Annotated in this window: 59 protein-coding genes (2 of these 59 cut by a window edge); 24 read left to right on the forward strand and 35 right to left on the reverse strand. The window is 71.6% G+C overall.

Annotation, left to right across the window (positions count from 1 at the left end; translation table 11 throughout):
• The 6 genes from ACUP6Y_RS18420 to ACUP6Y_RS18445 form a co-directional block, all read right to left on the reverse strand.
• Positions 1-1,080: the 5' portion of an MCE family protein gene (locus tag ACUP6Y_RS18420; protein ID WP_462552301.1), read on the reverse strand. The gene continues 207 nt to the left of window position 1, outside the view; the window shows 1,080 of its 1,287 coding nt (coding positions 1-1,080); its start codon is at positions 1,078-1,080; its stop codon lies beyond the left edge, outside the window.
• Complete coding sequence (locus ACUP6Y_RS18425) at positions 1,077-1,925, reverse strand: MlaE family ABC transporter permease (protein ID WP_462552302.1); 849 nt, start codon at positions 1,923-1,925, stop codon at positions 1,077-1,079. The genes ACUP6Y_RS18420 and ACUP6Y_RS18425 overlap by 4 nt, the downstream gene beginning before the upstream one ends.
• A gap of 1 nt (position 1,926) precedes the next feature.
• Positions 1,927-3,702, reverse strand: a complete 1,776-nt coding sequence (locus ACUP6Y_RS18430) for an ABC transporter permease (protein ID WP_462552303.1) — start codon at positions 3,700-3,702, stop codon at positions 1,927-1,929.
• A 39-nt stretch (positions 3,703-3,741) separates the two neighbouring features.
• The gene (locus ACUP6Y_RS18435) at positions 3,742-4,794 is read right to left on the reverse strand and encodes a lysozyme family protein (protein ID WP_462552304.1); all 1,053 of its coding nucleotides are present in this window, start codon (positions 4,792-4,794) and stop codon (positions 3,742-3,744) included.
• A 57-nt stretch (positions 4,795-4,851) separates the two neighbouring features.
• Positions 4,852-6,708, reverse strand: a complete 1,857-nt coding sequence (locus ACUP6Y_RS18440; RefSeq protein WP_462552305.1) for an Ig-like domain repeat protein — start codon at positions 6,706-6,708, stop codon at positions 4,852-4,854.
• 130 nt (positions 6,709-6,838) lie between these two features.
• Complete coding sequence (locus ACUP6Y_RS18445; protein ID WP_462552306.1) at positions 6,839-7,840, reverse strand: hypothetical protein; 1,002 nt, start codon at positions 7,838-7,840, stop codon at positions 6,839-6,841.
• 210 nt (positions 7,841-8,050) lie between these two features.
• Here ACUP6Y_RS18445 and ACUP6Y_RS18450 point away from each other — a divergent pair, with 210 nt between their 5' ends.
• Entirely contained in the window at positions 8,051-8,713 is a 663-nt protein-coding gene (locus ACUP6Y_RS18450; RefSeq protein ID WP_462552307.1) for a hypothetical protein, read from the forward strand.
• A gap of 84 nt (positions 8,714-8,797) precedes the next feature.
• On the forward strand, positions 8,798-9,442 hold the full coding sequence (locus ACUP6Y_RS18455) for a hypothetical protein (protein WP_462552308.1): 645 nt from the start codon (positions 8,798-8,800) through the stop codon (positions 9,440-9,442).
• 69 nt (positions 9,443-9,511) lie between these two features.
• On the opposite strand, the gene ACUP6Y_RS18460 is transcribed toward ACUP6Y_RS18455, so the two are convergent.
• The 3 genes from ACUP6Y_RS18460 to ACUP6Y_RS18470 all read right to left on the reverse strand — a co-directional run bounded on the left by ACUP6Y_RS18460 (position 9,512) and on the right by ACUP6Y_RS18470 (position 11,595).
• A complete protein-coding gene (locus ACUP6Y_RS18460) occupies positions 9,512-10,642 on the reverse strand; it encodes a helix-turn-helix domain-containing protein (RefSeq protein ID WP_462552309.1) in 1,131 nt (376 codons plus the stop codon).
• A 258-nt stretch (positions 10,643-10,900) separates the two neighbouring features.
• The gene (locus ACUP6Y_RS18465; protein ID WP_462552310.1) at positions 10,901-11,182 is read right to left on the reverse strand and encodes a helix-turn-helix domain-containing protein; all 282 of its coding nucleotides are present in this window, start codon (positions 11,180-11,182) and stop codon (positions 10,901-10,903) included.
• Positions 11,183-11,313: 131 nt separating this feature from the next.
• The gene (locus ACUP6Y_RS18470; protein WP_462552311.1) at positions 11,314-11,595 is read right to left on the reverse strand and encodes a helix-turn-helix domain-containing protein; all 282 of its coding nucleotides are present in this window, start codon (positions 11,593-11,595) and stop codon (positions 11,314-11,316) included.
• A gap of 168 nt (positions 11,596-11,763) precedes the next feature.
• Here ACUP6Y_RS18470 and ACUP6Y_RS18475 point away from each other — a divergent pair, with 168 nt between their 5' ends.
• The 4 genes from ACUP6Y_RS18475 to ACUP6Y_RS18490 all read left to right on the forward strand — a co-directional run bounded on the left by ACUP6Y_RS18475 (position 11,764) and on the right by ACUP6Y_RS18490 (position 14,964).
• Positions 11,764-12,099 (forward strand): DUF6907 domain-containing protein, encoded by a 336-nt coding sequence (locus tag ACUP6Y_RS18475; RefSeq protein WP_462552312.1) that lies wholly within the window; start codon positions 11,764-11,766, stop codon positions 12,097-12,099.
• A 158-nt stretch (positions 12,100-12,257) separates the two neighbouring features.
• Entirely contained in the window at positions 12,258-13,532 is a 1,275-nt protein-coding gene (locus ACUP6Y_RS18480) for a PucR family transcriptional regulator (RefSeq protein ID WP_462552313.1), read from the forward strand.
• Positions 13,525-14,544, forward strand: a complete 1,020-nt coding sequence (locus tag ACUP6Y_RS18485; protein WP_462552314.1) for an HAD family hydrolase — start codon at positions 13,525-13,527, stop codon at positions 14,542-14,544. Before ACUP6Y_RS18480 ends, ACUP6Y_RS18485 begins: the two co-directional genes overlap by 8 nt.
• 99 nt (positions 14,545-14,643) lie before the next feature.
• Positions 14,644-14,964: a hypothetical protein gene (locus tag ACUP6Y_RS18490; RefSeq protein WP_462552315.1), complete on the forward strand. Its 321-nt coding sequence runs from the start codon at positions 14,644-14,646 to the stop codon at positions 14,962-14,964.
• A gap of 50 nt (positions 14,965-15,014) precedes the next feature.
• Here the strand turns inward: ACUP6Y_RS18490 and ACUP6Y_RS18495 are convergent, their stop codons facing one another.
• The 4 genes from ACUP6Y_RS18495 to ACUP6Y_RS18510 form a co-directional block, all read right to left on the reverse strand.
• Complete coding sequence (locus ACUP6Y_RS18495) at positions 15,015-15,563, reverse strand: hemerythrin domain-containing protein (RefSeq protein WP_462552316.1); 549 nt, start codon at positions 15,561-15,563, stop codon at positions 15,015-15,017.
• A complete protein-coding gene (locus tag ACUP6Y_RS18500) occupies positions 15,560-17,254 on the reverse strand; it encodes an NAD(P)/FAD-dependent oxidoreductase (protein ID WP_462552317.1) in 1,695 nt (564 codons plus the stop codon). The genes ACUP6Y_RS18495 and ACUP6Y_RS18500 overlap by 4 nt, the downstream gene beginning before the upstream one ends.
• A 316-nt stretch (positions 17,255-17,570) precedes the next feature.
• Positions 17,571-18,947, reverse strand: coding sequence for a GntP family permease (locus ACUP6Y_RS18505; RefSeq protein WP_462552318.1), 1,377 nt, complete (start codon positions 18,945-18,947; stop codon positions 17,571-17,573).
• A 9-nt stretch (positions 18,948-18,956) separates the two neighbouring features.
• A complete protein-coding gene (locus ACUP6Y_RS18510) occupies positions 18,957-19,493 on the reverse strand; it encodes a gluconokinase (RefSeq protein ID WP_462552319.1) in 537 nt (178 codons plus the stop codon).
• A 102-nt stretch (positions 19,494-19,595) separates the two neighbouring features.
• On the opposite strand from ACUP6Y_RS18510, the gene ACUP6Y_RS18515 reads away from it, so the two are divergent.
• The 5 genes from ACUP6Y_RS18515 to ACUP6Y_RS18535 all read left to right on the forward strand — a co-directional run bounded on the left by ACUP6Y_RS18515 (position 19,596) and on the right by ACUP6Y_RS18535 (position 22,732).
• Positions 19,596-20,321 (forward strand): FadR/GntR family transcriptional regulator, encoded by a 726-nt coding sequence (locus tag ACUP6Y_RS18515; protein WP_462552320.1) that lies wholly within the window; start codon positions 19,596-19,598, stop codon positions 20,319-20,321.
• Complete coding sequence (locus ACUP6Y_RS18520) at positions 20,305-20,937, forward strand: hypothetical protein (protein ID WP_462552321.1); 633 nt, start codon at positions 20,305-20,307, stop codon at positions 20,935-20,937. The genes ACUP6Y_RS18515 and ACUP6Y_RS18520 overlap by 17 nt, the downstream gene beginning before the upstream one ends.
• Before the next feature lie 96 nt (positions 20,938-21,033).
• Entirely contained in the window at positions 21,034-21,441 is a 408-nt protein-coding gene (locus tag ACUP6Y_RS18525) for a DUF2237 family protein (RefSeq protein ID WP_462552322.1), read from the forward strand.
• 36 nt (positions 21,442-21,477) lie between these two features.
• The gene (locus tag ACUP6Y_RS18530; RefSeq protein ID WP_462552323.1) at positions 21,478-22,233 is read left to right on the forward strand and encodes a dihydrofolate reductase family protein; all 756 of its coding nucleotides are present in this window, start codon (positions 21,478-21,480) and stop codon (positions 22,231-22,233) included.
• A complete protein-coding gene (locus tag ACUP6Y_RS18535) occupies positions 22,226-22,732 on the forward strand; it encodes a flavin reductase family protein (RefSeq protein WP_462552324.1) in 507 nt (168 codons plus the stop codon). Before ACUP6Y_RS18530 ends, ACUP6Y_RS18535 begins: the two co-directional genes overlap by 8 nt.
• Positions 22,733-22,750: 18 nt before the next feature.
• Here the strand turns inward: ACUP6Y_RS18535 and ACUP6Y_RS18540 are convergent, their stop codons facing one another.
• From ACUP6Y_RS18540 to ACUP6Y_RS18550, 3 genes are all read right to left on the reverse strand, one after another.
• Entirely contained in the window at positions 22,751-23,137 is a 387-nt protein-coding gene (locus tag ACUP6Y_RS18540; protein ID WP_462552325.1) for a hypothetical protein, read from the reverse strand.
• 68 nt (positions 23,138-23,205) lie between these two features.
• Complete coding sequence (gene ppnP, locus ACUP6Y_RS18545) at positions 23,206-23,529, reverse strand: pyrimidine/purine nucleoside phosphorylase (RefSeq protein WP_462552326.1); 324 nt, start codon at positions 23,527-23,529, stop codon at positions 23,206-23,208.
• Positions 23,530-23,549: 20 nt separating this feature from the next.
• Positions 23,550-24,155, reverse strand: a complete 606-nt coding sequence (locus ACUP6Y_RS18550) for a DNA-3-methyladenine glycosylase (protein ID WP_462552327.1) — start codon at positions 24,153-24,155, stop codon at positions 23,550-23,552.
• Between the two features lie 154 nt (positions 24,156-24,309).
• On the opposite strand from ACUP6Y_RS18550, the gene ACUP6Y_RS18555 reads away from it, so the two are divergent.
• Positions 24,310-24,699, forward strand: coding sequence for a (deoxy)nucleoside triphosphate pyrophosphohydrolase (locus ACUP6Y_RS18555; protein ID WP_462552328.1), 390 nt, complete (start codon positions 24,310-24,312; stop codon positions 24,697-24,699).
• A gap of 122 nt (positions 24,700-24,821) precedes the next feature.
• Here ACUP6Y_RS18555 and ACUP6Y_RS18560 read toward each other — a convergent pair whose 3' ends face one another.
• From ACUP6Y_RS18560 to nrdR, 4 genes are all read right to left on the reverse strand, one after another.
• The gene (locus tag ACUP6Y_RS18560) at positions 24,822-25,235 is read right to left on the reverse strand and encodes a PIN domain-containing protein (protein ID WP_462552329.1); all 414 of its coding nucleotides are present in this window, start codon (positions 25,233-25,235) and stop codon (positions 24,822-24,824) included.
• Positions 25,232-25,459: a hypothetical protein gene (locus ACUP6Y_RS18565; RefSeq protein WP_462552330.1), complete on the reverse strand. Its 228-nt coding sequence runs from the start codon at positions 25,457-25,459 to the stop codon at positions 25,232-25,234. The genes ACUP6Y_RS18560 and ACUP6Y_RS18565 overlap by 4 nt, the downstream gene beginning before the upstream one ends.
• 110 nt (positions 25,460-25,569) lie before the next feature.
• Positions 25,570-28,458 (reverse strand): vitamin B12-dependent ribonucleotide reductase, encoded by a 2,889-nt coding sequence (locus tag ACUP6Y_RS18570; RefSeq protein WP_462552331.1) that lies wholly within the window; start codon positions 28,456-28,458, stop codon positions 25,570-25,572.
• Between the two features lie 137 nt (positions 28,459-28,595).
• A complete protein-coding gene (gene nrdR / locus ACUP6Y_RS18575; protein WP_462552332.1) occupies positions 28,596-29,087 on the reverse strand; it encodes a transcriptional regulator NrdR in 492 nt (163 codons plus the stop codon).
• Between the two features lie 409 nt (positions 29,088-29,496).
• On the opposite strand from nrdR, the gene ACUP6Y_RS18580 reads away from it, so the two are divergent.
• Complete coding sequence (locus ACUP6Y_RS18580) at positions 29,497-29,826, forward strand: hypothetical protein (RefSeq protein ID WP_462552333.1); 330 nt, start codon at positions 29,497-29,499, stop codon at positions 29,824-29,826.
• A gap of 137 nt (positions 29,827-29,963) precedes the next feature.
• Here ACUP6Y_RS18580 and ACUP6Y_RS18585 read toward each other — a convergent pair whose 3' ends face one another.
• On the reverse strand, positions 29,964-30,350 hold the full coding sequence (locus ACUP6Y_RS18585; RefSeq protein ID WP_462552334.1) for a LysM peptidoglycan-binding domain-containing protein: 387 nt from the start codon (positions 30,348-30,350) through the stop codon (positions 29,964-29,966).
• Between the two features lie 266 nt (positions 30,351-30,616).
• Here ACUP6Y_RS18585 and lexA point away from each other — a divergent pair, with 266 nt between their 5' ends.
• Together lexA and ACUP6Y_RS18595 are read left to right on the forward strand one after the other, a co-directional pair.
• A complete protein-coding gene (gene lexA / locus ACUP6Y_RS18590; RefSeq protein ID WP_462552335.1) occupies positions 30,617-31,366 on the forward strand; it encodes a transcriptional repressor LexA in 750 nt (249 codons plus the stop codon).
• 65 nt (positions 31,367-31,431) lie between these two features.
• The gene (locus tag ACUP6Y_RS18595; RefSeq protein WP_462552336.1) at positions 31,432-32,997 is read left to right on the forward strand and encodes an MXAN_6640 family putative metalloprotease; all 1,566 of its coding nucleotides are present in this window, start codon (positions 31,432-31,434) and stop codon (positions 32,995-32,997) included.
• A gap of 90 nt (positions 32,998-33,087) precedes the next feature.
• Here the strand turns inward: ACUP6Y_RS18595 and ACUP6Y_RS18600 are convergent, their stop codons facing one another.
• From ACUP6Y_RS18600 to ACUP6Y_RS18610, 3 genes are all read right to left on the reverse strand, one after another.
• Complete coding sequence (locus ACUP6Y_RS18600; RefSeq protein WP_462556762.1) at positions 33,088-35,076, reverse strand: ATP-dependent DNA helicase; 1,989 nt, start codon at positions 35,074-35,076, stop codon at positions 33,088-33,090.
• Positions 35,077-35,256: 180 nt separating this feature from the next.
• Positions 35,257-36,747, reverse strand: coding sequence for a GTPase HflX (gene hflX, locus ACUP6Y_RS18605; protein WP_462552337.1), 1,491 nt, complete (start codon positions 36,745-36,747; stop codon positions 35,257-35,259).
• Positions 36,748-36,791: 44 nt separating this feature from the next.
• Positions 36,792-38,429, reverse strand: a complete 1,638-nt coding sequence (locus tag ACUP6Y_RS18610; protein ID WP_462552338.1) for an alkaline phosphatase D family protein — start codon at positions 38,427-38,429, stop codon at positions 36,792-36,794.
• Positions 38,430-38,603: 174 nt separating this feature from the next.
• Here ACUP6Y_RS18610 and ACUP6Y_RS18615 point away from each other — a divergent pair, with 174 nt between their 5' ends.
• Complete coding sequence (locus tag ACUP6Y_RS18615) at positions 38,604-39,143, forward strand: hypothetical protein (RefSeq protein ID WP_462552339.1); 540 nt, start codon at positions 38,604-38,606, stop codon at positions 39,141-39,143.
• A 50-nt stretch (positions 39,144-39,193) separates the two neighbouring features.
• Here the strand turns inward: ACUP6Y_RS18615 and ACUP6Y_RS18620 are convergent, their stop codons facing one another.
• From ACUP6Y_RS18620 to ACUP6Y_RS18655, 8 genes are all read right to left on the reverse strand, one after another.
• Complete coding sequence (locus ACUP6Y_RS18620) at positions 39,194-39,970, reverse strand: SDR family NAD(P)-dependent oxidoreductase (protein ID WP_462552340.1); 777 nt, start codon at positions 39,968-39,970, stop codon at positions 39,194-39,196.
• Positions 39,971-40,020: 50 nt separating this feature from the next.
• Complete coding sequence (gene dapF / locus ACUP6Y_RS18625; RefSeq protein WP_462552341.1) at positions 40,021-40,875, reverse strand: diaminopimelate epimerase; 855 nt, start codon at positions 40,873-40,875, stop codon at positions 40,021-40,023.
• Between the two features lie 39 nt (positions 40,876-40,914).
• Entirely contained in the window at positions 40,915-41,346 is a 432-nt protein-coding gene (locus ACUP6Y_RS18630; RefSeq protein ID WP_462552342.1) for a hypothetical protein, read from the reverse strand.
• A 31-nt stretch (positions 41,347-41,377) separates the two neighbouring features.
• Positions 41,378-41,668: a PNPOx family protein gene (locus ACUP6Y_RS18635; protein ID WP_462552343.1), complete on the reverse strand. Its 291-nt coding sequence runs from the start codon at positions 41,666-41,668 to the stop codon at positions 41,378-41,380.
• A gap of 67 nt (positions 41,669-41,735) precedes the next feature.
• Positions 41,736-42,317, reverse strand: a complete 582-nt coding sequence (locus ACUP6Y_RS18640; protein WP_462552344.1) for a dihydrofolate reductase family protein — start codon at positions 42,315-42,317, stop codon at positions 41,736-41,738.
• Positions 42,314-43,228, reverse strand: a complete 915-nt coding sequence (locus ACUP6Y_RS18645) for a helix-turn-helix domain-containing protein (protein WP_462552345.1) — start codon at positions 43,226-43,228, stop codon at positions 42,314-42,316. The genes ACUP6Y_RS18640 and ACUP6Y_RS18645 overlap by 4 nt, the downstream gene beginning before the upstream one ends.
• A gap of 70 nt (positions 43,229-43,298) precedes the next feature.
• Positions 43,299-45,158, reverse strand: coding sequence for a hypothetical protein (locus ACUP6Y_RS18650; protein WP_462552346.1), 1,860 nt, complete (start codon positions 45,156-45,158; stop codon positions 43,299-43,301).
• Positions 45,155-46,558 carry a TolB-like translocation protein gene (locus ACUP6Y_RS18655; RefSeq protein ID WP_462552347.1) on the reverse strand — a complete coding sequence of 468 codons (1,404 nt, stop codon included), beginning with the start codon at positions 46,556-46,558 and terminating at the stop codon, positions 45,155-45,157. The genes ACUP6Y_RS18650 and ACUP6Y_RS18655 overlap by 4 nt, the downstream gene beginning before the upstream one ends.
• 94 nt (positions 46,559-46,652) lie before the next feature.
• Between ACUP6Y_RS18655 and ACUP6Y_RS18660 the strand changes: the two genes are divergently transcribed.
• From ACUP6Y_RS18660 to ACUP6Y_RS18675, 4 genes are all read left to right on the forward strand, one after another.
• Entirely contained in the window at positions 46,653-47,231 is a 579-nt protein-coding gene (locus tag ACUP6Y_RS18660; protein ID WP_462552348.1) for a TetR/AcrR family transcriptional regulator, read from the forward strand.
• On the forward strand, positions 47,231-47,989 hold the full coding sequence (locus ACUP6Y_RS18665) for a maleylpyruvate isomerase family mycothiol-dependent enzyme (RefSeq protein ID WP_462552349.1): 759 nt from the start codon (positions 47,231-47,233) through the stop codon (positions 47,987-47,989). The genes ACUP6Y_RS18660 and ACUP6Y_RS18665 overlap by 1 nt, the downstream gene beginning before the upstream one ends.
• A 116-nt stretch (positions 47,990-48,105) precedes the next feature.
• Complete coding sequence (locus tag ACUP6Y_RS18670) at positions 48,106-48,321, forward strand: DUF3556 domain-containing protein (RefSeq protein WP_462552350.1); 216 nt, start codon at positions 48,106-48,108, stop codon at positions 48,319-48,321.
• Positions 48,318-49,745: a phytoene desaturase family protein gene (locus ACUP6Y_RS18675; RefSeq protein ID WP_462552351.1), complete on the forward strand. Its 1,428-nt coding sequence runs from the start codon at positions 48,318-48,320 to the stop codon at positions 49,743-49,745. Before ACUP6Y_RS18670 ends, ACUP6Y_RS18675 begins: the two co-directional genes overlap by 4 nt.
• Positions 49,746-49,803: 58 nt before the next feature.
• Here the strand turns inward: ACUP6Y_RS18675 and miaA are convergent, their stop codons facing one another.
• Positions 49,804-50,736, reverse strand: coding sequence for a tRNA (adenosine(37)-N6)-dimethylallyltransferase MiaA (miaA, locus tag ACUP6Y_RS18680; RefSeq protein WP_462552352.1), 933 nt, complete (start codon positions 50,734-50,736; stop codon positions 49,804-49,806).
• 65 nt (positions 50,737-50,801) lie between these two features.
• On the opposite strand from miaA, the gene ACUP6Y_RS18685 reads away from it, so the two are divergent.
• The 3 genes from ACUP6Y_RS18685 to ACUP6Y_RS18695 all read left to right on the forward strand — a co-directional run bounded on the left by ACUP6Y_RS18685 (position 50,802) and on the right by ACUP6Y_RS18695 (position 51,839).
• Entirely contained in the window at positions 50,802-51,047 is a 246-nt protein-coding gene (locus ACUP6Y_RS18685) for an antitoxin (protein ID WP_462552353.1), read from the forward strand.
• A 63-nt stretch (positions 51,048-51,110) separates the two neighbouring features.
• Positions 51,111-51,314, forward strand: a complete 204-nt coding sequence (locus tag ACUP6Y_RS18690; RefSeq protein WP_308087313.1) for an antitoxin — start codon at positions 51,111-51,113, stop codon at positions 51,312-51,314.
• A 30-nt stretch (positions 51,315-51,344) separates the two neighbouring features.
• Entirely contained in the window at positions 51,345-51,839 is a 495-nt protein-coding gene (locus ACUP6Y_RS18695; protein WP_462552354.1) for an NUDIX hydrolase, read from the forward strand.
• On the opposite strand, the gene ACUP6Y_RS18700 is transcribed toward ACUP6Y_RS18695, so the two are convergent.
• Positions 51,836-52,567, reverse strand: coding sequence for a Type 1 glutamine amidotransferase-like domain-containing protein (locus tag ACUP6Y_RS18700; protein WP_462552355.1), 732 nt, complete (start codon positions 52,565-52,567; stop codon positions 51,836-51,838). The two genes, ACUP6Y_RS18695 and ACUP6Y_RS18700, sit on opposite strands and share 4 nt — an antisense overlap.
• A gap of 5 nt (positions 52,568-52,572) precedes the next feature.
• On the reverse strand, positions 52,573-54,087 hold the full coding sequence (gene miaB, locus ACUP6Y_RS18705; RefSeq protein WP_462552356.1) for a tRNA (N6-isopentenyl adenosine(37)-C2)-methylthiotransferase MiaB: 1,515 nt from the start codon (positions 54,085-54,087) through the stop codon (positions 52,573-52,575).
• Positions 54,088-54,107: 20 nt separating this feature from the next.
• On the opposite strand from miaB, the gene ACUP6Y_RS18710 reads away from it, so the two are divergent.
• A protein-coding gene (locus ACUP6Y_RS18710; RefSeq protein WP_462552357.1) for a cupin domain-containing protein crosses the window boundary here: on the forward strand, positions 54,108-54,493 show its 5' portion. Its footprint extends 184 nt past the window's final position; only the first 386 of its 570 coding nucleotides appear in the window; the start codon lies at positions 54,108-54,110; its stop codon lies off the right edge, out of view.

The following is a 54,493-nucleotide window of genomic DNA, read 5'->3' on the forward strand; positions in this document are numbered from 1 at the left end:
GGGCGTCCCCCGCGAGGCGACCGGCTTCACGCTGCCGTCCTGGTAGGGGCAGCGGGGCGTGCCCTTCTCGAGGTAGGTCGGGTCGTCCTTGCCGAGCTGGTAGCGCCCGCGGTCGGCCGTCACGTTGAGCACGACGTGGACGCCGGGCTCGTCGGTGCCCTTGCCGAGGGTCTTGTCCATGACCGGGATGAAGTCGCGCAGCGCCTTGAACAGGCACGGGAACTGCACGGCGTACGGCGCCACCGCCTCCAGCGCCTTGCGGCTCTGCTTCGACAGTGTGATGACGGTGGCCGAGTTCTTGACCATCCAGCCGTTGGTGTCGTCGGCCGCGACGATGACGCCGGCGAACAGCTTGGTCATCGCGGAGCGCTCCGCGACGAGGGTGCGCGAGGTCGTGGTCATGCTGTCGAGCGCGTCGAGGAGGTCGGGCGCCGCGTCGGCGTAGGTCTCGGCGACCCGGCCGAAGGCGGCGAGGTCGTCGGCCATCTGCGGCGTCAGCGGGTTGAGCTTCTCGAGGTAGTCGCCCCACGCCACGACCGTGTCGCCGATCTCGCCGCCCTGTCCGCGCAGCATCAGCGCGAACTCTCCCAGCGTCGCGGACAGCTTGTCGGGCTGGATCGCCTGCAGCACCGGCAGCAACTGGTCGAACAGCTCCTCCAGCTCCACCGCCGACGACGACGCGTCCTGGTGGATGGTGTCGCCCGGCTCCAGCGTGGCGCCGCCGGAGCGGGGCCGGACCAGGGCGACGTACCGCTCGCCGAAGAGGGTCTTCGGCAGCAGCCGCGCGGTCGTGCCGGTCGGCAGGTCGTCGAGCACGTCGGGCTGCAGCGCGAGGGTGAGCGTCGCACCGCCCGTGCGGGGCTCGATGTCGGTGACCTTGCCGACCGGCACCCCGTTGAGCTTCACGTCCGATCCCTTCTGCAGTGCGCTGCCGACCGTCCCCGTGGTCAGCCGGATGACGCTGCGGTCGACGAAGACCTGGTTGTAGGCCAGCCAGGTGCCCGCCCCCAGAGCGAGCACCAGGACGCCGTACCCCACGCCGAGCAGGAGATCGCGAGCCCGGCCCCACACCGGGCTCATCCGGCGATCCTGACCGTCGTGGTGGTTCCCCACATCGCCATCGACAGCGCGAGGTCGAGGACCGCGACCACCACGAGGGTGCGGCGCACCGAGCGCCCCACGGCCACGCCCACACCCGCCGGCCCGCCCCGAGCGAAGAAGCCGAGGCGACAGTGGATGAGGATGACCAGCACCGCGAAGACAAGCACCTTGCCGAAGCTGAGCAGGATGTCGATCGGCGGCAAGAAGAGCTGGAAGTAGTGGTCGTAGGTGCCCCCGGACTGACCACGCAGCTGCACCGTGACCAGCCGGCTGCCGGCGTACGACGTCAGCAGGCCGATCACGTAGAGCGGGATGATCGCGATGAACCCCGCCACCACCCGGGTGGAGACCAGGAAGGGCACCGCGTCGAGCCCGATCACCTTGACCGCGTCGATCTCCTCACTGATCCGCATCGCGCCGAGTTGGGCGGTGAAGCCCGCGCCGACCGTGGCGGACATGGCGAGCGCGGCGACCAGGGGCGCGATCTCGCGGGTGTTGAAGTAGGCCGAGATGAAGCCGTTGAGGGTGCTGGTGCCGATCTGGTCCAGGGCGGCGTACCCCTGCAGGCCGACGACCGTGCCGACGAACAGGCTCATCCCGGTCATCACGCCGACGGTGCCGCCGATGACGGCGAGCGCGCCGGTGCCGAACGAGACCTCCGAGAGCACCCGCCACACCTCCTTCGGGTAGAGCCGCAGCGCCGCGGGGATGCCGGCGAGCACCCGGCCGTAGAACCGGATGTCCTTGCCGGTCTGCGCCACCCGGTCGAGGCGGCGGTCCCACCACGGGCGCCTGGCCACGGCCGGTCGAGTAGCGGTCGCCATCTCAGGCTCCCTTCCCGGGTACCAGCTCGAGGTAGAGCGTGGTGACGACGAAGTTGACGAAGAACAGCAGCAGGAAGGTGACGACCACCGACTGGTTGACCGACTCCCCCACGCCCTTGGGGCCAGGGCGGGTGTTGAGGCCGCGGTACGCCGCGACGACGCCGGCCAGGAAGCCGAAGATGACCGCCTTGAGCTCGCCCACGACGAGGTCCGGGAGCTGTGCGAGGGCGGTGAAGCTGGCGAGGTACGCGCCCGGCGTACCGCCCTGGACGATGACGTTGAAGAAGTAGCCGCCGAGGACGCCGACCACGGAGACCAGGCCGTTGAGCAGCACCGCGGCGACCACGCAGGCCAGCACCCGCGGCACGACCAGGCGCTGGACCGGGTCGACGCCGATCACCCGCATCGCGTCGATCTCGTCGCGGATGGTCCGCGAGCCGAGGTCCGCGCAGATGGCGGCACCTCCGGCTCCCGCGATCACCAGCGTGGTCACGATCGGCGCCGCCTGCTGCACGACGGCGAGCACCGAGGCCGCGCCGGTGAAGGACTGGGCGCCGACCTGGACGGTCAGGGTGCCGAGCTGCAGCGCGATCACCGCACCGAAGGGGATCGCGATCAGCATCGCCGGGATCCACGAGACGCTGGTGACGAACCAGAACTGGTCGAGCGCCTCGCGCGCGGCGAAGGGTCGGCGGAGAGCGGCCCGGATGGTGTCGAGGCCCAGCGCGAAGAAGGCTCCGGTCTGGTCGAGCGCGCGGGTCAGTGGATCGGGGCGGACGACGGCAGGGGGTCGGTCCGCCTCCTCGTCGTCGGCGACGTACAGACTCGCCTCGCCGCTCGCCACCCGGCGGGCGTGCCGCTCGGTGGCGGGACGCGGCAGGCCGCTGGCGGGCAGCAGCTGGCGCGGCAGCACCTCGATCGCCCGGGCACCGGCCCGCACCATCGTGGGCGCGCCGGACGGCCCGTCCACCGGGTAGCCGTAGTCGTCGAGCAGCGGCGCGGTGCTGGAGTGGTCGACCTCCTCGCTCATCCCGATCGGGCCCACCGGGTCGCCCGCCATGAACTGCGAGACCACCGGGTGATCGGTCAGCAGGAACTGCTCGCGCGGGCCGTACATCACCAGCTGGCGGCGGTAGAGCATCCCGAGGTTGTCGGGCAGGGTGCGCGCCAGCTCGATGTTGTGGGTGACCACCAGCATGGTCGCGTCGGTCTGCGCGTTGACGTCGAGCAGCAGCTGGGCGAGGTTGGCGGTCCGGACCGGGTCGAGGCCGGAGTCCGGCTCGTCGCACAGGATGATCTCCGGCTCGGTGACCAGCGAGCGCGCCAGGCCGGCGCGCTTGCGCATGCCGCCGGAGATCTCGCCCGGCAGCTTGTGCTCCTGGCCGAGCAGGCCGACCATGTCGAGCTTCTGCATGGCGATCTCGCGCACCTGCGTCTCGCTCTTGCGGGTGTGGGCACGCAGGGGGAACGCGACGTTGTCGTAGACGCTCATCGAGCCGAACAGCGCGCCGTCCTGGAACAGCACGCCGAACTTCTTGCGCAGCTCCAGGCGGTGGGACTCCTTGGCCGTCACCATGTCGACCCCGTTGACCAGGCAGCGTCCGGACTCGGGCTTGAGCAGGCCCATGAGGGACTTGAGGAAGACCGACTTGCCCGTCCCGGACGGGCCGAGCAGCGCGGTGATCTCTCCCGGCTCCAGGGTGAGCGTCACGTCGCTCCAGATGTTCTGGGACCCGAAGCTCTTGGTGAGTCCGGTGACCTCAACGGTGCCGCCCATGGCGGGCCTCCTGCCTGTCGGTGCGCTGTTCGTGGGGAGTCATGACTGCTCGGGGATGGGGGTCGTGGTGGTCGGCTCGTCGGTCGGCTCCTCGGTCGGCTCCTCGGACGGCTCCTCGGACGGCTCCTCGGTCGGCTCCTCGGACGGCTCCTCGGACGGCTCCTCGGACGGCTCCTCGGACGGCTCCTCGGACGGCTCCTCGGACGGCTCCTCGGACGGCTCGGTGATTGGGGTCGGCTCCGGCTCGGGCGGGCGGCTGGTCGGCGAGGGCGTGGCGAGCGCGTCGAGCGGCGCCCGCAGCCGAGCCTGGGCGCAGGTGCAGTCCTCGGGCAGCACCGGCAGCGGCGAGGGCAGCGGGATCACCGGGACCTCGGTGCCCTGGCGCGTGTAGCGATGGGCGATCCGCAGCACGGTGCGGACGAACCCCGGCGCGTGGTGGTAGGCCGCCAGGGCGGTCCGTAGCCCGCGCCGGGTGCTCAGGTCCTGGCCGGCGCACAGCTGGACGGCCGCGGCCAGCGCGGCGTCGTCGAGGTCTCGCGGGTCGCGGATCCCGTCGGCATCGGCGTCGACCGCCACCCGGGTCCACGTGGTCGGCAACAGCCCGAGCGGACCGACCGGCGCGTCCCAGCGCAGCTCGCCGTCGAGGGCACCCCCATCGGTGTCCGCGACGACGCCGCGACCACCCCGGCCGTCGAGCGGCTTCCCGACGCTGGGCCCGCGACCATGATCCGACTCGATCCGGCCGATCGCGGCCAGCACCGTCCAGTCCAGGCCGCAGTCGTCCGCCGACTCCAGGACCGCGGCCGCCCGCTGGTAGGCGGCCACCGCCTCAGCCGGGATGGAGCCGAGGGACCCCGGGAAGTCGCTCGCCGCGCCGACCCGCTGCCGACGCTCGTCGTGGACCGCGTCCACCACGACCGCCGGCACCCGCTCGGACCGCTCCGCCACCGTCGACAGGGCCCGCCGCTCGAGCGGCGCGGTGTCGACCGGGCGCTGGCCGGAGGTGACGGCCGAGACGCCACCCCCGACCAGCCCGGCGACCGCCAGGAGGACACCGACGACGACCAGGGCCACCTCACGCGGTGAACGCATCCTCCGCGCCTTCGCCGTTGGCGTCATCGTCGTACCCTCCCGTCGGTCGCAGCGCCGTCAGCGCTTGACCTTGACCTTCGCCTTGGCGGACGCGGGCAGGTAGTGGGCGTCCCCGGCGTAGGTGACGGTGCCCTTCCACTTGCCCTTCGCCAGCTTGGGCAGCTTGACCTTGGCCTTGCCGCCGCTGACGGTGGCCGTGATCGTCTTGGTCTTCTTGCCCTTCTTCAGGGTCACCGTGACCGTGCCGGTCGCGCCGGCGAGACCGGCCGGTGCCGCGACCGTGACGATCGCCTTGCCCTTCTTCTTCGACGTCGGCGCCTTCTTGAGCTTCCACGTGGGTGCGCCGGCACCTGCCTTGACCACCGAGTAGGTCGTCGAGCCGCTCGACGCGGTGACCTCGCCGCTGCCGGCGTACGACGCCGCCAGGGTGTACTGCCCCGGCGCCAAGGTCGACGGCAGCGCGACCGTCGCAGTCCCCCCGCTGAGCTGCGCGCTGCCCACCGGTGCTCCGTTGGCGCTCAGCGTGACCGCGCCCGTCGCGACAGCCCCGCCGTCGGCACTGACGGTGACCGTGGCCGTGCCGCCGGCGCCGTAGGTCCCGCCCGTGGCGGTCACGGCGAGCGTCGAGGACACCACATCAGCCGCCACCGGCCCGATCGGGGCGGAGACCGACTCCACGCTCTCCTCGCCCTTGGTGGCAGTGGAACGAAAGGTGATCGTCTTCCCGATCTCCTCGTCGGTGAGCTCCAGGGTCTCCTCCGTCGCCTCGTCGATCTCCTCGCCGTCGGCCAGCCACTGGTTGGTCACCGTCGGGCCGCCGGAGAAGGTGGCCGGGGTGCCGGTGAGGGTCTCGCCGGACTTGGCGGTGCCAGTGGCGGCGGCACCGACGACCGTCCGCACGTCGGTGACGATGACCAGTGCCTTCTCGGTACCGATGCTGAACTGGGCGATCGACGCTCCGGTCAGCTCGGCAGGGACGCCGGCCGCGAGCATGGTGGAGGTGCCGCTGACGCTACCCCAGAAGTAGAACCCGCCGTCGGCGGTGAGTGCGCCGTCGGTGCTTCCGCCGCCGTGGGCGATCGCCACCACGTCCTTGCCGGCCAGCGCGGCCGGCGGGGCGAAGCTAGTGGTCGACTGCTGGCCCCAGGAGACGACCGTGCCGTCGCTGAGCAGCGCGAGGCCGCCGGTGGCGCGGGCGGCGACGTCGACAACGTCGAGATCGTCGGTGGTGTCGGTAAGCACGGGGGGCAGGTCGAGCTGGCCCTGGATGGGACGACCCCACGCCTGGACCGTGCCGTCGTCGAGCAGCACGAAGCCCGCATTGCCGCTGAGGTCGACCTTGACCGCGCCGGTCACGTCCGGGGCGTTGAGCTGGCCGTAGTTCAGCGGGTCCACGCCCCACACGACAAGCTGACCGTCGGCGGTGACGGCGGCCGCGAACTGCGCGGCCAGTGACACCGACACGGCGTTGTCGAGGTCGTCGGGCACATAGGACGGTCCGCCCTCCAGCGCGGACTCCGGCCAGACGACCACCCGGCCGTCGTCGGTGACCGCCGCCGCACTGGAGCCCGAGGTTGCCATGTCGACCGAGGTCACGGTCGCCTCACGCACCGTGTCGGGCACCTGCTCGACCAGCCCGCTGACCGAAGCGCCGATCGGCACCACCTCGCCGCCGGCGGTCAGCGCCAGACTGAAGTAGTTGCCGCTGGCCACCACTTGGCTGAACGCGGCGTCCTGGTAGTCGTCGGGCACCGTCCAGCCCGGGGCGGTCCCCTCCCCGCCCCAGCCGACGATGCGTCCTGCGTCCTGGACCGGGACGGCGGGCGCCTCCGGGGCGGCCGTTGCCGGGGCAAGTGCCCCCAGCGCGAGCAGCCCGGTGAGCGCTGTCGCTGTGGTGTTGAATCTGCGGGCCACGGTGGCTCCTCATCTCGTCGAGTACGTCGGATCTCAGTCAAGAGCGCTGTGATCGCCGCTGTGGCGTCGTCGTCGACGTTCGGGCGATCGGACCTCGGATTTTGTGACCGCGGTGCCAAATGGCCTGCGATCAGTGCGGGTAGTCCGGCACAGGCGGCATCCGGAGCGGATCGCAGTTGGCCGCCTCCGGCGTGGCCGCGCCGGGCGGCGGTGGCCCGGGTGTCAGGTAGAGCGGCGGCAGATAGTTGAAGCACTGGATGCCACTCTGGTAGGCGGTGACGCCGGCAGGGCCGGCGACGGCGGCGGTGAGCAGAGGCGAGAGGTCGTCTCCGCTCGCGGTCGTGCAGCCGACGAAGGCGGGCAGATCGAGCTCGCCGTGGAGCACGCCCCCGTTGGCGCCGTTGTAGTGGCCGGTCTCCCAGGCGCGCTGGGAGTCGATGCCGTAGGCGTCCGCCTCGACGTCCCACCACCCCTTTCCGTCGAGCCGCACGGCGACGGGCCGCGCTCCGCGGCAGTCGGAGCCGAGACCGACGTCCTGCCCGTCGACTCGCAGGCTGGTCACCTGGACCGCGAGCTGCCCCTCCGCAAAGCCGTCCGTGACATGAACCAGTCCGGGCGGCAGGTCGGGCGAGACCGGCTGCGGGTCTCGGTAGGCCTGCAGCTCCAGCTGCGAGGTCAGCGGCACCGGCAGCCCGGCCTCGTCGCGCAGCTGGGCGAGCGCGAAGGTCGCCTCCACCGGGATCGCTCCGAAGGCCACCGTGCGCACGCGCACCGGGAACAGATGACCGTAGTTGTCAGGCGACCCCGGCGGGGATACGAAGTTGAGCCGGATCTCCTGACGCGTGAATCCGCGCATCTCCGGAGGCGTCGGCATCACCACCGTCGCCGAGTCGACCGCGACGGCCTGGAAGGGAAGCCGGATCGCCTGGCGAGCGCGCGCGACCTCGGTCATCGTGGTCACCGCTGCGCCGTACCAGTTGGACGTGACCCGGGCCCTGCCGGGCAGGCCGGGATAGGGCCCCACGTCGGCCGCGCTGCCGGCGATGGACATGCCGCCGACCAGGGTCAGCGCGAGCAGGCTCGCGCGCACGGCCCTGCGCCGGGGAACTCTGACCAGGACACGCCTCCACATGACAGGCACCCTGACACGGTCCGACCCGGCCCGCGGAGCATGCTGCCCGCCGTCTGCCGTCGGCGGCCTCGATTGTCATCTGGTTGATAACGACCGGCTCGATTCGACGCGGATCGGGCTCTTCGCCGTGGACAGGACACCTGCGGTTGCGGCGTGCTGGTCCCGGCTCCCGCCCGGGAGGCACACCTCACAAAGAACAAGGAGTTTCCCATGAAGCACCTCAAGAAGCTGTCCGTCGTCGCGGCCGCCGGCATCGTGAGCATCGCCGGACCCGCTTTCGCGGCAGGGCCCTACGACATCGCCGTCGGCGGCAGCACCACGCCCGGAAACCATGACTTCACGGCCACGGCGGCGAACCCGCTGTTCGAGGTCCAGAACCAGGACACCGGCGGCGTGCTCGAGATGACGTGCGACACGGTCGACGCCGACGGCTATGTCACCACCGGAACCGGACTCAGCGGCGCGCAGGCGGCGACCATCACCGACACCGAGTGGAACGACTGCACCGCGTTCAATACGTTCGACGTGATCGTCGCGCCGACCAACCCGTGGTATGTCAACGCCACCGGCGCCGCGACCGCCGGCGTCGACACCCACCTCGACGGCAACGTCTCCAATGTCGTCGCCGACGTGACCCTGGTCGGCCTCGGCTGCAGCTTCCGGGTCACCACGCTCGCCGAGGGCTACCTCAACGAGACGGTCGATGGCGCCGGCAAGCAGCACCTGGTCATCAACGAGACCGGATTCGATGGGCACTTGGTCGTCTCCAATGCCACCTCCGGCTGCGGTGTGCTGATCCAGGACGGCGACAACGCCAACTTCACGGCGGACTTCGCCATGAGCGTCACCGGCGGCGCGGTCAACATCTCCTGACGAACCGTCCATGGAGTGGGGTGGCGGACCCACCGGACCGCCACCCCACTCCAGTCTGATCTCCTCCCCTTCGAAAGGACCGTCATGAAGACCCATCGACTCACCCGGCTGCCCAGTCTCGCCGGCCTGGCCCTCACCGCGATCGTCGCGCTCCTGCTCAGCCTGACCCCGACGGCAGCCCACGCCGCGCCCAACCTCGATGTGCAGTACGACGTCACCGGCTCGACCCACATCGCGAGCACCGACTCCGACATCGCGCTCGGACCCAGCACCCTCACCGCCAACCTCGACCTCGCCGACGGCAGCTTCATCGGAAGCATGCCGCTGCCGGGAACCCGGACCAAGTTCGAGCTGTTCGGCTTCCTGCCGGTGACGGCCGACGTCGCCTTCGAGGAGACCGCGCCACTGACCGGTCAGATCACCGGTCTCAACACGCCGTCGTCTGCCGTCCACGCAGTCGCCACATACTACGTGCGACTGTCGAACATCAAGATCGGCGGATTCCCCACCTTCACCGGGTCGCACTGCCGGACCGAGCAGCCGGTGAGCATCGCCGTCGACACTCCCGCCGGCGAGAGCTTCCCCCTCATCCTCGGTGGCCGCGTCGCTGGGGAGTACAGCATCGGGGACTTCCAGGACTGCGGCCTGAACACCTGGCTGATCAACACGATCATCCCGGGCTCCGGCAACAGCGTCGAGCTCCAGGTGGAGAACCTGCGGATCCTCTGACACCGCTCGCCCCGGTTCCCTGTGCCCGTCCGGCCGTCGCCCGGACGGGCACAGGCGCGTCGACCGGGCTCAGCGATGGCCTGGCCCCGCGAGCCAGAGATCCAGTGCGGTGATGACCAGCGAGGTCTGTTCGTGGTCTACGAGGCGGTCGCCGAACAGCGCCCTCATCCGCCGGATGCGATAGCGGACGGTCTGCGGATGGACCCTGAGCACCTCCGCCAGGCGCGACATCGGCTCCCTGGTCGTCAGCCAGAGCAGGAAGGTCTCGGCGAACACCCGCTGGTCGCGATCGGCGAGGCTGGCCAGCGGGCCCAGCACCCCGTCCACGAACACCTCGCGCAGCGGCTGGTCCGCGTGACGCCACAGCTGCGCGACATGGTCGGCACAGTCGATGACCGTGCCGACGGCATCCAGGCTGTCCCTGTAGTGCAACGAGAGCGCTCGGCGGGCCCAACGGTAGGCATGACGCGCCTCGGCGGGAGCGACCGGCCAGCTGACCGCCACGAGCGTGACCTCCGTCGCCCGCTCCAGCTGTCGTCGTAGCGCGGGCGCGACCGTCTCGCAGGCGATCACGACATGGCGATGACCCTCGGGCTCGATGAGGACGGCCGGCTCCAGGCTCCTGGTGTCGAAGCCCGGCTCACCCTCGACCACGAGGACGACCAGCCGACGGGGCAGCGCCCAGTCGGCAGCGGCAGCCAACTCGGCCAGGGTCTCCTCCGCACTACCACGCAGGAGCGCCCGGGCCAGGATGCTCCGTGTGTTGCGGCTGTGGCGCCGCGCGTCGAGGAAGCCGACCTCCGCCTGGCTGCTCAGATGGCGCAGGTAGCCCATGATCGACGGCCCGAACGGCACCACGCCCGCGGCCGGCACCCCGGCCTTCTCCGCCACGTCCACGACCATGGCCGAGACGTCCGCAGCCGCGACCTGCAGGGCGGAGAGCATCGCCGCGATGTGCCGTCCTTCGACCATGGTCCCGGTTCCCAGTCGCCGGAACAGCAAGTCGACCTCGGCATGCTGGCGGGTGTTCCCCCGGACCAGCTCCAAGAAGTCCGTGACGGCTCGGTCGACGGCATCGCGGATCAGGGCATGACGTCGACCCCGTGCTGGACCGGCATAGTCCAGCACCTCCTGCTGGATGCGCATCGCGACTCGGTCGACCAGCACCGGTTGCCAGGGCGCCAGTAGGTCGACGGCCACCGACGGGATGCTCCCGGCTCGGCCGTCGAGACCGCACGGCAGGGCATCACCTCCGCGTCGCCCGCGACTGCCCCGTCCCGGCGACTCGCCCGCGTCTCCAGGCTGCTCAGCAACCAAGGCTCCTCCGATGGCCGAACCGATGCGTGTTCCATCCGCCGGATCGATCCAGCCACAGCAGCGGTCGCCGTGTCGCACTAACGACGGCGCAACGCCCAGAGGCTCGGCAGAGTTGTCACCGGGGTGACAACCCGAGGCCGCTCAGCGACCTTCGGTGACGTCGGGCGGCACGGGCGGGAGCAGGTCGCCGAGAGTGACGTCCAGGGCCTGGCACAGCGCGATCAGGTTGCGCAGAGTGGGGTTGGCCGGCGTGCCCGGCTTCGACTCGCCCTTCTCGTACTTGAAGTAGGTGAAGTCGGAGATGCCGGCTCGCTGGGCCACTGCCTCCTGACTGAGGCCGAGCGCGGTCCTGGCCCGCTTGAGGTTGTGCCCGATCTCCCGGGCATAGGTCGGCCAGTCGCGCGAGGGGCTCTGTCGGGGCACCGATTCACCATCAGCGTATGGGAATCCGAGAGTGGTCACACTCGTATGGGGATCTGCTCACGGGTCGCGGAAGACCGCCGAACGCACCGAGACTTGTCACCCGGATGACAACTCACGCGAGGTCCGCTCGATCAACGCCCCTGGGTGACGTCCGGCGGACCGACGGGCAGCAGGTCGCCCACCTCGACCTCGAGTGCCTGACTGAGAGCGATCAGCGTCAACAGCTCCGGATTGAGCGGCGAACCCGGCCTGGACTCGCCCTTCTCGAAGCGCTGATAGGTGTTCGGCTCGATCCCCGCCCGGAGGGCGACCTGCCGTTGACTGACGCCGAGCGCGGCACGAGCGCGCTTCAGATTGTGGCCGACCTCGCGGGCGTACGCCGTCCAGGCAGGCGGAGGGACGAGACGTGGCACGCCCCCACCCTGGCCGCAGGGGAGGCACAAGATGTCCATACTGGTATGGGAATACAGGTATGCCCCTCGGCGCCTGTGGACAAACCGGCCCACCGACACCCTCCGTGTCGACACCTCTACCTACTGTCGATTCCGAACGACACCCACGCGACATTCGAAAGGCGCCTGATGGACAACCCGCGACCCACGTGGCTACTCGAGCCGTGCCCTGCGTGGTGCGTTCGCGAGCACGAGGAGGACGACCACCCCGAGGATCGCTACCACGCCAGCGAGGCGGCGTACGTGCCGGTGATCGCCGCGACGGACGACACCATCCCCGCCGCGGCCTCAGCCGCCGGCATAGACCTCATCGTCCATGTCAGTCGCCAGCTCGACGACCTCACCGACTGGGTCACCATCCAACCGGCGCTGAGCCGGCTGCCGCGGCTCGCTCTCACCCGCGAGTCCGCCCAGGTCCTCGTCCATGCGCTCCGAGCGCAGCTGGCGCTCGGAGCCGACGACTGAGCGCTGGGCGACGGCGCCCCCGAGCACCCGAAACCGAACCGCGAGCCCTGGTGATGCGTCACCAAGGGTTGAGCGACCACACCTCCAGGAGACACACTGTGGCCAGGGACACACCTGCACGCGGCAGCCCGGCGCGCGGAGAGAAGAGGTGGGACGCCGTGACCGACACCGCCGTTCCGGCCACCTCCCCCACCCCGGACCCGCCGCTCTCCCTGCCGGAGGCGATCAGGCTGCCCTTGGCGAAGGTGCGCCAACGACTGCCGCGGATCTCACAGCGGATCGCGGACGAGATCCGGGCGACCGTGCCGGACCTCGCCCACGGGGAACGGCGCCGCCAGCTGATCTTCACCGCGGTCAACAGCGCCGCGTCGTACTTCCTCGACCTCGCCATGGCCGAGGAGGTGTCCCCGACCGCACTCAACGACCTGTACCGCAAGATGGGCTACCGGGAGGCGGGTGTGGGCGGCGACACCGGTGCCGTCACCAGCGCGGTGCGGATCGCGGCGCGCGCCTGCTGGGACGAGATCCGGGTCGCCACGGCCGATGCGGGCGTCTCGCCGTACGCCCTGGCTGATCTCAAGGATGCACTGGACACCTTCGTGGCGCACCTGATCGCGCAGGTGCGCCACGGGCACAACGCCGGCACCCGCGCCCGCGAGCAGGACCAGGGCCTGGCCCGGCGCCGCCTCTGCGACGCGCTGCTCGCCGGCAGCGATCCCAGCGACGTCGAAGCCCAGGCCGCGGTCGCCCACTGGCCGCTTCCCGAACGTGTCGTCGTGAGCTCCTTCGAGCCGACCGCGGACGTCGCGATCGCCCCGGAGCGGTTGCCCGGACCGGCGCTGTGCCGGGTCACGCCCGACCTGGTCACCCTCATCACACCCCAGGACGCCACCGACGACGCACTCGACGCCGTCCGCACTCAGGCCCCCGACGCCCGCATCGCCGTGTGCTGGCCGGTCGTCCCTCGAGACGCGCCGGCAGCGCACCGCTGGACCCAGCGCGCCCTGGCACTGGTCGGCAAGGGCGTCATCCCGGCGCGGCCCGTGATCGACTGCGGCGCGCACCGCACCGAGATCTGGCTCCATGCCGAGCCGGTGATGCGCCGCCAGCTCGCACAGGACCTCCTCCAGCCGCTCTTCGCCGAGACCCCCAACTCCCGCGAGATCCTCTCCGAGACACTGCTGGTCTGGCTCGAGTCGCGCGACTCCGCGCCCGCGATCGCCGCCCGGCTCGGCGTCCACCCCCAGACCGTCCGCTACCGGTGGCGTCGGATCAACGAGCTCTTCGGCGACGACCTGCACGACCCCGGTGTGGTCACGCAGCTGTTCCTCGTCCTCAAGGCCAGCGTGCCGCTGTGGATCGCTGGCGACCAGACCGACTTCGAGCGGTTCCAGTCCCTGCAGGCCGCCGACAGCGGTGTGCCGGATGCCTGACCTCAGTACCTCGGTGGCGATCGCCGTCCTCCTCGTCCTGATCGGTCCCGTCATCGCCCTGCTGGCACCGCTCCCCGCCTGGACCGCCCGGGCCCGCAGCGAACGGGCCGGCGTCGTTCTCGCTGCCCCGGCGTCGATCCGCCGGGCGCCACGGGTCGACACCCTGCTCCTCGACCGCTGGGGCACGGTCACGACCGGCGAGCTGCGGGTCAGCTCGGTCGACCCCATCGACGTCGACCACGACCGCGACCTGCGCTGGTTCGCCGGTGCCCTGGAGCACGCCGCCCCCGATCCGATCGGACGGGCGATCGCGCGGCTGTCGGCGCGCGGCAAGCTGGCCGGGGTCGTCCACGAGCCGGGCCTCGGCATCCGCGGCTCGGTCGACCGGCACCCGGTCCGGGTGGGGCGGCCCGACTGGGTCGGCATGCCGGACCGGCCCGGCCTCGGCACGACGGTCGCCGTCGAGCTCGACCACCGGCCCATCGGCTACCTCACCGTCGGCGACGAAGTCCGCCCCCACGCCGCCGAGGCCGTCGCCGCCCTCGCCCGCGACGGCATCGCCGCCGTTCTCGTCTCCGACGACAGCGAACTCAACACCGAGCACCTCGCACGGACCTGTGGGATCGAGGAGTGGCATGCGGAGACCGCGCCCGAGAAGCGGAGCCGACTGGTCGTCGAACTGCAGGAGCAGGGTCGCACAGTCGCCGTCGCTGCGCGTCGCGATGCCGACGACAACGCCCTGGCCGCGGCCGATCTCGCCCTCAGCAACACCGCCGACGGCCTGGTGGCGATAGCGCTCACTGACCTCGACGTCACGCGCGTCCACCACGCCCTGCGGCTCGCACGATCCACGGCCACCACCGGCCCCCGGCTGCGCCTGGTCGCCGGCAGCGGAGGCCTGCTCGGCGCCGCCCTCGCCCTGCTCGGCGTCCTGCCGGCCGCCGCGGCCGCCGGGTACGCCGTCGCCCACGCAGCGCTGATGGTCGCCGTCCTCCTCCGGATCCGTGCCTGACCGGACCCTCGGGCCGTGCCGTGCCGACCGGCTTGTCCACAGGGTGCGCCGGGCCGGTGGCACCGGACGTCGCACGGTGAGGCAATGCACACTGGAGAGGTGGAACTGGTGAACGACCCGCAGGTCTGGACGCTGATCGGCGTCTTCAGCGCGGTCATGTTCGCCGCGCTGGGCGTCTCGACGCGCTACACCGTCTCGATGCTGCGCGCCGAGCTGCGGGCGAGCCATGAGTCTCTCGGCAACCGGATCGCCGCGCTCGACCACAAGATCGACGGCCTCGACGCCAGGACCGACGCCAAGACCGACCGACTTGCCGAGGTCATGGGCGTCCGGCTCGACGCCATCGACCACCGCCTCGGCGTCGTCGAGGACGACCTCCGGATCGTCAAGGCGCATCTCCTGCGCCACCCCGCCGCCTGACGGGCCGCTCGTCGCCGCCCGCCGCCCGCCGGCGCTCCTCACCGGGGACGTCAGGCATCCTCCAGCAGGCCCTCTCGCTGGGCGGCGGCCACGATCCGTCGTACGTTGTCGATCGAGCCGCATCCGTCGTCGATCAGCTCGTTGCGCCGCTTGGCCCACTTGCCGCCGAGGTCCCAGCGCACCTTGGTCGAGACCTCGGTGCGGGCCGGCTCGAGGATGCTCAGCTCCTCCTCCGCAATGTGGTGGGCGACCAGGTTGCTCAGCTCCTCGACCGCGTCGGAGAACGCCTGGGTGTCGGTCCCCTTGAGCTCGAGCAGCGCCAGCAGGGCGTCATTGCCCTCGGCATGCTCCTCTCGGCCGTGCTCGACGTCGTGCGCGTCGATGTCGGACGCCGCCTTGCGCAGCACCGGGTAGACGATCTGCTCCTCCGCCTCACCGTGCGCGACGAGCACGTCGGCGAAGGCGCGGCGAACGGCGTCGCGGTCGGCGGTACCGAGGCGCAGCTGGGAGAGCAGCTGCTCGAACCGACGGTGGTCGTCGCTGATCAGGTCGATGACGTCGCCCGACGTGGGGCGGCCCAGGTCGATTCCGGAGGTCATGACGCGGGCAGTACCCGCAGCCCCTCGAGGTATCCATGCACGAGCGAGACCGCCGACGCGCCCTCGCCGCTGGCCGACGCGACCCGCTTCATCGACCCCGAGCGGATGTCGCCGGCCGCGAAGACGCCGGGCACGCAGGTGCCGAGGTTCTCGGGCGGGAGGCCGTCGACCCAGCACTCGGTGGGAACGTCGCGGCCGGTCAGCACGAAGCCATGCTCGTCACGTCGTACGTCGGCCGGCAGCCAGTCGCAGTGGGGTGCGGCGCCGATCAGCAAGAACAGACCGCCGGCGCCGACGCGCTCCTCCTCGCGGGTGCGCACGTCGCACAGCCGCAGCCAGCCGAGCTGGCCGCTGTCGTCGGGGCCGCCGTCGATGATCTCCGTGCAGGGCCGTACCTCGATCCGCGGATTCCACGCGATCTCGTCGATGAGGTACGTCGACATGGTCGCCGCCAGATCGTCGCGACGGATCAGGATGGTGACCGAGCGCGCGAACCGGGCGAGGTGGACGGCGGCCTGCCCGGCGGAGTTCCCGCCGCCGACGACGTACACGTCGCGGTCCTCCATCTCGCGGGCGGCGGTCATCGCGGCGCCGTAGTTGACACCCGCGCCGACCAGCTCCTCCAGCGGCTCGATGCCGAGACGGCGGTAGGCGACGCCGGCCGCGACGAGCACCGAGCGGGCGCGGACCTCACCGCCCTCGGTGACCAGGGTGTGCGGCGCACCGGCGGCGCCGGGTCGCAGCTCGATGACCGGCCATCCGGTGAAGAACCGGGCGCCGAACCTGATCGCCTGGACGCGGGCGCGCTGGCCGAGGCGCTGACCCGAGACGCCCCGCGGGAAGCCGAGATAGTTGCGGATCATCGAGCTGGTCCCGGCCTGGCCACCGATCACCTCGGACTCGATCACCACGGTGGACAGGCCCTCGGAGGCGCCGTACACCGCCGCGGCGAGACCGGCCGGACCGGCGCCGACGACCGCGAGGTCGACCACGGTGTCGACCTCGACGTCGGAGGGACGGCCGTAGATCATCGCGCCGAGCTCGCGGGTGGAGGTCGGCATCAGCACCGGGCGGTCGGCGAGGACACCGGAGGTCAGGTGGACCAGTGGGTACGACGGCGGCCCGTCCAGCCGCGCCAACGCCTCCCGCCCCTGCGGACTGTCGGGCAGGTAGCTGCGGTGCGGCATGCCCTGCCGGTCGAGGAAGTCCCGGACGGCCAGCGCCAGCGGCAGGCCCTCGGGGGCGATGATCCGCACCGAGTCGACCTCGGCGGTGGCGACCGTCGCGCCCCAGTCGCTGAGCATCTCGGTCACCGCGTAGTGGAACTCCTCGTCACGGCGACCCTGCGGGAGCACCAGGTAGGTGTCGAACTTGCCCTTCTGCAGGTAGGGCCGCAGCGACGCGCTCTCCTCGCCGAACCGGCTGATCGGGATCACGACGAGCCGCCGCGCGGTCGGCACGAGCGCGCGCCAGTCGTGCATCGCCATCAGCATCTGCTCGTCGGGAAGCTGGGACTCGGTCACGATCAGCGCGACCTGCTGCCCGCCACGGCGGGCAGCCTCGAGGACGGCGTTCGCCTCGGCGGCGCTCCCGACCGCGCGGACGTCGTACTCGCGCTGGTAGCGGTGGAACTGCTCGGCGAGGACGTCGAGGTGGTCGCCGGAGACGAGCAGGATGACGGGGTCGGTCACGGGTCCAGTCTGACGGCTGTGGAAAGTGCCCCGCCAGTGTCGGGGCCTCGGCGCATGATCGGCGAATGGAAAGGTTCTCAGCCCTCGACGGCACGTACCGTGGAACACCAACGCCGTCACCCGGTGGCTGGGGCTGAACGGCGAGCTGTGCATGATCAGCGCCGTCACCGTGTTCGAGACCGAACGCGGCATCCGACTCCTCGAGCGTCGCGACGTCAAGCAGGCGACGGTGCTGCGCTGGTGGTTCGAGCATCAGGCGCTCCCGGACTTCGCCCGGAGCGGGTGCCGAGTGATCGACCCGTACGACGGGCCGGACCTAGATGACCAGGTTGAGCCCCATCACGAACACCAGCCCACACACCGACAGCAGCGTCTCCATCGCCGACCAGGTCTTGAGGGTCTGTCCGACGCTCATCCCGAAGTACTCCTTGACCAGCCAGAAGCCCGCGTCGTTGACGTGCGAGAAGAACACCGACCCGGCGCCGATGGCGAGCACCATCAGCGACACCTCGCCGCTGGAGAGCTGGGCGGTCAGCGGAGCGAGCAGGCCGGACGCGGTGACCGTGGCAACGGTCGCGGAGCCGGTGGCGAGCCGGATCAGGACCGCGACGAACCAGGCCAGCACGAGCACGGAGATGTTGGAGTCGGCGACCCGCTCGGCCACGATCGTGCCGATGCCGGTGTCGACCAGCGACTGCTTGAAGCCACCGCCGGCGGAGACGATGAGCAGGATGCCGGCCACACCGGGCAGGGAGGACTCCAGCGACTTCGAGACGCCGTCGCGCCCCATCCGGCCGCCGAGCGTGAACATCCCGACCACCACCGCGATGGCGAGGGCGATGAGCGGGGTGCCCAGCACGTCGAGGGTACGACGCAACGGGTCGGTCGCGTCGTCGATGAAGATGTCCGCCAGCGCCTTGCCCATCATGAGCGCCACGGGCAGCAGGACCGACGCGATGGTGGTGGCGAACGACGGCCGTTCGGCGGCGTTCTCGTCCGGCCGGCCCTCGAAGCGGTCGGGGACACGAACCTCGACGTACCGGCCGACGAGGCCGAAGACCGGCCCGGCGATGATCACGGTCGGGATCGCGACGGCGACGCCGAGAGCGAGGGTGGTGCCGAGGTCGGCGCCGAGGTAGTCGATGGCGGTGAGCGGACCGGGGTGCGGCGGGACCAGGCCGTGCATGGCCGACAGACCGGCGAGGGCAGGGATGCCGATGGTGACCAGTGACTGGCCGGAGCGGCGGGCGACCAGGTAGATGACCGGCATCAGCAGCACCAGGCCGATCTCGAAGAACATCGGCAGGCCGATGATCGCGCCGACCACGGCCATCGCCCACGGCAGCGCGCGGGGGGAGGCGTGACCGATGATCGTGTCGACGATCTGGTCGGCGCCGCCGCTGTCGGCGAGCAGCTTGCCGAACATCGCGCCGAGGGCGATCAGGATGCCGACGCCGGCGGCCGTCGTACCGAATCCGTTGGTATAGCTGGCGATCGCGGTCTCGACGTCGACGCCGGCGACCACGCCGACGGTCAATGCACCACCGGTGAGCGCGAGGAAGGGGTGGACCTTCGCGGCGATGATGAGCACGACGATGACGCCGATGCCGAGCAGGGCGGCCAGGACCAGGCGGCCCTCGGAGGCCACCGGCTCGACGAGGTCGGTGCCGGCGGCGATGAGCGGGACGGACATGGGAACTCCTCAGGCCTGGCCGTCGGACCGGGCGGACCGGGCGACGTACTCCTGGACGATGGCGTCGACGGACTGGTCGACGTCGATGACGAGGCCGGCCTCGTCGGGACCGAGCGGCTCGAGCGTGTCGAACTGCGAGTCCAGCAACGAGGCCGGCATGAAGTGGCCAGGACGGCTGGCCTGGCGCCGCGCGATGACCTCGCGGCTGCCGTGCAGGTGGACGAACGCGACCCGCGGCGTGTGCGCGCGGAGCCGGTCGCGGTAGGCCACCTTGAGCGCCGAGCAGCTGATCACGCCGCCCCGCCCGTCGCGCTCGTCGAGCCATCGGCCGATGGCCTCCAGCCAGGGGATCCGGTCGTCGTCGTCGAGCGCGATGCCGGCGGTCATCTTGGCGATATTGGCCGGCGGGTGGAAGTCGTCGGCGTCGGCGAACGGGACGCCGAGCCGCTGTGCGAGCGCGGCGCCCACGGTCGACTTGCCCGACCCGGAGACTCCCATGACGACGAGGAGCGCGGTCGGCCTACCGTCGGTGCGGGTGCTGCTCATGGAACCTCCCGAAGATGTGCTGGCCGTCACAGTCTGCAACCATTAATCTGCTTTTAACAAGATCCTTCCCGAAATAAATCTGATTTCTACTGGAGGTGGGCCGTGGCCGCGCTGCATGACGACGTCCTCGACGCCCTCGGGCGCCGGATCGTCAGCGGAGATCTCGCCGCCGGCATGGTGCTGACGCTCGACCACATCGACACCGAGTACGACGTCAGCCGCTCCGTGTCGCGCGAGGCGGTCCGGGTGCTGGCGTCGATGGGCATGGTCGCCTCACGCCGCCGGGTCGGCCTGACCGTGCAGCCCCGCGCAGGATGGCAGGTCTTCGACCCGCGCCTGATCCGCTGGCGGCTCGACTCCGAGGACCGGGCCGCCCAGCTGCGCTCCCTGGGTGAGCTGCGCAGCGGGTTCGAGCCGGTCGCGGCCGGGCTGGCCGCCGTACGCGCGACGCCGGAGCAGTGCGGCGCGCTCACCGCGGCGGTCGGCGACATGGTGGTGCATGGCCGGGCCGGGGACCTCGAGGCGTTCCTGGCCGCCGACATCGTCTTCCACCGGGTGCTGCTCGAGGCCTCCGGCAACGAGATGCTGGCCGCACTGGACGGGGTGGTCGCCGAGGTGCTGTCCGGGCGGACCCACCACCACCTGATGCCGACCAGGCCCAAGGCCGAGGCGATCGACCTGCACGTCGAGGTCGCCCGCGCGGTCCGCGCGGGCGATGCGGTCGCGGCCCGGGCGGCAATGGAGACGATCATCGCGGAGGCGACCGACGCGGTCGTCGCGGACGCGGCGCCCTCGACTATCCTCGGGAGCGATGGAGAACACGCCTGACCTCGCGAAGCTGATCACCCACCTGCAGGGCGAGGAGTACGACGTCTCCGAGCCGCTGCCCGGCGTCCTCCACGTCAAGGGCCGGTTCTCGAACCCCGAGCGGATCGCACTGCGCGCCGCCGCCGACGCGGGCGACGTCGCGCTCGCGGTGTGGGCGACCAGCCACCACGACGACTGGGCGCTGGTCGCCTGGGACCGTCCCGAGCTGGTGACCATCACCCAGAAGGGCGCGACCCCGCAGCGGTGGCGGCACCGCCGGCCGCCGGCCACCTTGCGCCCGGACGCGCAGACCTTCCTCGAGGGCGCCTCGTCGCCGTTCGACATCGTGACCCGGCCCAAGCACCAGCCGACCGACGCGGCCCGCGAGGTGCTCGCCCGGTTCGGCATCACCGACCCGCCGCCCCCAGGCTGGGTGCCGCCGGTCGTCGAGGCGCCGCCGGTGCCCACCGTCCGCGAGAGCCGGGTCCCGGCCGCCACCGAGAAGGCTCCCCGCGCTCCGCGCGCGACCAAGCCGAAGCCGCCCGCCAAGCCGGCGAGGGCGGAGCCGGTGGTCGCGGTGTGCCCCACGTGCTTCATGGCGCTGCCGGCCACGGGCGTGTGCGACAACTGCGGCTGAGGAGATCCGCGATCCTCGCCCTGCTGGTCCTGCTCGCCACCGCCGCCAACCGGACCCGGTCGACACAGCTGCTCGCCTGGGGCGAGGATTGATCCCGTGACCGAGGCCGGCGGACTTCCCGAGCGCAACGTGCTGGGCGAGCCGCTCCAGCCCTGCGGCACCGACCCGATGACCGGCTTCTACCGCGACGGCACCTGCTCGTGCGGTCCCCAGGACGTCGGCCTGCACTCCGTGTGCGCGGTGATGACCGAGGAGTTCCTCGCCCACCAGCGCTCGGTCGGCAACGACTTGTCGACCCCGCGCCCCGAGTGGCGGTTCCCCGGCCTGCAGCCGGGTGACCGGTGGTGCGTGGTCGCCGGACGCTGGCTCCAGGCGCACGTCGACGGGGCAGCCGCTCCGGTGGTGCTGGCCTCGACCAACGAGCGCACGCTCGGGCTGATCCCGCTCGAGGTGCTGCGCGGGTACGCCGTCGACGTACCCGACGATCTGAGCGGATTGGTCTGAGCGGTTCCTCTCGCGCCTGGTGGCTACTGTCGGACCGTGGAGCTGCTCGAGAACGGACCCGAGATCGGCGACCCCCTGACGCCCTACCTCGCGGTCGACCGGTCACGACCACGCCACGAGTGCTGGGTCACCGGCCACATGGTGGCGGGCCTGGACGGGACCGCCGCCAGATCGGGCCGGGTGGGCGCGATGTCGACCGACGCGGACCAGGCACTCTTCCGCCGGATGCGGCAGATCGCCGACGTGGTGCTGGTGGGCGCGGAGACGGTCCGGCGGGAAGGGTACGGACCTGCTCGACTGACCGAGGAGGCCCGGCGGGCGCGGACTCGGCAGGGGCTGTCGCCCACTCCCCCGGTCGCGGTGGTCAGCCGATCACTCGACCTGGACTGGGACGCGAGCGTGTTCACAGATGCACCCGAGGACGCCCGCACCTACGTCGTCACCTGCTCGGCCGCCTCTCCCGCGCGGCTCGCCCACGCCGACCGGGTCGCCAGGGTCGTGGTCGCCGGCGACGAGCGCGTCGATCCGGTCACGGCGCTGCGCACACTGGCGTCGCTCGGCCACCGGGTCGTGCTGTGTGAGGGCGGCCCGACCTGGCTGGGTGAGCTGGTCGCGGCCGACCGGCTCGACGAGCTGCTGTTGTCGGTGTCGCCGGTGATCGGCGGCGACCCGCTGCCCGTCTGCGTGAACCCGCCCGGTGCCGCGATCAGCCGGTACCGGCTCCGGTGGGTGATGACGGAGGCCGATGCGCTGTTCCTGAGATACGAGCGCACCGGAGGTGCCGATGAGTGAGGATCCCTTCAGCCGGCTGATGGCGTCCACCGACCCCGCGCTGGTCGTGGTCACGACCGCGGCGCAGGGCCAACGGGCCGGCTGTCTGGTCGGCTTCCACAGCCAGTCCAGCATCACGCCGGAGCACTACTGCGTGTGGCTGTCCAAGGCGAACCACACCTACCGCGTCGCCCTGCGCGCTCACCGGTTCGGCGTCCACTTCCTCACCGCCGGCGACCTTGCGGTCGCGGAGCGGTTCGGGACTCGCAGCGGCACAGACGCGGACAAGTTCATCGATCTCGAGGTCGATGAACACGGCGGCGTCCCCCTCCTGCGCTCGTGCCCGAACCGGATCCTCGTCGAGCGGATCACCCTGCTCGACGACGGCGGTGACCATGTCTGTCTCACCGCGCGCGTCGTCGGCAGTTGGACGGCCGGAGCGTTCCACCCGCTGCGCGTCTCCGACGCCGACGGCCTCGAGCCCGGGCACGACAGCAACGAGCGCTCCATCCGTCCGTGATCGCCCCGGGGCCGGACCTCACGGCGCGAGGTCGTCGGGCGCCACGACCCGCACCTCGACGTCGTTGGCCAGGTGGACCGGCCAGCGCTCGTCCAACGCGGCCAGCCCGCGCGCCCAGGCCAGGTCGCCCGCGGTGCGGGCGGATCCGCCCGGGCGCGCGTACAGGAACGCGCAGGACAGGTCGTGCTGCCGGGCCTCTTGCACCAGGATCCGGATGCTCTCGAACCCGCCTGGCTCGGGATCGAGTGGTGCCTCGGCCACCTCGAGCACATGCACCGGCCGGTCGTGGTCGAGGAGCAGGATGCACAGTCGTGGGGCGAGGAAGCCGAGGCGGCCCAGGAGCAGGTGCCAGGCGCGCTCCAGGGCCACCTGGTCGGCGACGGGCGGGAAGTCGTGTTCGATCATGGACCGAGCCTGCGTCAGATCGCGCCGGGGCGTCGGCGCTCATCCACAGGCCCTCCTCCGGGGCCGGATCAGCCGTAGTGGCAGACGTACCCCAGCGTCTCGAGGACCTCGATGTCGAACGACGAGTCGCCCGGCACGCTGAACGACTCCCCCGCGCGACACTCCCGCCACTCCTCCGTCCCCGCCAGCCGGATCCGGCAGCGACCGGCGTTGAGCTCCATCACCTCGGGCGCGGCGGTGCCGAAGGTCAGGCTGGCCGGGAAGATGACACCCGCCGACTTCCGGGTGCCGTCGGCGAGGTGGAAGGTGTGGCTGACGCAGGCGCCGTCGAAGTAGACGTTGGCCTGCGGGTCGAGGGTGACGTTCTCGTACGTCGGGTGCTCACTGGTCACGGCCGGAGCGTAGTGGCCCCTCAGCCCTTCGGCGCCCTGGGGCTTCTCTTGTACGCCGACACGGTCGGGTCCCCCTCCAGCCAGAACCGCCACGGGACGTCGGCCGCCTTGGACACGCCCACCCGCGGGCCGCAGCTGATCGGCTTGTGGGCGCGGACCTCCGGACCGAGGCGGACCCCGGTGTCGTCGTCCCCCCGCGGCGGCGCGAGGAGGTCGGTCCCGAGGTCGTCAAGGGTGATGCCGAGCGCCTGCGCGAGATTGCCCGGTCCCCTGGCCAGCTGCTGGTCGCGCTCGGGTGGTGTCTCCCCGCGCCGGAACCGAGCCAGCTCCACGCCGCCCGTCACTGCACCGGCCCGCAGCAGCACGGCCGCCCCGATCTCGGTGGGCCCGGTGACGACATTGGCGCAGAAGTGGATCCCGTAGGAGCGGTAGACGTACAGCCGGTACGCCGGGCCGTACATGATCGCCGAGCGCGGGGTGCGCGTGAAGGCGTGCGAGGCCGGGTCCTCGCACCCACCGTAGGCCTCCACCTCGGTGATCCGCACGGTGACCCCGTGGCCGGTGATGGTTCGGCCCAACAGGGCCCGCGCCCGTCGTACGACGTCGGCTCGGTCGGCTGCACTCACCGGACGACGATAGCCACCGCCAGCGCCGCTCCGGTCCAGGTCTCGTCGGCACTCACGTCGGCGAGGACGACCACCGACACTCGCGCTCGACCACGGCGTACGTCAGGCAGACCAGGGCGTCATGGTCGGCCACCGACCTGCGAACATCAGGGCCGTGGAGATCGAGGTCGTCGGCGCCGTCATCGTGCGGGACGGCCTCGTCCTGTGCGCCCAGCGCGGCCCGGGCGGCGAGGCCGGCGGGCTGTGGGAGTTCCCGGGCGGCAAGATCGAGCCCGAGGAGACGCCGCGGGCCGCGCTGGCCCGGGAGATCCACGAGGAGCTCGGCTGCGTCGTGGAGGTGGGCGAGCCGGTCACCACCACGCGGCACGCCGGGTCGTCGGTCGTGGTGGTGCTGTCGACGTACTGGTGCCGGGTGGTGTCCGGTACGCCGCTGCCCGTGGAGCACGCGGCCGTGCGGTGGCTGCCGGGCGACCGGCTCGGCGAGCTGGACTGGGCGCCGGCCGATGTACCGGCGGTCGAGTTGGTCGGGCGCGCGCTCGCCTGAGGTGCGGCCGGAACGCCCGACGCCCCGGCCCCTCCAAGGAGGAGCCAGGCCGTCGTACGGGCTCGCTTTACCGGCGGCGTGTACCTATTCGAGCGTGCGGTATTCGCGGGCGCCACCTCGCGTCAAAGGCCGATCACGCGGACGTCATGCCCCTCTGTCAGCAGTCGGAGGTCCTCCGGATCCGCAGTCAGAACGACGGACGGCGCCCTCGCGATCGCCACGGCAGCGACGATCGCGTCGATCGTCAGGTCGCGCTTCTTTCGCCGGGCGCGCCCGGCCCGCTCACGGAGCTCGCCAGCCCGTGCGGCAAGGTCAAGGGAGATTGGTTCGGGAATCAGACGCTTCAGCACCCGGTAGACGCCCGCGTCCGTCGGCCTGCCGGTGATGATCTCGGCCGCGACGACAGCCGGAACGATCACTCTCTGACCGTTGTCACGCGCCGCCGCCAGGCGCTGACCAAGATCCCGATCATGACGACTCGCCCGAGCCAGACCTTCGGAGTCGAGGATGACGACGCGAAGAGTCCTCCCGCTCACCGCATCTCGTCCGCGTATCGCGCCACAGCCTCACGATCGAACGGTCCGCTCGTTGCCTCCATCTCGGCGACCAGGGCGGTGAGATCATCGAGTTCGAGTTGACGTCGCAGAGCGTCTGCGACGTACGCCGAGACCTTCCCGCGCGGGGCATGCCGACGCACGGCCTCAAGAACATCCGACGGGATGGTCCAGGACGCCTTCTCAAAGGTGGGCTCTGCGGACATACCGCAATCCTACCGACAACCCGATCCACTCGGTAGGGCTGGATTCGTCGAAGGCGGCCACCCTTCCGGATGGCCGCCCTCGTCCGCATCGTCGGCTATGTCGCTCAGAATCAGCTGCAGCCGGAGGTGCTGCCGCAGCCCTCACACACGTAGCAGGAGCCGGCGGGGCGCATCTTCGTGCCGCAGGTCAGGCACAGCGGCGAGTCGACGGCGTGGCCGGTGATCTGCTCGAGGAGCTCGGCGGTGGTCTTGGCGACCTTGACCTCGGGGACCCCGGCGAGGAGGTCCTCGTCGGCGACCTCGACGACCTCGGCCTCGACCGGGGCGGCCTTGGCGTGGGTGGTCTCGACGAGCTCGGAGGCGTTGCCGGTCTCCTCGACGGGCTCGTAGGAGCCGGTCTCGAGGTGACGCTGGCGCTCGTCGGCGGAGTAGATACCGAGGGCGGAGCGCTCGTCGAAGGACAGGTAGTCCAGCGCCAGGCGGCGGAAGACGTAGTCCATGATCGACTGGGCCATCCGGACGTCGGGGTCGTCGGTGAGGCCGGCAGGCTCGAAGCGCAGGTTGGTGAACTTCGAGACGTAGGTCTCGAGCGGGACGCCGTACTGCAGGCCGATGGAGACCGCGATCGAGAAGGCGTCCATCACGCCGGCCAGGGTCGAGCCCTGCTTGCCGAGCTTGAGGAAGATCTCACCGAGAGTGTTGTCGTCGTGGGCACCCGAGGTCATGTAGCCCTCGGCGCCGGCCACCGTGAAAGAGGTGGTGCGGGCCTGGCGGGACTTCGGGAGGCGCTTGCGGGTCGGTGCGTAGACGACCTTCTCGACGACCTTCTCGACGACCTTGGCGCCCGCGTCGGCCGCCTCGGCGGCGTCCTTCTTGGCCTTGCCGCCACCGTCGGCCAGCGGCTGGCCGACCTTGCAGTTGTCGCGGTAGATCGCGGTGGCCTTGAGGCCGAGCTTCCACGACTCGAGGTAGATCTGCTCGATGTCCTCGACGGACGCCGACTCGGGCAGGTTGACCGTCTTGGAGATGGCGCCGGAGAGGAACGGCTGGCAGGCCGCCATCATCAACACGTGGCCCATCGGCTTGAGCGAGCGCTCGCCCATGGCGGTGTCGAAGATCTCGTAGTGCTCGGGCTTGAGGCCGGGGGCGTCGACGACGTGGCCGTGCTCGCCGATGTAGGCGACGATCGCCTCGATCTTCTCCTCGTCATAGCCGAGCTTCTTCAGCGCCCGCGGAATGGTCTGGTTGACGATCTGAAGCGAGCCGCCGCCGACCAGCTTCTTGAACTTCACCAGCGAGAAGTCGGGCTCGATGCCGGTGGTGTCGCAGTCCATCATGAAGCCGATGGTGCCGGTGGGCGCGAGGACCGAGGCCTGCGCGTTGCGGAAGCCGTTGGCCTTGCCGAGGTCGACGACCTTCGCCCACTCCTCGGTGGCCAGCTTGTGGACCTCCGCATCGGCGATGTGCAGGGTCCGCACGTCGTCGTTGGCGGCCTGGTGCTTGCGCATGACGCGCTGGTGCGCCTCGGCATTGCGCGCGTAGCCGTTGTAGGGGCCCACGATCGCGGCGAGCTCGGCCGAGCGGCGGTACGACGTGCCGGTCATCAGCGAGGTCACGGTCGCCGCCATCGCGCGACCGCCCTCGGAGTCGTAGCCGAGGCCCATCGCCATCAGCAGGGCGCCGAGGTTGGCGTAGCCGATGCCGAGCTGGCGGTAGTCGCGGGTGGTCTCGCCGATCGGCTCGGTCGGGAAGTCGGCGAAGCAGATCGAGATGTCCATCGCGGTGATGATCAGCTCGACGGCCTGGGCGAACAGACCGGCGTCGAAGGTGTCGTCCTCGCGCAGGAACTTGAGCAGGTTGAGCGAGGCCAGGTTGCACGAGGAGTTGTCGAGCGACATGTACTCCGAGCACGGGTTGGACGCGGTGATCCGGCCGGTCTCGGGGTTGGTGTGCCAGTCGTTGATCGTGTCGTCGTACTGCAGGCCCGGGTCGGCGCAGGCCCACGCGGCCTCGCTGATCTTGCGGAACAGGCTGCGGGCATCGACGGTCTCGATGACCTCGCCGGTCATCCGGGCCCGCAGGCCGAACTCGGTGCCGTTCTCGACGGCGCGCATGAACTCGTCGTTGACACGCACCGAGTTGTTGGCGTTCTGATACTGGACCGAGGTGATGTCCTTGCCGCCGAGGTCCATGTCGTAGCCGGCGTCGCGCAGGGCGCGGATCTTGTCCTCCTCGCGCCACTTGGTCTCGACGAACTCCTCGATGTCGGGGTGGTCGACGTCGAGGACGACCATCTTGGCCGCGCGACGCGTGGCGCCGCCGGACTTGATGGTGCCGGCCGAGGCGTCGGCGCCGCGCATGAAGGAGACCGGGCCCGAGGCAGTGCCGCCGCTGCTGAGGAGCTCCTTGGAGGAGCGGATCCGGGAGAGGTTCAGGCCGGCACCGGAGCCGCCCTTGAAGATGAAGCCCTCCTCCTTGTACCAGTTGAGGATCGAGTCCATCGAGTCGTCGACCGAGAGGATGAAGCACGCCGAGACCTGCTGCGGAGCGGTCGTGCCGACGTTGAACCAGACCGGGGAGTTGAAGGAGAAGTACTGGTGGGCCAGCAGCCAGGTCAGCTCGTGCTCGAAGACCTCCGCGTCCGCCGCACTCGCGAAGTAGCCGTGCTCCCGCCCCGCCTTGACGTAGGTCGACACGACTCGGTCGATGAGCTGCTTGAGGCCACGCTCCCGCTCGGGCGTGCCGACCGCGCCGCGGAAGTACTTGGTGGTGACGATCGTGGAGGCGTTGAGCGACCAGAAGTCGGGGAACTCGACCCCGAGCTGCTCGAAGACGGTCTCGCCGGTCCTCCAGTTGGTCTGGACGACGTCGCGCCGCTCCCAGGTGATCTCATCGTACGGATGCACACCCTCGGTGCTGAAGACCCGCTGGATCTTCAGCCCGTTCTCCGGGTAGCTGGCCGTCTCGCTGGGCGTCTGGCTGCGGGCCGTCTCGGTCATGGCTCTCCTGGTCTCCTGTGTCGGCGTGTTCGGCGGTGGCGTCGGCGGTGCGGCAGGAACGGCGAGGGCTCCTGCTCGAAACGGGGAAGATGGTGGCCCGGCAGGCAGCTTCCCCACTACCTGCCGGGCGTTCGTGGTCAGCCCGTCGCGGCGGGCTGGGCTCCCTCGGACTGCAGCTGGCGCTCGGCCCGCATCAGGGAGATCTCGTTCTCGAAGTCGGCGGCCGAGTCGAAGCCGCGGTAGACGGAGGCGAAGCGGAGATAGGCGACCTCGTCGAGACGACGCAGCGGCGAGAGGATCGCCAGGCCCACCTCGTGGGCGGCGATCTCGGGGCTGCCGGCCAGCCGCAGCTGGTCCTCGACCTCCTGGCCCAGCCGGGCCAGGTCGTCCTCGTCCACCGGGCGACCCTTGCAGGCCTTGCGGACGCCGGCGACGGCCTTCACGCGAGTGAACGGCTCGGTCGCACCGGAGCGCTTGAGCACGGTCAGCTGCATGGCCTCGACGGTCGTGAACCGCTTCTCACAGCTCGGCGACTGGCATACCCGGCGGCGCCGGATCGAGCAGCCGTCGTCGGAGACGCGGGAGTCGAGGACCTTGGTGTCGTGGTGCTTGCAGTACGGACAGTGCATGGGTCCCCTCCTTCCCGAGGATACGAGCTGTGGACAAGCCCCACCCTGTGGAGAAGTGGGAGCTTTCTGTGTGTTTCCGCTCTGGTCCTGTGGGTGACGAGGGGTCGTTCTGTGGACTAGATGTGGAGAACTACACCGTTGTAACTACTAGATGTAGTGGTAACCGTACGCCTCGGCCACCAGCGATGCAAGCGCGGGTCGACACGAGTTCGGCGCCCGCCCGGTCCCGTCCGCGTTTGCGCAGGTCACCCCGCCCAAAGGCGCTCGGAAGGCAGTGCTCCGACCGGCGTTTCGCAGCCGCTCGAGCACCCCGACCCCCACCAGGCGAGCCGGCCCCGGCGCGGACCCGAGAAGCCCCGCGGGCGGGTTGGCCGAGCATTCCATCCACCCATCGGCAACAATGACCGCCGTGACGGGTGGCAAGCGGGCTGGCGATCGGGCGAAGGCGACATTCCGCCCCGCCCTGCTGCTCATCGCCGCGGGCGCGACCGCCTCGATCGTGGCCTGGGGATACCTCGTCGTCGCCGCCATCGACTTCGGCGCAACCGGGCGCCACGACGGCAAGACCAGCGCCTGGGTGCTCATGACGGTCGCCTCGCTGGGCGCGATGCTCTGCCTCTTCCTCACCTTCATGCTGGCCATCCGCCTGTCCCGCGCGCTCGGCATGTCGCACCATCACGAGCCCCGCCCCAAGCGGGACCCGGGCACCCCCAAGGGCGGCAAGCGCGCGGCGCGCTGAGCACCACCCGCCTCCTCCGAAGACGCGCGAAGGGCGGGATCCGGTTCGGTCGGATCCCGCCCCCCGTCTTCCCCAATCTCCACTGGGGTCGAGGCAGTGGAGAAGTCATGGTCGGGCCGCGCAGCCGCCCGATCGGCTCAGCGCGTGGGGACGCGCAACTCCTGGCCGACGTAGACGAGGCTGCCGTCGAGGGTGTTGAGCTGCTGGATCGTCTGCATCATGTCGCGCACGTCGTCGCCCGAGGTCGCCGCGGCGTCGCTGGCGATGTCCCACAGCGTGTCGCCGGGGGCCACGGTCACCAGCTCGACCGCCGGCGCGCCACCGCCGACGCGGGTCGCCGCCGAGCCCGCGGCCAGCCAGACCGCCGCGAGGGTGACGACCGCGAGGGCCAGCAGGAAGACGACCGCGCGGCCACGCCGGGTCAGCCGGACTCGGCCACGCGCGGCGGGCCGCGCAGCAGGGCGAGCGGCGGGCGTCGTACGGCGGGCCTGAGTGACGCGGGGTGCGACGGTGATGGTGCTCATGATGACCTCCGGGGGAAGTGGACGGGTCCTGTTGTATCCAGGGGGTCCGACGGAAGGTGTTCGATCAGGCGTTCGATCGAACATGTGTACGAGACTAGATCAGGTGTTCGAAGATTTCCAGCACCTGTTCGAAAGTTCGTTCGACCGGCGTGTCGCGACACGCGGTTCGAACAGATGTTTGAACCAGCGGGCGGGTTCGGTTAGCGTCGTCACACGGGCCCGGTCGATCCGGGCCGCACACCCCGACCCGATCTGGAGGGCGATCCATGGCTGAGCGCAAGGGCACTGAGCGCAAGGGCGGCGGGCAGGCGAGCAGCGTCACCGAGCTGCCCGACGGCCCTGCCGACGCGACCGGGCTGACCCCGCGCCAGCAGCGGGTTCTGGCCCACATCAAAGACAGCATCGAGAAGCGGGGCTACCCGCCGAGCATGCGCGAGATCGGCCAGGCGGTCGGCCTCACCAGCACCTCCAGCGTCGCCCACCAGCTGCGCACCCTCGAGGAGAAGGGCTTCCTCAAGCGCGACCCCAACCGGCCTCGCGCGCTCGAGGTGTTCCTGCCCGAGGTGATGGCGGCCCGCCGCGCGATGGGGACGGCCGAGGAGACGACGTACGACGAGACCGGGATCGGCGACGCCGCCCCGGTGCCGGCCAACGTCCCGGTCGTCGGCCGGATCGCGGCCGGTGGGCCGATCCTCGCCGAGGAGCGCGTCGAGGACATCTTCCCGCTGCCACGCCAGCTCGTCGGCGACGGCCAGCTGTTCCTGCTCGAGGTCAGCGGCGAGTCGATGATCGAGGCCGCGATCTGCGACGGCGACTACGTCGTGATCCGGCAGCAGCCCACCGCCGAGAACGGCGAGATCGTCGCCGCGATGATCGACGGCGAGGCGACGGTCAAGACCCTCCAGCGCAAGGGCGGCCAGATCTGGCTGCTCCCCCACAACCCCGCGTTCGAACCGATCGACGGCACCAACGCCACCATCCTCGGCAAGGTGACGGCGGTGCTGCGGCGGGTGTGACGCCCTGTGCCGGGCCGGTGACATAGGGTCGGACCGTCCTGTCGCCCTACCTTAGGCCGGTCCTGATGCCTCGTCGCAGCCACTTCCCCTTCCTCGGGCTGCCCCTTCCGTTCCTCAGCGCACTGGTCGCCGTCCTGATGACGGTGTCCCTCGTCGGCCCCCCCGCGCGGGCCGACGGCACCGATCCGGCCGCCCCGGTCGACCCGGTCGACCCGGCAGGCGCCGACGTCGCGGTCGACATCGACGACACCGTCGCCCAGGAGACGGCCGAGCAGGCGCTCGCGACCGTGCAGGACATCGTGGAGACGGCGCCGACCGGCACGCCGGACGCGGGCGCCGATCTCACGATGGCGCTGCGCGACCTCGCGATCACCCGCGACGACCTGCCGACGAGCCTGCAGGACGACGCCGCCCGGCTGCTCGCGCGTCCCGGCGCCGGCCACCGCCCGCCCCCGGGCTACCCGTCGGACGGCATCGAGTGCAAGCCGGGGTCCGGGCTGCCCTGCTACACGACGAGCGAGGCATCGGCGGCGTGCAACTCCGCCATCTGCGTCCACCGGGTCGCCACCACCGCTGACGCCGCCTCGCTGGCATGGGCCAACGACGTGCTCGGCGTCATGACCCACGTCCGCCAGCGCTACATCGACGCGGGCTACCGCACCCCCCTCAACGACGGCGACGGCATCTTCGACGTCTACCTCGCCGACCTCGGCGCCCGCGGCCTGTACGGCTACTGCACCACCGACAGCCGGGTCTCGGCCCACACCGGCGCGGCGGCGTACTGCGTGCTCGACAACAACTACGCCGAGTTCGGCCCGGTCCCGGGTCCGCTGGGCAACCTGCAGGTGACGGCCGCCCACGAGTACTTCCACGCGGTGCAGTTCGCCTACGACGTGCTCGAGGAGGGCTGGCTGCTCGAGGCGACCGCCACCTGGGCCGAGGACGAGATCTACGACGACGTCAACGACAACCGCCAGTACCTCAAGGGCGGTCCGCTCGGTCAGCCGGCGCAGCCGATGGACCACCGCCAGGGCCTGGCGCCGTACGGCGCGTGGATCTTCTTCAAGTACCTCAGCGAGCGCTTCCCCGCCGCAGCCGGCGGCATGCCGGTCATCGTGCGCGACATCTGGGACCTGGCGGCCGGCCCGGCCACCGCGCGGCAGGCGATCAACGCCGCGCTCGCGGCCCGCGGCACCGACCTGCGCACCCAGTTCGGGTGGTTCACCGCGGCCAATCGCCGACCGGCGCAGAACTACTCCGAGGGCGCCTTCTACCCGCGGGCCAAGCTATGGCGCGGCTCGAAGCTGTCGTCCTCGCGCCGCTCGGCCTCCGGCTCGGTCGAGCTGCGGCACCTCGCGTCGCGGACCATCCGGTTCAAGTCGAAGGTCCGCGGCAAGGCCCACCTGCGGGTCCACGTCAACGGCCCGGCACGCAAGAAGGGCGGGTACGTCCTGGTCACCATCAAGAAGAAGGGCCAGGCGCCGGCCACCAAGCTGGTCAAGGTCAACCGCAAGGGCGACAAGACCAAGCGCTACAAGTTCGGCACGTCGGTGAAGTGGGTCGAGATCACCTTCGCCAACGCCGGCAAGAAGGACGCGAAGGCATCGGTCAGCGCGCGGGTGGTGCGCTGACCCGGCGCAAACTGATCATTCCCGCCCGCCGACCCGGCGCAGACGAACACCCGAAGGTTCGACTTGCGCCGGGTCGGCGTCGTTGCGAGTTCAGTTCGCGCCGGGTCGGCGACTGAGGCGGCCCAGGGCCTGGCGCACGACCGACGGGTCGTAGGTCGTCCACATCGGCGGCAGGCTGGCCTTGAGGAAGGAGCCGTAACGCGCGGTCGCGAGCCGGGGATCGAGTACGGCGACCACGCCGCGGTCGCTGGTGGTGCGGATCAGGCGCCCGGCACCCTGCGCGAGCAGCAGCGCGGCATGGGTGGCGGCGACCTGCATGAACCCGTTGCCGCCGGCCTGGTCGGCGGCCTTCTGGCGCGCGCTCATCAGCGGGTCGTCGGGGCGCGGGAACGGGATCCGGTCGATGACCACCAGCTGGCAGGTGTCGCCGGGGACGTCGAGGCCCTGCCACAGGCCGAGCGTGCCGAACAGGCAGGTGTGGGGGTCCTCGACGAACTGGCGGGCCAGCTCGGGCAGCTGTGCCTCGCCCTGGGCGAGGGTGGTGAGGTGGGGCAGTGCCTTGCGGACGTGCTCCGCGGCGGCCTCCGCGGCCCGTCGGCTGGAGAACAGCCCGAGGGTGCGGCCGTCAGCCTGGTCGACCAGCTCGGTGATCTCGTCGAGCTGGGCCGGGCCGAGGCCGTCCCGGCCGGGCGGCGGCAGGTGGCGGGCGACGTAGAGGATGCCCTGCTTGGCGTAGTCGAACGGGCTGCCGACGTCGAGCCCGCGCCACGGCTGGGCGTCGTCGGGCCACTCCGCTCGCGGGTCTCGTGACGGTCGCTGCGCGACCTCCTCGACCACCGGGTGCTCGACTCGCTCCGAGGGCTTGAGACCGACCGAGCCGGCGACGGTGCCGAAGTCGCCGCCGAGCATGAGCGTGGCCGAGGTGAGCACCACGGTGTTGTCGGAGAGCAGCTTGTCGCGCATCTGGGCCCAGACCTGGAGCGGCGCGATGCACAGCAGCGGCGGGATCCGGTCGGTGCCCTCGGTGCGCCACAGCACGTCGGCCTCGGAGTTGGCGGCCATCCGCTCGGCGGTGGCGAAGACCTCCTGGACCATGCCCTTGGCCTGGGTCATCGCGGCGTCGGGCTCGCTGCCGGACTCCGCCCTCGGGAAGGCTCCCACGCAGGCGCGCGCGGCATCGCGGACCAGCACGAGCGCGTCGGCGAGCGCCTCGGGGACCTGCTCGAACCGGCCCGCCGGAGCGTCGCTGACCGCGGTCCGCAGCGCGTCGGCGGCGTCGGCGAGGTCCTCGGCCTCCTCCCCCTCGACGTGGCGGATGCTGCGCCGGGCGGCCCGCTCGACCTCGGCGGCCCACAGCTCGTCGGTGGCGGCCTGGGTGACCCGCGCGGCGAGCTCGTGGGCCTCGTCGATCACCACGGCGTCGTACTCCGGGATCATCGGGATCCCCTCGATCGCGTCGATGGCGAGCAGCGAGTGATTGGTGACGATGAGGTGGGACTTCTGCGCCTTCTCCTTCGCACGCTCGGCGAAGCACTCCTCGCCGAACGGGCACTTGCTCGCGCCCACGCACTCGCGGGCGGTGACGCTGATCTGGCGCCACTCCTTGTCGGTGTGGCGCGGGGCGTCGTCGCGCTCCCCCGTCTTGCGGCCCTCGGCGGCCTTCTCGGCCCACGAGCGCAGTGCAAGGACCTTGCGCCCCATCGCGCCCATCGCGTCCTCGGCCTGGATCAGCTCGCCCTGGTCATCGGGGGCGCCCTCGCGGACCCGGTGGAGGCAGGCGTAGTTGGAACGTCCCTTGAGCACGGCGTACGACGCGTCGACGCCCGGCACCGTGCCGACCGCCTTCACCAGCCGAGGCAGGTCGCGCTCGACGAGCTGGTGCTGCAGCGCGAGGGTGGCGGTGGCGATGACCACCCGCTGGTCGTGGAGCAGCGCGGGGACGAGGTAGCCGAGGGACTTGCCGGTGCCGGTGCCGGCCTGGACGAGGAGGTGCTCCTTGTCGGCGAACGCGTCCGCGACGGCCTCGGCCATCGCGACCTGGCCGTCGCGCTGCTGGCCGCCCAGCGCCGCCACCGCCATCGCGAGCAGGTCGCGGACCGGGGAGGTGCGGTCGGCAGCGGTGGTGGTCACCGGGAAACCCTAGAGGGTGGCTCCGACCTTCCGGCGCGCCCCTCCACAGCTCATGCGCAGGAGCTCGCGCGCCCGATCCGGTCAGTCACGCCGGGATCATCCGTCGCACCGGACGATCCGGGGCCGGGCTCAGACCGCGTAGGCAGCCAGGTCGCCCGCGAGCGCCTCGGTGGCCCGGCCGGTGACCCGGGTGCCGTCGGCGGTGTGCTCGAGGGTGCCGATCTCACCGTCCTTGTGGATCCGGTCGATGAGGTCGCCGCGGGCGTAGGGCACCAGCGCGGTGAACTCGACGCGCGGACGCGGCAGCTCGGCCTCGACGGCGGCGATCGCGGCGGCGATCCCCTCGCCGGTGCGCGCGGAGACCGCCACCGAGTGGGGCTCGCGGCGCAGCACCCGGTCGACGACGACCGGGTCGGCGGCGTCGACCTTGTTGACCACGACCAGCTCGGGGACACCGGTCGCGCCGATCTCGGCGAGCACCTCGCGCACCGCGGCCAGCTGGCCCTCCGGGTCGGGGTGCGCGCCGTCGACGACGTGGACGATCAAGTCGGCGTCGGCGACCTCCTCCAGGGTCGAGCGGAACGCCTCGACCAGCTGGTGCGGGAGGTGGCGGACGAAGCCGACCGTGTCGCTCATCGTGTAGACGCGCCCGTCGGCGGTCGAGGTGCGCCGGGTGGTCGGGTCGAGGGTCGCGAACAGCGCGTCCTCGACGAGCACCCCGGCGCCGGTGAGCCGGTTGAGCAGCGACGACTTGCCGGCGTTGGTGTAGCCGGCGATCGCGACCGACGGGATCTCGTTGCGCCGGCGCTCCTGGCGCTTGGTGTCGCGGGTGCCCTTCATGACCTTGAGGTCACGACGCAGCTTGGCGATCTTGTCGTTGATCCGGCGCCGGTCGGTCTCGATCTTGGTCTCACCGGGGCCACGACCACCGATGCCGCCGCCGTCGGCACCCACGCGGCCACCGGCCTGGCGGGAGAGGTTGCCACCCCAACCGCGCAGGCGCTGCTTCATGTAGCTCAGCTGGGCCAGCTCGACCTGGGCCTGGCCCTCCTTGGACTTCGCGTGCTGGGCGAAGATGTCGAGGATCAGCGCGGTCCGGTCGACGACCTTGACCTTGACCCGGTCCTCCAGGTTGCGCAGCTGGGACGGCGCGAGCTCGCCGTCGCAGATCACGGTGTCGGCGCCCGTGGCCTGCACGATCTCGCGCAGGGCGTCGACCTTGCCGCGCCCGATGTACGTCGCCGGGTCGGGTGAGGAGCGGCGCTGGTAGATCGCGTCGAGCACCTCCGAGCCCGCGGTCTCGGCGAGCAGCGCGAGCTCGGCCATCGCGTTCTCGATCTCCGAGATCGCCCCGCCGGTCCACACGCCGACCAGGACCACGCGCTCCAGGCGGAGCTGGCGGTACTCGACCTCGGTGATGTCCTCGAGCTCGGTGCGCAGACCCGCGACCCGGCGCAGCTCGTGGCGCTCGACCAGGTCGAGGTCACCGGTGGTCAGGTCGGGGTCGGGCTCGTCGGCGTACCCGGACTCGACGTCGTCGAATTCGGCGTCGGGGTCGTCCCAGCCCTCGGTGGCTCGCAGGGCGGCGGCGAGGGTGAAGTCTTCAGCACGGTTCGTCATAGGCGTATCCAGGGTAACGACGGACGCGCCGAGATGCTTCCCGATTACCGTGGACCGCGGGTGAGCGGCTCCGGCTCGAGCGCCCGCTCCCACAGCACGCTGCCCGCCCCGTCGTACAGCCGCACGGTGAGGACGCCGGAGGCCGCCAGGTCGAGCTGGCCGAAGTACTGGTTGGTGGGCTGGGGCGCGACGTCGAGCCTGCCGACCTCGGCCTCGCCCTGCGAGAAGACGACCTCGGGGCCGAAGGTCCGGTCGAGCTCGTCGTCCTTGAGCCAGAACGGCGAGGAGGCGACCGGGCCGGAGATGAACTCCCAGAACGGGTCGAAGTCGGTGAAGGCCGCCCGGTCGGGTGTGTAGCGGTAGGCGGCGGTGTAGTGGACGTCGCCGGTGAGCCAGATGACGTTGCGGATCCGGTGCCGCTTGATCGCCGAGAGGATCCGGGCCAGCTCGGGCTCGCGACCGAGCGGGCGGCCGCCGTCCTTGTTGGCGTAGCCGTCGAGGTCGGTGACCCGGTTGGTGGGCGCCGACAGGGGCATGTCGGCGCAGATCGCCTTCCAGGTGGCGCGCGAGGAGCGCAGGCTGCGGATCAGCCACTCCTCCTGGTCCGAGCCGAGGAGCCCGGCCGGGGTGCGGGCGGCGACGACGGCGGGATCGGTGTCGGGGTTGGGTCCGCGCCAGCTGCGCATGTCGAGGCAGAACAGGTCGAGGTGCTGGCCGCGCGGGACCCTGCGGTAGAGCCGCTGTGCGACGAACCCGTCGCCGCCGGGCGCGACCAGGCGCCTGACCGGGACCGGCTGGTACTCCTGCCAGGCGCGCCGCCCGCGGATCGCGAGCACGTCGGCTCGGCGCTCGCCGTACCGCTCGTCGTCGATGACCTCGCCGGGCCACCAGTTGTTGCAGGTCTCGTGGTCGTCCCACATCGAGACGGTGGGGACGGCGGCGTGGAAGGCCCGGACGTTGTCGTCGCGCAGCGGGTACCGGTGCCGTCCGCGCAGCTGCTCGAGCGTCTCGGAGACGACCATGACGTCCTCGGTGAGCTCGTTGCGCCAGGTGGTGCCGTCGGACAGCAGCACCGTCTCGTCCATCGGCTCGTCGGCGTAGATCGTGTCGCCGACGTGGACGAACAGGTCCGGGCGCAGCCCCAGCATCGTGCGGTACGTCGTGAGCCCGCCGCGCGCGCGGTCGATCCCCCAGCCCTGGCCGCAGGTGTCGCCTGACCACACGATCGACTGCGCCGCGGCGTGGACCGGCGCGGTGGCGAAGCCGAGGCGCTGCGGTGCGCTGCGCTCGCCGTCGGGGCTCTCGAACCACACCTCGGCGTCGTACGTCCGCCCGGGCGCGAGGTCGGTGAGGTGGACCCGCGCGGTGAAGTCGGTGCGCTCACCGGTCCAGGGCCCGCGGACCAGCCGGCGGTGCCGGCCGTTGCTGTGGAGGCGGACCATCAGCCGACTGGGCCGGATTCCGCGCGACCAGATCACCGCGGAGCCGGTGGTGACCTCGCCGCTGCGGACGCCGGAGGTCAGGTCGCGCCGGCGCTCGACGAAGGCCGGTGAGCGGCCGAGCATGCCGAGGGCGGGGATCGAGGCACCGGACAGGCCGGCCACGATCGTCGTACGGCGGCCGACGCGGAGGTCGCCCAGGCGGTCGGTGAGACGGGTCTGGTCGTCGCCGAGCAGCGTCACGTCGGGTCAGGCAACCGCCTCGCGACGACGGGGTCTTGAGCAGGACACTGCGCGTCGGTGAACACCGCAGGGACACCGTGGGACCGAACACGCCCGCGGCCATAGCGATCCGCCGGGCTCGGTCGTTGCGGTGGTGTGCATGCCGTACGGCCGGGAGGCGAGAGCAGGGCGTTCGTGCTGATCGCCATCGCCTCCGTCATCCTCGTCGTCGCCAGCTTCCTGTTCCTGCGCCCCGAGTCGCCGAAGAGCGCCATCGCCCCCGGCTCACGGGCCCACGACGACCGGACCGTGCCGACCCAGGTGCCTTCTCCGGAGGAGCCGAGCCCGGCTGCGACCGTGTCCGCCGGCGACGGGACCGGGATGTTCGGCGGGCACACGGGCGGGTTGGGCACGGCGCCGGGGCTGGCGGGCGACGGCCGGTCCGGGCAGGCCCCGAAGCACACGCTGACCGTGCGGATGTCCACGACCGGCCAGCTCGGAACGGTGGCCTGGATCATCCCGACCAGCGTCGAGAGCCACGAGGGCACCACGGTGGTCGACGGCGGCACCTGGTCGCTGACCACCACGGTCTACGGCAACCCGGCCTACGCGGTGGTGTTCGCCCAGCAGGGGCGAGTCGACCAGCCGGTGACCTGCACGATCGAAGTGGACGGCCGGGTCACCGAGCGGCGTACGACGCCGGGCGCCTACAGCGCGATGTGGTGCAAGGGCTGAGCTCGGATTCACCGATGTCAGGCTGAGCCCCCGCGCCCCACCGCCGCGGACTACTTCGGGGGCATCCTGATGCCACCGTCGACGCGGACCACCTCGCCGTTCATGTACGAGTTGGTCAGGCACTCGATGACCATGCTGGCCAGCTCGGCGCCCGTGCCGAGGCGCTTCGGGAAGAGCACGTTCTGCCCGAGGTTGGCCTTGAACGCCTCCGCCGCCTCGCCCTCGCCGTAGATCGGGGTGTCGATCAGGCCGGGCGCGACGGTGTTGAGGCGGATGCCGGAGGCCGCGAGGTCGCGGGCGACCGGGAGGGTCATGCCGACGACGCCGCCCTTCGAGGCGGAGTACGACGCCTGGCCGATCTGGCCGTCGAAGGCCGCCACGCTGGCGAGGTTGACGATCGCGCCGCGGCAGCCGTCCTCGTCGGGCTCGTTCTGGCTCATCACGGTCGCGGCCTGGCGGACCATGTCGAAGGTGCCGATCAGGTTGATCGCGACGACCTTGGTGAAGGCCTCGAGCGAGTGGGCCGACTCGAGCTGGCCGTCGCGGCCGATGGTGCGCTGCGCCCAGCCGATGCCGGCCGAGTTGACGACGGCCCGCAGCGGCGCGATCTCGGCGGCGGCCTTGACCGCGCCGGCGATCTGCTCGGTGTCGGTGACGTCGACCTGGGCGAAGACGCCGTTGATCTCGGCGGCGAGGGCCTCGCCCTTGTCGGCCTGGAGGTCGGCGACGACGACGGTGGCGCCCTGGGCGGCGAGCGCGCGGGCGGCGGCCGCGCCGATGCCCGAGGCGCCGCCGGTGACGATGGCGGAGGATCCGGTGAGTTCCATGGTCGCGAGCATAGGACCAGGGCTCGACCGTGACACCGTCGGTGTCACCGTCACAGATCAGTGACGCCCTCGGCGACCACGACCGCGGGGCCGGTCATCAGGATCCGGTCGTCGGCGGTCCAGGTGATCCGCAGGGTGCCGCCCGGCAGGTCGACCCGGTACGGCTCGTCGCGGGCAGCGCCGTCGGCCAGCGACGTGGCGACCATGACCGCGCAGGCGCCGGTGCCGCAGGACCGGGTCTCGCCGGAGCCGCGCTCGTGGACCCGCATCGCGACGTGGCCCGTCGCGCGGCGTACGACGAACTCGACGTTGACGCCCGCCGGGTAGACCGCCGGGTCGTGGCGGGGCGGCTCCGTCAACGGGCCCACGTCGGCGAGGTCGGCTCCGTCACCCAGGAACGCGACGGCGTGGGGGTTGCCCATGTCGACGTGGAGAGCCGGCCACTCGCGCTCTCCGACCGCGACCGTCGTCTCCTCGAGGACCTTCGCGATGCCCATGTCGACGGTGATCTCGCCGTCGGCGGCACCACCGGCGAAGGTCAGCACCTTGACCCCGGCTCGGGTCGCGACCGGGACCGGCCGCGCCGGATCGGCGAGGCCCGCCAGCGCGAGGTGGCGGCCGAAGACGCGCACACCGTTGCCGCACATCTCCGAGATCGAGCCGTCGGCGTTGCGGTAGTCCATGAACCACTCCGCCCCGCCGTCGCGCACCGCCTGTCCGGCGCCGGCCGCGCCGATCGCCTCGGTCCGGATGACCCGGAGGACCCCGTCACCGCCGATGCCGGCGCGGCGGTCGCACAGCGCGCGGACGCGCGCGGCGCTCAGCTCGCCGTGGACGGTGCCGTCGGGGTCGGGCAGCAGAACGAAGTCGTTCTCGGTGCCGTGGCCCTTGAGGAAGGGGTACACGCCGTCAAGGGTAGTGGGCCGCGGGTGGGTTCCTCGAGGTCAGCGGCAGCGCTTGACGCCGCTCACGTCGATCCAGCCGGTGAAGGCGGGCTTGTCGGAGCGCTTCCGGATCCGGACCTGGACCAGCACCGGGGTCTTGCTGCCGGACATGAAGTTGCTGAGGCGGACCACCCCGCCTCGCCGCCACGGGGAGGACTTGCCGGGGAAGGTGCTCCACATGCCCTGCGTCTGGAACTGGATGCGGACGCGGCCGCGCACCCAGTGCTTGGCCTTGCGGGCGTCCAGACGCAGCTCCAGACCCCAGTTGGCGCCGATGGGGTGCTGGCAGATCTGGATCTTCGCGCCGGCCCGCTTGTGCACCGTGGTCCAGCCCCGCTGCGCGCTCGCGGCGGCGCCCGCGGGCTCGACGGCGGCGGGCACCACCACCAGGAGCAGAGCGGCGACCAGACCGGCGATCGTCGTACGACGCATGGAAACCTCCGAGAGTTCGATGATGTGGCGCTCAGCCGTAGAGCCGCTCCGCGTAGCCCGGGCCGTAGTGGGCGTCGAGCGTCTCGAGACTATCGCCCGGGCGCTCCAGTCGCTGGGCGAGCACCGCCCGGCGCGGCACCCGCGCCTCCGGATCCCAGGTCTCGGGCTGCCACAGTCGGGACCGCAAGAAGGCCTTGGCGCAGTGGAGGAAGACGGTCTCGACGTCGACCACGACGGCCTGCAGCGGGCGGTGGTCCTTGACGACCATCGCGTCGAAGAACGGCGCCTCGCTGATCAGCCGGGCGCGGCCGTTGATCCGCAACGTGTCGCCGCGGTGGGCACGCCGAGCAGGGCGGTGAGGGCGGCGGCGTCGGTGATCTCGGTCCAGCTCACCCGTCCACGGTGGGCCGGTCCACGGTGGGCCGGTCCTCGCGAAGCGGGCCGTCGAGGGTGTAGCGCGCGGTGACGAACGCCCCGTTGCGGGCGGTCTCCTCCAGCCGAAGGTCGAGGCGGCGCGGCAGCAGCGGCCGGCCGGCGCCGAGTACGACCGGCGCGATCGACACGATCACGCTGTCGAGCAGCCCGGCGTCGGCGAACTGGCCCGCGAGGTCGCCGCCGCCGACCAGCCACACGTCCCGCTCCCCCGCGGCGGCCCGCAGGTCGTCGTGGAGGACGGTGACCTCGCCCGAGGCGAAGCGGACGTCCGCGCCCTCGGGGACGGGCAGGTCGCGGGTGGTCAGCACCCAGGTGGGCTGGGTGTACGACCAGGGCTCGCCGGACTCGGCGAGGTGGGTGTGGACCCACTCGTAGGTGGTCGAGCCCATGACCAGCGCACCGATGGTGGCGATGAAGTCCCCGTAGTTCTGGGGTCCTGACTCGTCGAGGTCCTGGCGCAGCAGCCAGGCGAGCGAGTCGTCGGGGTCGGCGAGGAAGCCGTCGAGAGTGGTGGCGGTGTAGTAGACGGTGCTCACCGGTCCTCCCCGAGCTCGCGGCGCAGCCAGTTGATCGGGTCGCCGTCGTCGGCGTCGACCCCGGCGGCGCGCAGCCAGACCCGGGTGAGCTGGCGGCGGTACGCCGAGAAGGTCAGCACGTGCGCCACGATGCTGCTCAGCACGAAGGACTCCGGCGGCTCGCAGAGCGCGTCGACGATCCGGTCGTCCCAGGCCCCGCGCCGGTCGACATCGCGGACCGCGGCCAGCCACCGGGCGGCCACGGCGTCGTGCCGCTCCAGCAGCCGGGCCGGGCTCGGCGACCGATCGACCTCCGGGAAGTCGGTGCCCTCGACCGCCGCCAGCCAGACCTCCTTGGCGAAGACGGTCCGCTCCAGCACGGCCGCGAGCGACTCCTCGGGTCCCTCCCAGGACGCCACCTGGTGGCCGGGGCCGCGGACCTCGCGCCAGGCGGCGTCGGTCAGCCCCTTGGCGTGCTCGATCAGCTCGCGGGTGTCGTCGAGGTCGTGGCGGACCAGCTGGTCGGTGACCGGACTCATCGTCTGCTCCCCTGCATGGACCCACAGGCTCGTGGGCGGGTGGAAGTGGATGCCGTTGGCGGCGGGCAGCCAGACGCTGCCCACACCATCACCGGCCTCGCTCGGCGGATGCCCGTAGGCCCGGGCGAACGCACGACTGAACCCCTCCAGGGACTCGTAGCCCGCCTCCCACGCAGCCTCCGTGACGTTGCCGCCCTGCCGGAGCCGCCAGGCGGCGCGCTCGAGCATCACCCGGCGCCGCATCGCCACCGGCGCCTCCCCCGCGTCGCGGGAGAGCACCCGGCTGAAGTGGTACGGCGACGCGAACGCCCCGCCCGCCATGTCACCCAGGGTGCGGTTGTCCTCGTCGAGGACCGCGTCGAGGAGCTCGCGGAGGCGGTCACGGCCGGTCATGGGTCCAGTGTGCTCGGCGCCCGCCCGGGCGCGCTTGACCGTTCTTGCTCGGGTCTTGACCAGGTCCTGCTCAGGCGGCGCCGAGCAGCACCACCGTGACCTTCACCGGCCGCTTGCCGGCGTTGCGCACGGTGACGAACCTGTGCTTACTCCGCTTGGCGACGACGTAGCGTGTCGTGGTGCGGCCCTTGGCGACCCGGAATGCCGGGGCACCGGCCACCTTGATCCTGGTGGCCTTGGCCGGGCGGGTCACCGTGACGGCGATCAGCACGCGCTTGACCTTCTTCGCGACGCCCGCCGTGGCCTTGACCTTCAGCGTCTTGTGCCTGCCGACCTTCGCCGCCTTCAGCCTCCGCCCGGCCGCGGTGCCGGCGCAGGTCGTGACCGTGCCCAGGACGCCGGTGGTGTCGACCGTCGTACCGGAGTAGATCGGCACCTGCCCGGCGGGCTGGACGCAGTCGAAGGTGCCGATGATCTGCTTGCCGGTGAGCACCGTGCGCCGCTGACCGGACGCCGGCTGGTCGGCGGTGCGCAGCACGCCGCCGATCCGGACCGGATGGCCCTCGGTCACCAGCCTCTTGCCGGCGGCCACGGCGAGCACCCCGTGACTGCGCAGGTCCGTCCAGGTGATCCTCGGATCGGCACCCGCGCCCGGTCCGACCTGCAGCGTGCCCGAGCTGGTCAGCGTGGCGGGCTGAAGACAGCAGTCCCCCTGCCCCCAGGTGGATCCGGGCGCCAGGCGCAACGTCCCGCTCACCGTCGTGGTGGTGCCCGCCTGCGCGACGAAGGTGGTCCCGGCCGCCAGTTCGGCGGAGCCCGTGATCCGCAGGACGCCGTGATAGCCGGCGAGCCCCGGATCCCGGACCTCCAGCCGTGACGGCGCGGCACCGGCCAGGATCAGCGTGGTCTCCGTCCCGATGGTGAGGTCGCCGTAGACGTGCGCGGCGTCGTTCCCCGGGTTCGCCGGGGCGGAGAGCTCGACGGTGCCCGCTCCCGAGAAGCCGCCGACGCCGGTGAGCAGGGCCCCGGTCCCGAAGTGCAGCCGCGTGCCGTCCGCCAGCCGGCCGACGCCCTCCATCAGCACGCCTCCCGGCACGGCCGCGGTGTCCGGATGAGCGTCGATCGCCGCGGTCTCGGTGAGGTCGACGGTCCCACCGCCGGTGTAGCGTGCGCCGGCGCCCAGTCGGGTCGGGCCGATCGTCGAGACGAGGGTGGCCCCGGCGGCGACGTGGGTGGCACCCCGCAGAGTCAGCTCGACCGCCTTGAGGGTGGTGGCACCGCCGCTGAGGTCGACGGTGCCGTCGATCACCACCTTGGCCGGGTCGTTGCAGCAGCCGGTGCCGCTGACCAGATTGGTGCCACGGGCCTGCAGGGTGCCGGCGGAGGCGACCCGGATGCCGTCGTTGTCGCCGGCGTAGTCCGGGTAGAGGTCGAGTCCGCGGTCGGGGTCCTCCCCGATGTCGTCGAGCAGCAGGGTGCCGGTGACGGTGATGCTGCCGTGCAGGGACGGCGTGGATCCGGTCACCAGTGCCTTCAGCTCCCCCGCGCCGACCCGCCCCGAGCCCGCCACGGTGACCGGGACCGCGAGGTCGCCCCCGGTCCAGGTGAAGGAGCCGGTCGCCGTCAGCCGCCCGGCGCCCTTGACGTAGAGGTTGTACGCGGTCTCCTCGATGCTCAGCTCGCGGACCACCACGTCACTGGTCACCTGGACGCTGGTGGTGCCGATGCTGCTGCTGATCCGCACCGTGTCGTCGGGACCGGGCACCTGCTGGGGAGACCAGTTCTGCGCCACGCCCCACTGGTCGCTCACCGAGCCGGTCCACGTGTACGTGGTCGCCGCCCACCCGGCCGGGGCCGGCAGCACCACGCCCAGCGCCGCGAGCACTGCCAGCACCACCGCTGCGCCACTCGCCCGAAGTGTGTTCCTCATCGCCGTTCCTCTCGGTTGACCCGCCTCGCGCGGGTGGTCACAGTGGCCGGGGCGGCGCCGTCGCGGACGCCGGTGATCCGGACCTTGAGGCGCTTGTTCCGATCCGCCCTGCGGATCCGGTACGTCGCGCGGGTCGCGTGCTTGATGGGGCGTCCGTTGCGCAGCCACTGGTAGCGAAGCCCGGTCGCCGTCGGGGAGAAGCCCTTGCGCAGCCTCTTCCGCGCCAGCGCAGGCCTGAGCCGCTTGCCGACCGCGGCCGTTCCCTTGAGCTTGGGATGCTTGGCCTTGGTCCAGCGCAACGGCTGCGCCACCGCGCTCAGCGGCGCGCTGCTCCAGTGGGGCTGGGAGGCGTCGGTGAGCACGGTCACCGGGTCGCAGTCGCCGATGGCCGGCACCACGATCTTCGTGGTCCACACCGCTGCCTGCCGTTCGGCGAAGACGACGCTGCTGCCGTCGGGCGAGAAGCTCGGCGCCGAGATCGTCATCTGCGCCATCGCCGGGTCGAAGGGCGGCGGGGTCGTGGCGGGATAGGCACAGCCGGCTCCGGGTGGCGGCGGCAGGGCCGCGGTACCGACGTCGGTGGCCGAGAGCACCAGGAGGTAGGCGAACCGGCCCCGCGGGCCGTCCTCGACGCGCGAGGTCGCGAACCGGACGCCCTGGCGATCGACCGCGGGGAAGTAGTTCAGCGTGTCGGTGTCCTGGCAGCCGTCCTGGTAGGACAGACAGGAGGCGAACCACTCCGTCGCCGACGGCTCCGACGGCCGATGCAGCAGGACGCGGTTGAGCGCCGTGGCCTGGATGACCGCGCGTCCGGAGCCGGTCCACGAGGCGAACTCACCGTCCGGCACGTGATGACTGCCCGCGAGACTCTTCCCGGTGAGCGCGTCGGCGTACTCGACATCGTGCTGGAAGAAGGTGTGGCACGGCGTGGAGGAGCAGTCGTTGGCGGCGTACAGGGTCTCGTAGGCCAGCACCCTGCCGTCGGGCGAGACGCTGGCGAAGCCGGGGCCGGCGGAGACGACCGGCAGGCTGAACCGGGCGAGCACGTCGCCCTGCTGGCTCAGCCGTACGACCTGGGCACCGGCTCCGCTTCCGCGCAGGGCGTAGACGTGGCCGGCGTCGTCCTGGGTCGGTGTGCGGTACGGCGCGCCGGCGGTGCCGTCCGCCGTCAACGGACGGGCACCGGTCCCGTCGGGGCGCGCGATCCACACATTGCCGCCGCGGATGAAGACCAGCGATCCGGACCGGTCCGCGACCGACGTCCGCGCGGCCGGCCCCGGGGTGAGCGGGACTGCCTCGACATCGGCCGTGCCCGACCCCGCCAGTGCCAGCGCGGTCACCAGCAGGACGGGGCCTCGACGCGATCGCAGGATCCGCCTGGTCAGGTGCAACTGCCTCACGAGCCCTCCTTTGCCTAACATTGTTCGCAATCCTGAACTTTGTTAGGCTGCCTGTCAAGCGAGCCCGGGAAGGAGCGGTCGTAGGGTGACGCCGATGACATTGGGACGAACCGGCCGCCAGGCGGCCGCCAGACAGGAGATCCTGCAGGCGTGCTGGGCGCTGGCCCGCGACCACGGTCTGTCCGGATTCACCATGCGGCAGATCGCCTCGGCGGTCGGCGTGCAGGCGCCGAGCCTCTACACCTACTTCGCCTCCAAGCACGCGATCTACGACGCCATGTTCGCCGAGGGCAACCTCGCCTTCCGCGATGCGATGGCCGCCGTCCCCGAGACGACGGACCGGCGCGAGCAGCTGCGCGCGGCCGCCGATGCCTTCCTGGACTTCTGCGTCGACCACCCGGTGCGCTTCCAGCTGCTGTTCCAGCGCACCCTGCCGGGCTTCGAGCCGTCGGCCGCGTCGTACGCACCCGCGCTGGAGGCCCTGGCCACGATGCGAGCCGCCTTCGCGCGCATCGAGATCACCCGCGACGACCACCTCGACCTGTGGACCGCGCTGCTCACCGGCCTGGCGTCGCAGCAGCTCGCCAACCAACCGGGCGGTGATCGCTGGGTCGGTCTCTCCGGCGCCGCCGTCGCCATGTTCGCGGCCCATCTCGACCAGGAGGCGCCCTGATGCCGACCCACCGCTGGGCACCCGGCGAGCCCGTGACCCATCACCACTGGATGGACCTGGCGCGCGAGGAGTACCGGCGCCTCGACGGGCTCCTGGCCGACCTGTCCGAGGCCGAATGGCTGACGCCGACCGGATGCGCCGGCTGGCGCGTGCGCGAGGTCGTCGCGCATCTCGCCGGCGCGGCCGCCGCCACCGCGTCCGTGCGTGAGCAGCTGCGCCAACAGCGCATCGGCGCCCGGGAGAAGGCCGAGCGCCTGCAGATCGACGCGGTCAACGACCTCCAGGTCCGCGAGCGGTCGAGCCTGACGCCCGCCGAGCTTCGCCAGCAGCTCGCCGACTCCGCAGAGCGCAGCGTCCGGGCCCGCCAGCGCACTCCGCGATGGGTACGCCGGCGGCGCTTCGGTTTTCCGCCGCCGGTGGGCAGGGCGTCGATCGGGTTCCTCAACGACGTCGTCTACACCCGCGACGCCTGGATGCACCGCATCGACGTGTGCCGTGCCACCGGTCGCCCCCTCGAGCTGACCCGCGACCACGACGCCGTCATCGCCGCCGACGCGGCATCGGCCTGGCTGAGCGCGGCCGGCGCCTCTGGCATCACGTTGACCGGGCCGGCCGGCAGCACCCTCGGCAGCACCCTCGGCAGCACCCCGGGCGGCGCCTGCGCACCCACCCTCGAGCTCGACGCCGTCGAGTTCGCCCGCGCGCTGTCGGGCCGCGTCGCGATCCCGGGCATCGCCCCCGACCTCGTCCTGTTCTGACCGGTTCCGCTCGGCCCGCGATCAGCACCTCCGGCCCGAGCCACCGGCACGCGACCAGCGCCAGCTCGAGGTCGAGCCGCTCCTCGCCGACCGGTCGCCCGCGGACCGGCTCGCGGATGGCGGGCAGGTCGCGGGCGAGGAGGGCGGCGGCGCGGCGCACCTCCCGACCGCAGGAGTACCGGATGATCGACGCCGCACTCGGCGTCGTCGAGCGCGGGAGCCGGGACGTGCGCGACTGCGTCAAGAAGCAGCCGTGGCTGCCCGACGGACCGGTGCCGCTGCGGGTCGACTGGACCGCGCCCGGGTACCGCCGCAAGGATGCCGTGTCGTGAGCACCGCAGTCATCGTGGGCAGCGGCCCGAACGGGCTCGCCGCCGCCATCCGCCTGGCCCAGGCCGGTCTCGCCGTCACCGTGGTGGAGGCGCACGACCGGCCGGGCGGTGGGGCCCGCACCAGCGAGCGCACCCTGCCGGGCCTGCTCCACGACGACTGCGCCGCCTTCCACCCCACCGGCGTCGCCTCCCCCTACTTCCGGTCACTGGGGCTGGAGCGCCACGGCCTGCGCTGGCTGTGGCCCGAGATCGACCTGGCCCACCCGCTCGACGACGGCCGGGCCGGGATCGCCACCCGGGACATGTCCCTGTCGGTCGGGTCGCTGGGCGAGGACGGTGCGCGGTGGCGGCGGATCTTCGCCCCCATCGTGCGCGACTTCGACGACCTGATCGCCGAGGTCCTCCAACCCGTCGTCCACGTCCCCCGGCACCCCCTCACCCTCGGCCGGTTCGGAGCGAAGGCACTGCTGCCGGCCACCTGGACCGCCGCGCGCTTCCGCGACGATCCGGCCCGCGCGCTGTTCATGGGCGTCGCCGCGCACGCCTTCGGCCGACTGGACACCCCGCTGAGCGGCTCGGTCGGGCTGATGCTGACCGGCACCGCCCACGCCGTCGGGTGGCCGGTCGCGGAGGGCGGCACGGAGGCGATCACCCGGGCGCTGCTGGCCGAGCTCGCGTCGTACGGCGGGCGGGTGATCACCGGCGTCCGGGTCACCTCGCTCGACGAGCTGCCCGGCCTGGTGGGCGAGGCTCCCGAGGCGGTCATGCTCGACACCGCACCGGCCGGCGTACTCGAGATCGTGGGTGAGCGGCTCCCTGCTCGGGTGCGCCGCTCCCTGCAGCGCTACTCGTACGGTCCGGCGGCGTTCAAGGTGGACCTCGCGATCGACGGCGACATCCCGTGGACGAACGCCGACTGCCGCCGCGCCGGCACCCTCCACCTCGGCGGTACGGCGGAGCAGGTCGCCGCCGTCGAGAAGGACACCGTGCGCGGCCGGATGGCCGACCGGCCGTTCGTGCTGCTCGGCCAGCAGTACCTGTGCGATCCCTCCCGCTCGTCGGGCTCCGCGAACCCCGTCTACGCCTACGCCCACGTCCCCCACGGCTACCCCGGCGACGCGACCGAGGCCGTGCTCGGGCAGATCGAGAGGTTCGCGCCCGGCTTCCGCGAGCGCGTGCTCGCCGTCGCGACCCGCGGCCCCGCGGAGTGGGAGGACTACAACGCCAACGACGTCGGGGGCGACATCTCCGCCGGCGCGAACACCGCCCGGCAGATCGTGTTCCGGCCACGCCCGGCGCTGGATCCCTACGCGTTGGGGGTGCCCGGGGTCTATCTGTGCTCGTCGGCCACGCCACCCGGCGCCGGGGTGCATGGGATGGGCGGGTTCCACGCGGCGGAGGCGGCGCTCAGCCGATTGCGCTGAGGACTCACCGACGTAACGTCATTCGTTCCGTGGGCGATCGCCCACGGAACGAATGACGTTACGTCGCCCCGGCATCCCGGATGACCACCAACGCCTTCCCGACGCGCTCCGGGTCGTCGTACGCCAACCAGGTGATCCGCGGGTCGTTGCGCCACCAGGCCAGCTGGCGGCGCGCGAACTGCCGGGTGGCGACAGCAGTCCTCTCGATCGCCTCCTCGACCGTCATCTCGCCGGCGAGCACCGCGATCGCCTGGCGGTAGCCGATCGCGAGCGCGGCGGTGCGTCCCTCCGCGAGACCCTCATCGAGGAGGCGGGAGACCTCGTCGAGCAGGCCGTCGTCGAACATCTGCCGCACCCGTACGGCGATCCGCGCGTCCAGCGTCTCGCGGTCGATGGCGACGCCGAGCTGGACGGTGTGTGGGTCGACGTGTTCCTGGACGGGAAGGCTCGCGCTGAAGGGGGCGCCGGTGATCTCGATGACCTCGAGGGCGCGGACGACGCGGCGGCCGTTCTCGACCTCGATCCGCTCGGCGGCCACCGGGTCGAGCTCGCGCAGCCGGGCATGGAGGGCCGGGCTGCCGACCTCGGCGAGCTCGGCGTCGAGCCGCTCCCGGACCGCGGGATCGGTGCCGGGGAACTCGAACCGGTCCAGGATCGCGCGCGTGTAGAGGGCCGATCCGCCGACCAGGATCGGGGTCGCGCCACGGGCCCGGAGCGAGGCGATCGTCGCGCGGGCCCAGCCCTGGAACTCCGCGACGGTGGCCGGATCGCGAACCTCGAGGGTGTCGAGCAGATGGTGCGGGATCCCCCGGCGCTCGGCGAGCGGCAGCTTCGCCGTACCGATGTCCATGCCGCGGTAGACCTGCATCGCGTCGGTGTTGACCACCTCGCCGCCCAGTGCCTCGGCGAGGTCGAGCGAGAGCGACGTCTTGCCGCTGGCCGTCGGGCCGACGATCGCGACGATCGGCGGCATGGTGGACGTTCCCGGCATGGGATTAGTGTGGCAATGACCCCTATCCGGTGGCCCACTCGGGCCAGGACCGCGAGGAGCAGACCATGGGATTCCTGGACAGGCTGAAGGGCGCCAAGGACACCGTCACCGAGAAGGTGGGCGAGGCGGTCGACAAGCACGGCGACAAGATCGAATCCGGCCTCGACAAGGCGGCGGGCTTCGTGGACGACAAGACCGGTGGGAAGTACCACGACAAGATCGAGAACGCGACCGGCAAGGCCAAGGACGCGCTCGGCAAGCTGGACGACGGCGACGAGCCGCCCACCGGAGACACCCCGCCCTCACCCTGATCCTCTAGAGTTCCGGCGGGGGCTCAAGGCGGGCCGTCGTACTGACACCTTTGGGGGTTTCTCGTGGGCTTTCTCGACGACGCCAAGGACAAGCTGACCGACGCGGTCGACAGCCAGGGCGACAAGATCGGCGACGCGGTGGACAAGGCCGCCGACTTCGCCTCCGACAAGACCGGCGGCAAGTTCGACGACAAGATCGAGCTCGGCGCCGACAAGGCCAAGGACGCCCTCGACTCGCTCGACGGCAAGAACGACGACATCAGCTGACCGGCGCAGCCGGCGGAAGCGAGCACCTCGGTGACCGTCCAGGACCCTGCGACCGGGAAGACCCGGTTCGCCGTGGTCCCCGCCTCCTACGTCTTCCTCCTGCGGGAGACCGACCCGGGAGGTACGACGGGCACCGAAGTGCTCCTCCAGCTGAGGCAGAACACCGGCTACCTGGACGGCTTCTGGGCAGCCGCCGCGGCCGGGCACGTCGAGCGCGGCGAGACCGCCGAGGTCGCCGCCCGCCGCGAGGCGCTCGAGGAGATCGCGGTCGACGACCTCGAGCTCACCTTCGCCACCACCATGCAGCGCACCGCCCACGACCTGCCGATCGACGAGCGGGTCGACTTCTTCTTCACCGCCCGGTCCTGGACCGGCGAGCCGCGGATCGTGGAGCCGGCCAAGTGCGCGGACCTGCGGTGGTTCCCGCTGTCCGCGCTCCCCCAGCCCCTCGTCCCGCACGAGGCGGCCGTCCTCGCCGGGCTGCGCCGGGGTGACCTGCCGGCGCTGACCCACCACGGGTTCTAGGGCAGTAGCCGGGTCTCCAACCGCGTCTCGACGGCGATGCCGTCATCGCCCCGCTCGACGAAGTACGCCGCCTTGCCGGCCTGCTCCGTCAGCGCCTCGACCAGCTCGGTGCCGCGGTAGTGCAGACCGACGCCGTCGTCGGTGGCGTACCCGGCCGGCAGCTTCCCCGCCGCGATCAGCTCCTGGAACAGCGGGCGCCGCTGCTCCTCGGAGTCGTAGTGGACGCCGTTGGACCAGGGCACCAGGCCGAGGCCGTTGGTGATCGGGCGCAGGTCGGGCCCGAAGGAGTCCGTGGTGCCACCGGCGTGCCAGCAGATCGAGCCGGCCGAGATCCCGGTCAGCACGACGCCCGCCTGCCACGCCTCGCGCATCGCCTCACCGACGCCGTGCAGCTCCCACATCGCCAGCAGCCCGGCGACGCTGCCGCCCCAGACCCAGATGACATCCTGGGAGAGCAGGTGCTCTCGGATGTCGTCCACGTTGGGCATCGCGAAGAGCGAGAGGTGGTTGCCGTGGAAGCCCGCCTCCTGCGCCATGTCGTAGAAGTCGCGGAGCACCGCCGGCTGGTCACCGCAGGCCGTGGCGAGGAAGCACACGCGCGGGGCCCTGCCTCCGACGCCGGCCAGGTCGACGGCGTACCTCGTCAGCGGGCCGATCGACCACTTCGTGCGCGCGCCCGGCACCACGCCACCCGAGGTGGCGACGATGGTGGGTGCGTCAGCGGCCACGTTCCTCAGCCGCAGGCCGGGGCATCGGGCAGCGGGGCGGGTACGCCGATCGACGGCATCCCGAGGCCGACGCCCTGGGGCGCCACCGGCTCGGCGGTCCTCCGCTCCCACGCGTCACCCGAGCGGGTACGACGCAGCGCGCGGACCGGGCCGTCGGCGACCAGGTGGTGCGGGGCGGCGTAGGTGACCTGGACGGTGACCATGTCGCCGGGCCGCGGCTCGCCGCCGACCTGGGAGAAGTCGGCCTCGAAGTGCACCAGCCGGTTGTCGGGGGCGCGGCCGGAGAGCCGGTGGGTGGAGGCATCCTTGCGGCCCTCCCCCTCCGCGACCATCAGCTCGAGCTCGCGGCCGACCAGCCGCTTGTTCTCGTCCCAGGTGATCTCGTTGACCAGCTCGACGAGGCGGTTGTAGCGGTCGGTGACCTCGGCCTGCGGGACCTGGTTCTCGAGCGTCGCGGCCGGGGTGCCGGGGCGCTTGGAGTACTGGAAGGTGAACGCCCCGGAGAATCTGGCCTCCCGGACGACCTTGAGGGTCTCCTGGAAGTCCTCCTCGGTCTCGCCGGGGAAGCCGACGATGATGTCGGTGGTGATCGCGGCGTCGGGCAGCGCGGCGCGGACCCGCTCGATGATCCCGAGGAACCTCTCCTGCCGGTAGGACCGGCGCATGTCCTTGAGAACCTTCGAGGAGCCGGACTGCAGCGGCATGTGCAGGCTCGGCATCACGTTCGGCGTCTCGGCCATCGCCTCGATGACGTCGTCGGTGAACTCGGCCGGGTGCGGGCTGGTGAACCGGACCCGCTCCAGGCCCTCGATCCCGCCGCACGCCCGCAGCAGCTTGGAGAACGCCTGCCGGTCGCCGAACTCGACGCCGTACGCGTTGACGTTCTGGCCCAGCAGCGTGATCTCCGAGACGCCCTCGGCGACCAGCGCCTCGATCTCGGCGAGGATCTCGCCCGGCCGGCGGTCCCTCTCCTTGCCACGCAGGCTCGGCACGATGCAGAACGTGCAGGTGTTGTTGCAGCCCACGCTCACCGACACCCAGGCGGCGTACGCCGACTCGCGCTTGGTCGGCAGCGTCGACGGGAACACGTCGAGCGACTCGAGGATCTCGACCTGCGCCTCCTGCTGGCTGCGCGCGCGGTCCAGCAGCGCCGGCAGTGAGCCGATGTTGTGGGTGCCGAACACGACGTCGACCCACGGCGCCCTCTTCACCACGGTGTCGCGGTCCTTCTGCGCCATGCAGCCGCCGACGGCGATCTGCATGCCGGGACGCTTGGCCTTGACCGGCGCGAGGTGGCCCAGGTTGCCGTAGAGCCGGTTGTCGGCGTTCTCCCGCACCGCGCAGGTGTTGAACACGACCACATCCGGATGGGTGGGCTGCTCACCCTCGGGCACTCGATCGAAGGGGAGGTAGCCGGCGTCCTCGAGGAGCCCGGAGAGGCGCTCGGAGTCGTGGACGTTCATCTGACACCCGTAGGTGCGGACCTCGTAGGTCCTCGGCTGTTCGGCGCTGCTGCTCATGACCGCTCAAGGGTACGAGCGTGGAGGTGCATCCGGGAAACCAGAGGAACGACGCACGTTCGGGCAGCGCGTCGACCACCGGCCGGGGTGCTGGGCGGACGAGCCGGGTGATGTCACATCTGAGGTCGCCATCTCGTCACCTCCTTGCACGCATGGATCGACGTGAACTGGAGGAAGACCCGATGTCTGAAGAGCCTGAGACCGAGATCTCGCTCGTTGGTCACATCCCTGAAGCTCCCCTGGTCGACGGCTCGCAGGTGTTCACCGCCGTCATCGAGATCGCACCCGGTAGCGCAGGTTCCCGGCCCCACCGTCACGCGGGGCCGGTGTTCGGCTACCTGCTCGAGGGCGAGATGCTCTTCGAGCTCGAGGGCGAGGAGCCTCGTGCGATCAAGGCGGGAGAGGC

It is taken from the genome of Nocardioides sp. S5-5 (assembly GCF_054954065.1).

What these genes read in the sequence shown, in the direction of transcription:
- ACUP6Y_RS18570 (WP_462552331.1), bottom strand. Translation starts at nt 28,458, where the DNA reads ATGACCGAGACGGCCCGCAGCCAGACGCCCAGCGAGACGGCCAGCTAC.
- hflX (WP_462552337.1), bottom strand. Translation starts at nt 36,747, where the DNA reads ATGACGAACCGTGCTGAAGACTTCACCCTCGCCGCCGCCCTGCGAGCC.
- ACUP6Y_RS18430 (WP_462552303.1), bottom strand. Translation starts at nt 3,702, where the DNA reads ATGGGCGGCACCGTTGAGGTCACCGGACTCACCAAGAGCTTCGGGTCC.
- ACUP6Y_RS18435 (WP_462552304.1), bottom strand. Translation starts at nt 4,794, where the DNA reads ATGCGTTCACCGCGTGAGGTGGCCCTGGTCGTCGTCGGTGTCCTCCTG.
- ACUP6Y_RS18445 (WP_462552306.1), bottom strand. Translation starts at nt 7,840, where the DNA reads ATGTGGAGGCGTGTCCTGGTCAGAGTTCCCCGGCGCAGGGCCGTGCGC.
- ACUP6Y_RS18425 (WP_462552302.1), bottom strand. Translation starts at nt 1,925, where the DNA reads ATGGCGACCGCTACTCGACCGGCCGTGGCCAGGCGCCCGTGGTGGGAC.
- lexA (WP_462552335.1), top strand. Translation starts at nt 30,617, where the DNA reads ATGGCTGAGCGCAAGGGCACTGAGCGCAAGGGCGGCGGGCAGGCGAGC.
- ACUP6Y_RS18595 (WP_462552336.1), top strand. Translation starts at nt 31,432, where the DNA reads ATGCCTCGTCGCAGCCACTTCCCCTTCCTCGGGCTGCCCCTTCCGTTC.
- ACUP6Y_RS18600 (WP_462556762.1), bottom strand. Translation starts at nt 35,076, where the DNA reads ATGGCGGTGGCGGCGCTGGGCGGCCAGCAGCGCGACGGCCAGGTCGCG.
- ACUP6Y_RS18485 (WP_462552314.1), top strand. Translation starts at nt 13,525, where the DNA reads ATGCCTGACCTCAGTACCTCGGTGGCGATCGCCGTCCTCCTCGTCCTG.
- ACUP6Y_RS18510 (WP_462552319.1), bottom strand. Translation starts at nt 19,493, where the DNA reads ATGAGCAGCACCCGCACCGACGGTAGGCCGACCGCGCTCCTCGTCGTC.
- ACUP6Y_RS18495 (WP_462552316.1), bottom strand. Translation starts at nt 15,563, where the DNA reads ATGACCTCCGGAATCGACCTGGGCCGCCCCACGTCGGGCGACGTCATC.
- ACUP6Y_RS18685 (WP_462552353.1), top strand. Translation starts at nt 50,802, where the DNA reads ATGGGATTCCTGGACAGGCTGAAGGGCGCCAAGGACACCGTCACCGAG.
- ACUP6Y_RS18665 (WP_462552349.1), top strand. Translation starts at nt 47,231, where the DNA reads ATGCCGACCCACCGCTGGGCACCCGGCGAGCCCGTGACCCATCACCAC.
- ACUP6Y_RS18475 (WP_462552312.1), top strand. Translation starts at nt 11,764, where the DNA reads ATGGACAACCCGCGACCCACGTGGCTACTCGAGCCGTGCCCTGCGTGG.
- ACUP6Y_RS18565 (WP_462552330.1), bottom strand. Translation starts at nt 25,459, where the DNA reads ATGTCCGCAGAGCCCACCTTTGAGAAGGCGTCCTGGACCATCCCGTCG.
- miaB (WP_462552356.1), bottom strand. Translation starts at nt 54,087, where the DNA reads ATGAGCAGCAGCGCCGAACAGCCGAGGACCTACGAGGTCCGCACCTAC.
- ACUP6Y_RS18540 (WP_462552325.1), bottom strand. Translation starts at nt 23,137, where the DNA reads ATGATCGAACACGACTTCCCGCCCGTCGCCGACCAGGTGGCCCTGGAG.
- miaA (WP_462552352.1), bottom strand. Translation starts at nt 50,736, where the DNA reads ATGCCGGGAACGTCCACCATGCCGCCGATCGTCGCGATCGTCGGCCCG.
- ACUP6Y_RS18650 (WP_462552346.1), bottom strand. Translation starts at nt 45,158, where the DNA reads ATGAGGAACACACTTCGGGCGAGTGGCGCAGCGGTGGTGCTGGCAGTG.
- nrdR (WP_462552332.1), bottom strand. Translation starts at nt 29,087, where the DNA reads ATGCACTGTCCGTACTGCAAGCACCACGACACCAAGGTCCTCGACTCC.
- ACUP6Y_RS18520 (WP_462552321.1), top strand. Translation starts at nt 20,305, where the DNA reads ATGGAGAACACGCCTGACCTCGCGAAGCTGATCACCCACCTGCAGGGC.
- ACUP6Y_RS18450 (WP_462552307.1), top strand. Translation starts at nt 8,051, where the DNA reads ATGAAGCACCTCAAGAAGCTGTCCGTCGTCGCGGCCGCCGGCATCGTG.
- ACUP6Y_RS18645 (WP_462552345.1), bottom strand. Translation starts at nt 43,228, where the DNA reads ATGACCGGCCGTGACCGCCTCCGCGAGCTCCTCGACGCGGTCCTCGAC.
- ACUP6Y_RS18455 (WP_462552308.1), top strand. Translation starts at nt 8,798, where the DNA reads ATGAAGACCCATCGACTCACCCGGCTGCCCAGTCTCGCCGGCCTGGCC.
- ACUP6Y_RS18670 (WP_462552350.1), top strand. Translation starts at nt 48,106, where the DNA reads ATGGCGGGCAGGTCGCGGGCGAGGAGGGCGGCGGCGCGGCGCACCTCC.
- ACUP6Y_RS18620 (WP_462552340.1), bottom strand. Translation starts at nt 39,970, where the DNA reads ATGGAACTCACCGGATCCTCCGCCATCGTCACCGGCGGCGCCTCGGGC.
- ACUP6Y_RS18660 (WP_462552348.1), top strand. Translation starts at nt 46,653, where the DNA reads ATGACATTGGGACGAACCGGCCGCCAGGCGGCCGCCAGACAGGAGATC.
- ACUP6Y_RS18505 (WP_462552318.1), bottom strand. Translation starts at nt 18,947, where the DNA reads ATGTCCGTCCCGCTCATCGCCGCCGGCACCGACCTCGTCGAGCCGGTG.
- ACUP6Y_RS18630 (WP_462552342.1), bottom strand. Translation starts at nt 41,346, where the DNA reads ATGCGTCGTACGACGATCGCCGGTCTGGTCGCCGCTCTGCTCCTGGTG.
- ACUP6Y_RS18535 (WP_462552324.1), top strand. Translation starts at nt 22,226, where the DNA reads ATGAGTGAGGATCCCTTCAGCCGGCTGATGGCGTCCACCGACCCCGCG.
- ACUP6Y_RS18585 (WP_462552334.1), bottom strand. Translation starts at nt 30,350, where the DNA reads ATGAGCACCATCACCGTCGCACCCCGCGTCACTCAGGCCCGCCGTACG.